Source organism: Paenibacillus sp. FSL W8-0186 (assembly GCF_037969765.1).
GTDB classification, from domain to species: Bacteria; Bacillota; Bacilli; order Paenibacillales; family Paenibacillaceae; genus Fontibacillus; species Fontibacillus woosongensis.
Genome location: NZ_CP150207.1, coordinates 3,825,229 through 3,882,899, shown reverse-complemented (window position 1 = coordinate 3,882,899; position 57,671 = coordinate 3,825,229). Strand labels below are relative to the sequence as shown.

Here is a 57,671-nt window from a genome sequence, read left to right as displayed (position 1 = left end):
AGACAGTGGCTTCAAGCCATGCCAGCTCTAGCGATCCTGCGAAGCCGGCATCCTACGCGTTCAATAGCCAGGGCATCAATTCAAGATTTATTCAGGATGGGTTGAAAGCGTATACACAAACGCTAATGTATGTTGTTACGGGTGAAGAAGTTTATCGTAAAAATGCATTGGACATCATTCGGATTTGGTCTCAGATGGATCCGGATCAGTATGCGTATTTTAATGATGCTCATATCCATACCGGTATTCCGCTCAATCGAATGGTTACTGCTGCAGAAATTTTAAGATCTACCAGTTACCAAGATGGATCGTTGGCCTGGACGGAAGAGGATACCGCCAATTTTACCAATAATCTAATTAACCCTGTGATTGAAACCTTTCAGCACGATAACAACCATTTTATGAACCAGCATCTTTATCCGCTTCTCGGTGCAATGGCAGGCTATATTTTTACTGACAATAGAGAAAGATACGATGAAGCTGTGGAGTGGGCTACTGTCAATAAAACGGCGCTTAATCAAGGCTTCAACGGCTCGATTAAGCGTTTATTCCGCCTGGTCGAAACCAATGAAGCGACTGGAGAGGCATTGGATTCGCCGAGGGTCCAACACGTGGAGATGGGACGGGATCAGGCTCATGGTGCAGGTGATTTCACCAATGCAGCGATTTTGGCACGAATGTTCTATGCTCAGGGAACAAAAGTAGATCCGATAGAAGGTACAGTATCCGAGGAAGATCATGCCGTAGGCTACTATGAATTTTTGGATGATCGCGTGCTGAAGGCAGCCGATTATTTTTGGCAGTTTATGCTTGGGTATGACACGCCGTGGACACCTGTGGCGCATTCGATTTTTCCCGATGGAGAGGTTAAGGGCATCTATTATAAAATTTCCGATTTATACAAGGGCAGAACAAATACGGCTCTATTCTGGGATATGTATTACTACTACAAGTATGTTAGGGATATGGATGTAGCGGAAGAAGCGCCGTATTTTTATGAAGCATTTGTGAAGCGAAACCCGTCCAATTACTACTATCAGGGCAACTTTACACAGGCTTGGGAAAGCGTGGACGGCGGAGGGGACTTCTGGCTTTACATTCCGCAGGAAGCCGAGGTGGAAGGAACCCAATATCTTCCTAAGGAGCAGCATGCAGCATTTGTAGAGCTTGAAGAAAGGTATACTGCTTTTGATCAGACCACACGGACTGCGGTGGATGAAGGAATTTCGTATGTGGAATTCAGTCCTGCATCCGAGGGAAGTAAAATTGCGGTTCATAATCTTGCTTTTGGAAATCGCAGCACTTCAAGCCTTGTCGGAGTGAAGTTTCGCAGCAACAGCCCGGCTGTATTGGAGCTGAGCACTGGCTTCGATGCTGAGCCGTATCATACGTTAACCTTGCCAGATACACGAAATGAGTGGAGATATATAACTTTTGATATGGGTATCAACCATGTTTCATATGGCCAACTGCATGGAGATTTTAGCTTGGTTTATATGAATGTAAAGGGCGAAGGCACGACCGTGGGAATTGATCACTTCAACGTCAAGGCAGGGGAACAACTGACTCCGCCCATTTTTAATACTGGGAAGTCGGATTTAACCATCGATGTATTTGTCGGTGCGCCATTGCAGCTGGATTTCTCTGCGACGGATTCCGGCTCGTCGGATGTTTTGACGTATAACATAGCTGAGCTTCCGAACGGAGCTTCATTAAATGCGAATACCGGGGAATTTTTGTGGAAGCCACTGCAATCAGGAATCTATTCTTTTGTAGTAGAAGCATCAGACGGCACTACCCTGGAGACCAAGAAGGTAACGATAGCGGTAGCTGCCGATCGGGCTGCCGCAGTCGAGGCGATCCGTTCTCTGTATGATCCGAATACGCTTTATGAGACAGCATCGCTTAACTATTATAAGCAGGTTTTATCCGAGACGGAAAAGCTGCTGGTGAATGCGACTAATGAACAATTTGTAGAGCAGCTGAAGTCCTTGAAGGCAGCGGCCGAAAATCTTCAACGGCTTACTCCGCTGCTGAAGGATGGCAGCATGGATTATAGCCATATTGTCACCTCGACTTTTGGAGACTCCATCTCCCTCCTTGTAGATGACAATGATAATTCGTTTCCTGTATACTCGCTGGCGCCAGATCTTTATCATATTATAGATTTTGGCCCTGATTATAAGGTTACAGCAGAGGCTTTTGGATTTGAAGGCAGGATGAATTTTGACGATCGAATGGCTGGGACGACGGTTTATGCCTCTAATGATGGAGTCAACTGGACGAGAATTACACCAGGGCAAACGGAATTTACAAATGAAATGTCGATAATTGAGGTGGCAGAGGAGTATCAAAATTCGCAGTTTCGTTTGTTGAAAATCCAAATGATTGATCCGCAGCCAGATGTTTTGCACGGGAAAATTTCCAATATGCTGGAATTAAGCGAGTTTAGAATTTTCGGGCAGCGCCATGAGGCTAGCAACAGGTTAGAGTCTATTTCCATTAGCTCAGACCAAAGTATGAAAGGCAGAATTGCAAAAGGCGATAGCGTCAAGCTAACGTTTGAAGCGAAAGAAGAAATCAGTGATGTTCGAGTTGTGATTCAGGGGCAGGAAGCGGATATTCAAACCACGGATCATATCAGCTTTACCGCAATTGCTGCAATGGGTGATGAGGCGGAAACCGGGACGATCGCATTCTCCATCGATTACTTAACCCATGATGGAACAGCAGGAGATACGGCATATTTTACTACCGATGGCTCCAAGCTGTTTCTTGCTGACGAGTCGATTTTGATCAGCGATGTACTGGAAATGGCTAGTCTTATCGACTCCACTACGGGCAGATCTGCAGCGGACACTTTGAAGCAGACAGGCTACTTATTTGACAACGACATGACAACCTTCTCTGACTATCGCTTTAATGGGGGCGGAGCAGGAGGCTATATTACCTTTGATTTTAAAGAAGGGAATAGGGTTGAGCTTAACAGCGTAGATCTTCTTGCCAGGCAGGATCAGTACTATACGAGAATACGAGGTACGGTAGTGCAAGGCTCTAACGATAATGTAACATGGACGACAATTAGCAGCGCAGCGTCCTCCATGGAGGAGTGGCAGCAATTGAAGATTACGGATCCAGGCCCTTACAGATATATTCGTCTATACAATTCCAGCGCCTGGTTCGGTAATATGGCTGAAGTTAAGTTTTATGGTTCTGTTACATCTGTGAGCCAGCTTGAATCGGTTTCGATCAGCTCGGAGCAAGCCATACGAAACAGAATTGTTTCGGGAGATACCGTTAAATTGTCGATTCAGGCGAAAGAAGCCATCAACGATGTCCGAGTCATGATTCAAGGGCAGGAAGCAGTGGTCAGCACAGCGGACGATGTGAACTTTATAGCAGCTGCAGTCATGGAGGAAGGAGTGTCAGCAGGGCTGGTCAACTTCACCATTAACTATAAGCTGCAGGATGGAAGTGACGGTTTTCCAATTACGTCTACAACGGATTTCTCTTCATTACTCCTTGTCGACGAGATGAATGTCATTGAGAATGTGACCAGCATTAGTGAATTAATCGATTCTACAGCAGGCAGAACAGCAGCGGACACACTGAAGCAGGTAAATAATTTGTTTGATAGTAATGCAAGCACGAATTCGGATTTCCGTGCAGGCAGCAATTCAGGCAGCGGCAGCTATATCATCTTTGACTTCAAAGAAGGCCATGCTGTTCAACTATCCGCGGTTGAATTGCTGGCCAGGCAGGATCAGTATTACACGAGAATTAAAGGCACGGTAGTCCAAGGCTCCAACGATAATATGACGTGGACAGATTTAACGGTTCCAGCGGCATCAACCATGGAATGGCAAACATTTTCTATCAGCGAAAGTGTACCGTACCGTTACATTCGGATATATAACTCTGGCGCATGGTATGGCAATATGGCAGAGCTGCGTTTGCATAAGGCAAAGCCGGTAACATTGGAGAATTTGACGATAGCGCCCGAGACTATTTCGTTAAAGGTGGGCGAAACGCAAGGATTGAAAGTCACGGCGAACTATTCGGACGAAACACAGACAGACGTAACGGCAACAGCAAGTTACAGTACGAGCAATGAGGCCGTAGCGACGGTTAGTGAAGCTGGCAAAGTAACAGCCGCAGCAGCAGGCACAGCGGTGGTGACCGTTATGTATGAGGGCGAGATCGCAACGGTAGATGTAACTATAACGTCAGTACTGGAGCCGGAGCCAGAACCGGAGCCAGTAACACTGGAGAGTTTGACGATAGCGCCCGAGTCAGTATCGTTAAAGCCAGGTGATATGCAAGCGTTGAACGTCATCGCAAACTATTCGGATGATACGAAAGCAGATGTAACTGCATTCGCAAGCTACAGCACAAGCAATGAGTCCGTGGCGACGGTCAATGAAACTGGCGTAGTGTCAGCCGCAGCTGAAGGCATATCGGTGATTACGGCGACGTATGAGAACGTGAGCACAATGGTAGGGGTGAAGGTAAAGTTAGTACTTGAACCAGAACCAGAGCCTGTAACATTGGAAAATTTGATGGTAACACCCGAGTCAATATCGTTAAAGCCGGGTGATATGCAAGCGCTGAACGTCACCGCGAACTATTCGGATGATACGAAAGCAGATGTAACTGCATTCGCAAGCTACAGCACAAGCAATGAGTCCGTGGCGACGGTCAATGAAGCTGGCGTAGTGTCAGCCGGATCAGCAGGCACATCGGTCATTACGGCGACGTATGAGAATGTGAGCGTTATGGTAGGAGTGAAGATAACGACACCCAGCAGCAGTGGCAATACGGGGAGTGGGAACACATCACGCCCAACAGAGCGGGCAGGGTCTGTTGCTCCAACGGAACCAATTCAACCTGCTCCAGCGGAATCAGATCCAACTGATCCTGAACCCGGCTCAGCAGAGCCAGCTCAGCCAACGCCAGCAAAGCCTGTGTTCAACGATAAAGTTGACCTAGTTGTCCTTCGGGCAATAACTGAACGTGGGCAAAATGCTCCTGCTGTAAGCTTCAACGACTTGTCTCCGTCAGCATGGAGCGCTCCAGCCATTGAATGGGCTGCTCGCATGGGCTTTGTACGGGGCTTTGAGGATGGTACGTTCAGACCCCATGCCAGTGTTACCAGAGCAGAGTTTGCCACGATGGTTGCTAAAGCATTTGGACTAGCATCCACAGGCAATGCGTTATTCGCGGATACACGGCAGCATTGGGGAGCGGAAGAGATTGCGGCATTGAAGGAGTTGGGCATCATTTCGGGATATAGCGACGGTACATTCCGCCCTAATCAGCAAATTACTCGCGCGGAAATGGTAGCTATTCTTGCTCGATTGACAAACTATGTACCGGCAGAGTCATCTCCATTCTCTGATACTGAATCTAGCTGGGCTGCGGAGGCGATTCATGCATTCGCTGCGGCTGGAATCGTGACAGGCAAGGGAGATGGCAAATTCGCTCCTGCTGATCCAGCTTCGCGCGCAGAGGCTGTTGCGGTCATGGTGCGTCTTATCGATAAGTTGATAAGTTGACCTAACCTTATTTTCATCTTCATTGAAAGCCCTCAGATGATCCTAAATGGCAATTGCAAGAATGCCCAGAAGATGGAGGCCTCCGTCTTCTGGGGTTTTTGTTTTTTAACCCCCAGCTTGGCTGGTAAAAAAGCTTAGAGTTATTATGAATAGATTTTGCGGAACTGCTGCGGGGTCATGCCAGTATTTCTGCGGAACGTCGCAACGAAGTGACTCGGGTCGCGAAACCCGGTATGCTCCGCTATCGCCGCCACTGTTAAATCGGAGCGGCCGGCCAGCAGCTCCTTCGCCTTATGTATGCGCATCTGCACGAAGTAGGCATACGGGGACAGGCTGAAGGCCCGCTGAAACAGCTTGCTCAGCTGCCGTCCCGACATTTGGGCGGTTTCGGCGAGATCATCAAGACCGACATCGCTGTCGCTAAAATTCTGCTCCATCCATTTCAATACGGGAATCAGCCTTTCGATGTTCTGGGAGGCGGACATCTGGCTGACTTGGCCGTATTTGCTAAGCAGGCCAAGGAAGCGGTAGGCATCCGTGGACGTCTCAAGACCGAACATATCGGTGTCCGTGTCGAGTCTAGCCAGCATGTGGCTCAGCAAAGGAACAAACGGCGAGTCGGTGTCCAGGCGGTACAACGATGAAGTCAGCACGCCAAAGGAGGCCAGAATGTACGCGGCAGCCTCGCCTCCGAAAGTCAAATAATAAGTGCGCCATACTCCGGCGGGATCAGCTTCGTAACGATGGGGCAGTCCAGGGGGCAATAGCACGCCTGTTCCTTCGGTCAGCCTGACCGTTTCATTGGCAAAATGCAGGATTCCCTCGCCTTCTTCGGTTTGAATCCAGTGATATTTAGGATACCCTTCCGGGCGGGAGATGGGCTCCTGCTCAGGATTATAGCCGATGCTCTCTACGCTAACCGGCAGCCCAGAGGCGCCGGACGGTGAGAATACGAAGCGGCGCATCGCTTTTGCGGTCATCAGAATCACCTGCCTGATAGAGTTCCATATTATTATATCCTCAATCAATATTATTATATATATAGCAGTAAGTTAAGCAATTACAATGATAATATAATTATATTTCATTAAAGGATGTGTATCGCATTGATTAATGATAAGCTGCCGAAGATTTGGTATGGAGGGGACTATAACCCGGAGCAATGGGGGCCAGAGGTTTGGAGCGAGGATGACCGCATGTTCAAGCTGGCGGGCATCGATGTGGCGACGATAAACGTTTTTGCCTGGGCCGTTCTTCAGCCCGATGAAGAGACCTATGATTTTTCGGCCCTGGATGCCACGATAGATCGGTTATATAACAATGGAGTGTATGTTTGCCTGGGAACAAGCACGGCAGCACACCCGGCCTGGATGGCCAAGAAATATCCTGACGTGACGCGTGTAGATGTACAGGGCAGAAAGCGCAAATTCGGCGGGCGGCACAATTCTTGTCCGAACAGCCCGACTTACCGCAAATATTCCGCCCGTATTGCCGGAAAGCTGGCCGAGCGGTATAAGGATCATCCCGCACTGCTGATCTGGCACGTTTCTAACGAATACGGCGGCTACTGCTATTGCGACAACTGTGCCAAAGCCTTCCGCGTATGGCTTAAGAAGCGTTACGGCACAATCGAAAACGTGAACAAGGCTTGGAATACGAGATTCTGGGGACACACGTTCTATGAGTGGGACGAAATCGTACAGCCGAGCGAGTTGAGCGAAGAGTGGAACGGCAACCGCACGAACTTCCAGGGGATTTCCCTCGATTACCGCAGATTCATGTCGGACAGCTTATTGGAATGCTACAAGCTGGAACATGATGAAATCAGGAAGCATACGCCGAATATTCCGATCACGACTAATCTGATGGGGACTTACCCTGAGCTGGATTATTTCAAATGGGGCAAAGAAATGGACGTCGTTTCCTGGGACAACTATCCTTCCCTGGACACGCCGGTCAGCTTTACGGCAATGAGCCATGATTTAATGCGCGGACTTAGAAGCGGGCAGCCGTTCATGCTCATGGAGCAGACGCCGAGCCAGCAGAACTGGCAGGCTTATAACTCTCTGAAACGGCCTGGCGTTATGCGTTTATGGAGCTATCAGGCCGTTGCCAGAGGCGCGGATACGGTCATGTTCTTCCAATTACGGCGCTCAATCGGGGCTTGCGAGAAATACCATGGCGCCGTCATCGAACATGTCGGGCATGAGCATACGCGCGTTTTCCGGGAGTGTGCCGAGCTTGGACGCGAATTGCAGCAGTTGTCCGACAAGCTGATCGACGCGAGAACGCAGGCGAGAATTGCCATCGTTTATGACTGGGAGAACCGCTGGGCCATCGAATTGTCGAGCGGGCCGACGGTCGCCTTGAACTATGTGAATGAAGTGCATAAATTTTACGATGCTCTCTTCCAGATGAACATCGAGGCAGACATGGTGAGTGTGGAGGAGGACTTCAGCAAATACGACATCGTCATCGCTCCGGTGATGTACATGGTAAAGCCGGGCTTTGCTAAGAAATCGGAGGAGTTTACAGCTGGCGGCGGCACGTTTGTGACAACCTTCTTCAGCGGAATCGTCAATGAGAATGACATTGTCACGCTGGGAGGATATCCGGGAGAGCTTCGCTCCCTGCTTGGCATTTGGGCTGAGGAGATCGATGCGCTGTTCCCGGATCAAAAGAACAGAATCGTCATGAAGCAGCCATGGGGAGAGCTGCAGGGAGAATATGACTGCAGCCTGCTCTGCGATTTGATCCATTCCGAAGGAGCGGAAGTTCTGGCTGAGTATGGCGATGATTTCTACCAGGGCATGCCGGTTATCACAAGAAATCGGTTTGGCTCCGGTCAAGCCTATTATGTAGCCAGCAGTCCCGATGCTTCCTTCCTGAAAGGATTCTTAGCTAATCTATGCGCAGAGAAAGGTATCGAGCCGCTAGTGTCCGCGGGAGAGGGCGTGGAATCAGCCCGGCGCGTGAAGAACGGAAACGCGTATCTGTTCCTGCTTAACCATAATGCTGCTCCGGCAGAGGTGCGGATCGGCGACGGAGAACAGAAGGATCTTCTTACGAACGAGACGGTCAAAGGCTCGGTTACGGTGCCTGGCCGCGGCGTCATGATTCTGGAGAGCGCGCTGAAGTAAAATATCATAGATAACACTGCAAAAGGCGCCTGCAAGAGCAGGCGCCTTAAACGTTTATTGTCAGCTATTCTCGAGAATCGTGTTCAGCGTAGTGCGATCCAGCCCTTCGACGAGCTTGATCAGCAGCTCCTTAGCCGCCGCATAATCATCGGTGTGGATGATCGAAGAGGATGTATGAATATAACGGGAGCATATGCCGATGACAGCCGACGGGACGCCGATGCCGCTTAAATGGACTTGGCCTGCGTCAGTTCCTCCCGGAGAGACAAAGTATTGATACTTGATGCGATGCGTGTCGGCCGTATCCTGCACGTATTCCAGGAGGCCGCGGTGTGTCAGCATGCTCGGATCGTAAATCCGCAGCAAGGTTCCTTCGCCGAGCCTGCCGAACGCCCGCTTGTCTCCAGTCATATCGTTGGCGGCACTGGCATCCAGAGCGAAGAAGATATCCGGCTGAATCAGGTTCGCTGCCGTTCTTGCTCCGCGCAGGCCAAGCTCTTCCTGAACGTTCGCTCCGCAATAGAGTGTGTTCGGGAGCTGCTTGCCATGCACCGCCTGCATCAGCTCGATGGCAAGCCCGACGCCATAGCGGTTGTCCCAGGCCTTAGCCATAATCTTCTTGGGGTTGGCCAGCGGAGTAAATTCGCAGATCGGTACAATCTGCTGCCCGGGGCGAATACCGAAGGCTTTCGCTTCGGCGCGGTCATCCGCCCCGACGTCCAGATACATCGCTTTAATATCCACGGGCTTGCTGCGGGCCGCATCGTCAAGTAAATGCGGCGGTGTAGAGCCGACAACACCGATAATGGTCCTATCCGGCGTAATAATCTGCAGGCGCTGGGCCAATACTGCCTGGCTCCACCAGCCGCCGAGCGGCTGGAACGTGACCATGCCGGTTTCCGTAATCCCCGTAACCATAAAGCCTACTTCGTCCATATGCCCGGCAACCATTACTTTAGGGCCTTGCTCATCGCCGCGGATGACGCCGAACAGGCTGCCCAGGCGGTCCTGTACAAATTCTTCCGTATATGCCGACAGCTTCTCTTTTAGCAGTCCCCGAAGATCTCTTTCGAAGCCCGGAGCTGCTGGAAACTCGGTTAATTGCTTGAATAATGAGCGTGTTTCTTCATTCATGAAATGTCTCTCCTTCCGTCTATTTTTAGTATGAACCAGCTTTTCTGGATTGTCCATTCACGTCGAACCAAGATCTTGCATATAATTGCAGAAGAGCATGCTGGGAGTCATAGGGAGGCAATGACAATGGCGATGGAACGGTATTCGAGGGACTGGCTGCTGATCTGTTTGTTGTTCATTTTGCTCGTTATCGTGCTTCAATATTTGTAGACAAGATAGGACGGGTCAACATGCGACATAAGAAATAATACGGCAGAAGCGCAATCTCCTTGGCGAAACGGCTTAGGAGATGCGCCTTTTTTATGCATAGATCCCGCGGCATATGCCATTATGGATGATTTACCAAACATAACAAGTGGCGAAGCGGTAAATAATATTTGGCAAAGCATGAGAGCATACCCTGCATCGCTCATGCGGTAGTTTGGAAATGGAGGATGGTGGGCAATGATTTTTCTGTGGGCTTTTATCGTTGGAGGGTTGTTCTGCGTCGTCGGACAGTTGATGTTTGACGTCATAAAGCTGACTCCGGCTCACACGATGAGCACGCTTGTCGTAATCGGCGCGGTGATGGATGCGTTCGGCTGGTATGATCCGCTGATTAAATTCGCAGGGGCTGGCGCCTCGGTGCCAATCACAAGCTTTGGCAATTCGCTGGTACACGGCGCATTGACAGAGCTGCAGAAGGATGGCTGGATCGGCGTCATCACCGGCATCTTTGAAGTAACCAGCGCCGGCATTTCAGCGGCGATTATTTTCTCCTTCCTGGCTGCCCTTGTCGTTCGGCCAAGAGGATAAGCGAGTATGAATCCCCGTTAGAGCGTGCAACGCTTTACGGGGATTTATTATGCATGTGTACTTCCCCTCCCTGCTTCATGTACAATAAGTATAAGTGTGACGAATGATGTCTGAGGAGGGAATATTTGATGCCCGTAAGAGAGCAATCGATACAAACGATATCTGCTGTCCGAGCAAACCTGGAATCCTGCATATTGGGAAAAGAATTTGAGATCACCCTTCTTCTCACTGCTCTCCTTGCCGGAGGTCACGTATTGATCGAGGATGTGCCCGGAACGGGAAAAACCCAGCTCATCAAAGCGATGGCCAAGTCCATGAGCGGAGAATACCGCCGCATCCAATGCAATCCCGACATTTTGCCGAGCGATATAACTGGCGTATCGGTTTTTCATCCGCATGAAGAACGCTTCGTATTTCGGCCGGGTCCGGTCATGACGAATATTTTGCTTGCCGACGAGATTAACCGCGCGACTACGAAGACCCAGTCGGCCCTGCTGGAAGTTATGGAGGAACGCAGTGTGACGGCGGATGGTCATACATATGAGCTGCCGCATCCTTTCATGCTTTGCGCCACTCAGAACCCGATCGATTTCGAGGGTACTTATATGCTGCCGGAAGCTCAGCTGGATCGCTTCATGATGAAAATAGCGATGGGCTATCCTGATGCGGCAACAGAGAAAACCATGCTGCTGTTTCATGCCAAGGGCCAGCCTGCCGATCAGCTTCATGCCGTGACTACGATGGATGAAATCGCCAAGATCCAAGAGGAGATCCGCGACGTTTATTTGAGCGATGCTCTGGGCGATTATTTGCTTGGCATCGTCCGCCGTACCCGGGAGCATGAGGCTGTCCTTCTTGGGGCAAGTCCTCGGGCTTCGCTTGCTTTCGTTATGGCGGTAAAAGCGTACGCCTTTCTTCAGGAGCGGGATTACGTCATTCCCGACGATATCAAGACGCTTGCACCTTATGTGCTTGGCCACCGGATCCTGCTTCGCCCGGAAGCCCGGCTCGGCAGTATGAGCGCGCTGCAGGTGCTTCAGCAAATCATTAAGCAGGCGCAAGTGCCCATCTCTTCGGTAGGTTGAGAAGATGCGAGCCCTGCTGAATACATGGAAATCAGGCGTACGTTCATTGAAATTTTGGAGAGTCGCCTCCCTATGGCTGATTTGTCTGCTCTATTTGTTATTTCAGGGCGGCAAAACTTCATTTATGCTCTTTGCGATGGTTACCTTGCTCGTATGTTACTGGCTTCTCAGCAGTCTGTGGGGAATCCGCCAAATTAAGGGCCACCGGACGATGCTGTCCGTACATGGAGAGCAATTTCTGCTTCAGGCCGGGGACCAGGCTCAAATTAGGCTGCAGCTTCAGCTCCCCAGATTACTGCCGCTGCCGTATATCATCGTTCGAGAGGTCATGAAGCGCCATAATGGCGATTCGTGGGCGTTTGAGGATAGCGTCATTCCCCAAAACCGCGGTGAGGCCGAACTCATATATAATACGCCTCCGCTGGAACGGGGGCAGTATGAATTTGCAGGGACGGAATGCACGTCCGAGGATATTTTTGGCCTTATGGAGCATAAGGGGACTTTTCAGGCCGCTGCCCAATTCCGCGTGCTTCCAAGAACGGTGTTCATTCCCCATTGGCAGCTATACAGCCGGAATTCGAGGCTGCCCGGACCGGAGACGGCCGTGTCCAATTCCCGCCGCGAGACGACGCAAATCAACGGGGTTCGCGATTACGTCTACGGCGACCGGATTTCCAGAATACACTGGGGCGCAACGGCGAAGACGGGAACTTGGAAATCCAAGGAATTCGAGCATGAGTCTCTTCCGAAGACCATCCTGGTCCTGGATGCAAATGCAAGCAGCTATAAGACTTCGCAGCAGTTTGAACTGGCAGTGTCCGTCTGCGCATCTTTGCTCGAATACGGTTTGCGGGAAAGGATCAGCATGGGACTCTGTACGCTAGGTCAGGAGCTTCGCAGATTTGCCCCAGCCGAAGGATATATCGAGCGCCAGCAAATGATCCAGCATCTAGTCGATATCAATGCGGACGGAAGCGGGAGCCACCAAGAACGCCTGGACGAGATCCGGGACTTTTTCCCGGAGAGCTCTTTCTTCATTTGGATCAGTCCGCTGGCGGATAAAACGGCGGCCAACGTCTTTGGCTGGGCCAAAATGAGACGGATGACGCCCTATCATATTCAGGTGTCCGTCCCAGGACAGGAGGGAGGAGCCCGTTCTTCCTGGCAAACGGCTCTGCATCACCGGGAAATCCGGGGAATTCAAGTCTCCTCTCTGCAGGAACTTCCCTCCGCGATGGGAGGGGGATTCACATGAACAATGCGGTAAAATCGGCCGAGCCGGCATGGTATAGGCTCTTTGTCATTGTCTGGATGATGATCATCGCCATGCAGTGGATCGATTATACAGAACCAATTTGGTATCAGGAGACGACGGCTCTCGTTACGGCAACGGTCTTTGCCGTCGCTTTATGTGAAGCATTGCTGCATTCTCGCCCATGGCTTAACTGGACATTGAAATCTCTTGCACTTATTGTGATACTCCGAATCATTTTAGGCATTTATATTTATTATCCGAGCGGCCCGCTCTTTCCGGATCAGGCTCGCCAACTGCTAGCGCACTCGTCCCCTTATATCTGGTTTGTCCTGGCCGCTTGGGCATTGTTCGATTTGCTGATCCGCTTGCTGACAGATCGCGTCAAGGTCATCATGTTCTTGAGCTGCAATTTGATTGCCTTGACCATATTGGATTCCTTTACTTCCTATTATTTGTGGGGAAATGTCGCTTGGCTAGTGTTCGCTGGGTTGGGATGGCTAGTATGCCTGCATTTCCGCAAATTTCAGCTTAAATACCCGCAAGGATGGGTGAAGCTGCGCAAAGAGCCGCTGAAAATTACGCTGAACATCGTCGTTATTTTCGCTTCGGTACTTTTGATCGGGGTAAGCATGCCTGCGGTTTCGCCTATTTTGACGGATCCGTACACGGCCTGGAAGAAAAGAGGCGCGGCTGTACAGGCGCCCGGTCCGGGTGCCGTACCGTCCAGCGAAACGAGCACTATTTCGTCGCCGAATTCGCCGGAGGAGGTATTGTCCGGCTATAGCCGAGACGACACCCGTCTGGGAGGCGGCTTCGAATTCAGCTACAGCCCGGTCATGAATGTGACTTCCGATGTCCGTTCGTATTGGCGGGGAGAGACCCGCCGGATATACACCGGCGCCGGCTGGGCCGATCTGGACAAAGAAGAACGGGACACGCATTTCTATGCAGGTGGCGGCGACAATAGCCAGCCTCTTGTTAACCGCGATGCGGGCCAGATAGAGACCCGTAAGGTGGAGCAGATTGTTACGATGCAGACGGATAAAGATTATCCGGTGTTATTCGGGGGTTACGCTATCAGCAGCGTGGAAGTACTGGATGAGGCACCGGAAGCCCGGCCCCGGATGCATTGGGCCAGCAAGGAGGCGGAGCTGCGCTGGAACGGTTTTAGCGGAGCCGATCCCGGCTATGCTTATCCGAAGCGGTACAAGGTGACTGCGGAGATCCCGGTCATTCCGCTGGACGAATTAAGGCAGGCAAGCTATGACGCGCTTTATTCTTCACGGAACGTGAATAGCCAGTATTTGCAGATTCCGGCTAATTTTCCGCAGAGGGTACGTGAGCTGGCGGAGGAAGTTACGGCAGAGGGCGCTACGCCCTACGAGAAAATGGAACTGCTGCAAGCGTACCTCCGGCAAAATTATGAATATACGAACAAGCCCGATCTGACGAGGAAGCAAAGCGAGGACTTCGTCGACAGCTTCCTGTTCGAAATCAAGCAGGGCTATTGCGATTATTACTCGACGTCTATGGTGATGATGGCCCGTTCCCTGCAAATTCCGGCAAGATGGGTCAAAGGCTATGCGCCGGGGAGCATGCCCAGCATGGAAATGATGCAGCGGTTCCCGGAAATGGAGACTGGCTACAGTGTAAGCAATTCAGACGCTCATTCCTGGGCTGAGCTGTACTTCGGGGAAGAATATGGCTGGATCCCGTTTGAGGCAACTCCCGGCTTCGATACGACGCTGCTGACCCCGGAAGAGGAAAGCGTAGATACGTGGAGCGAGGATTTGACGGAGGATGACGCAAGCAGCGAGGAGATGTCCGGCATGCTCGATAGCATGGATCCAAAGGTGCTGCGCTGGGTATTTGGAATCTCGTTGACTACACTCGTTTCATCGCTCCTGTATATGTTCCGATCCGAGTTATATTTGGCGTTAGTAAGAATAAGGCTTGGACGCAGCCTGACTTTGGCGGAGAAAATATCCTTTGAGGTGCTCGGAGTGGTCCGGCGTTTGCGGCGGCAGGGGCTGTACCGGGAAGAGCATGAAACGATGCGGGAATCCTTTGTTCGTTGGGAGCAGGATCAGCCGGAGCTCGCACAACTGCTTCGCCCTTTATTGACCAGCTTTGAGAAGGCGAACTACAGCCCGGATGCCGTGCTGCCGGAGCACTTGCTGGAAGTGAAGGAGCTCTCGCGCAAGCTGAGCAAGTCGGTTAAAGGGAGAAACAATTCCGCATAACTAACAGAGACGGGATTCAATTTCCGAAATGTCCCCGGTGCGCTTGCAACGGGGGCGTTTTCTTTTTTAAAATATAAGGAAGTCGCGGGAAGATTGTGGTATAGTTTGTCGTATGAAACCGAGGTGAACGTATTTGTTTGAGAGATTTTTGCCGAAGCTGAGAGTGAACAGCGTATTTGATATCGACTTGGAAAGCCTTTATGCGCAAGGGTACCGGGGAATCATTACGGACTTGGACAATACCCTAGTCGGGGCAAAGGCGCCATTAGCTACGCCCGAACTCGTCGAATGGTTTGAAAAGGTGAAGAAATTCGGGTTTAAACTTGTCATTGTGTCAAACAATAATCTGGACAGGGTGTCGAAATTCGCTACCCCTTTAAATATCGAATTTGTGCATGCGGCGAGAAAGCCGCTGGGCTCTGCCTTCCATAGAGCGCTCAGCATAATGGGACTGGCCCCCAAGAATACTATTGTAGTCGGGGACCAACTGATGACCGATGTGTACGGCGGCAACCGTTTGGGGCTATTTACTGTGCTGGTGCTGCCGATTGCCGTTGCCGATGAAGGCTTTGGGACCAGGTTTAACCGCCGGCTGGAACGAATCGTCAAGCGCAGGCTTCATAAGAGCGGATTATGGCTGGAGGAGGAAAATAAGTGAGAGAGGAACATGGCGAACGGAACGCCGGACGCTGCGGCGGCTGCGGCATTAAGCTGCAGAGCGAGCATAAGGATCAACCGGGGTACGTACCGGCGCAGGCTATAGAGAAGGAGATCATCATTTGCCAGCGCTGCTTCCGGATTAAGAACTATAATGAATCGTCTTCGATTACGGTCGAGCAGGATGAGTTTCTGAGATTGCTGAGCCAGATTGGCGGCAAAGAGGCGCTGGTCATCCATATCGTAGACATCTTTGATTTCCAGGGGAGCATCATATCGGGTCTGCAGCGGTTCATCGGCAACAATCCCGTGTTGCTGGCGGTCAATAAAACCGACCTGCTGCCCAAGGTAACCAATTGGAATAAAGTCCGCAATTGGGTGCAGAAGGAAGCAAAGGAAGCCGGGCTGAAAGTCGAGGACATCGTCCTGTGCAGCGCGAAGCAGAGCAGCGGTTTCGACCGCCTGCTGGATGCCGTGGCCGAGCATCGCGGCAAACGCGACGTGTACGTCGTCGGCGCGACCAATGTAGGCAAGTCTACGCTGATCAACCGGTTGATTCGCGATTACAGCGATTTGGATCAGGAGCTGACGGTTTCCCGTTATCCGGGAACAACGCTAGACATGGTTCATATTCCATTGGATGACGGCCGCGCCATCATCGATACGCCAGGAATCGTGTACCCGTCCCGTTACAGCGAATTGGTCAGCCCGGAGGATTTGGGCGCCATTTTGCCGGACAAGCCCATTAAGCCGGCCGTATACCAGCTCAACGAAGGGCAGACACTGTTCTTCGGCGGGTTCGGCCGTTTTGACTTTATTCAAGGGGAACGGCAATCGTTCACGTGCTTCATCAGCGGACGGGTTCCGATTCATCGGACGAAGCTGGAGAAAGCGGACGAGCTATTCGAGGTGCATGGCGGAGAGCTCCTGTCCCCTCCTTCCCGCGAGAACCTGCAGAAGCTGCCGGACTTCACGCGGCATGAATTCCGCATTCCAAGAGGCAGCCGTATGGACGTCTTCATTTCAGGATTGGGCTGGATCAAAATTAACGGCGAGAATGGTTCCGTCGTTGCTGCCCATGTGCCGAAAGGGATTAAAGTTATGGTTCGCCCTTCGTTAATCTGACGAAGCTGCATTTCGCGGTATGAAGATGGAGAGGGAGGCTTAGGAACGAAAATGGGTAATCAATTACAGGGGGGGCATGGCTTGCCACTGCTGTTTGGCGTAATGGGGGATCCGATCTCTCAGACGAAGTCGCCGGCGATGCATAGTGCGGCGCTTGCGGCTGCGGGCCTTGCGGGTACCTACGTGCCGCTGCATGTCAGGCCGGAGCAGTTAGAGGATGCCATAAAGGGGATCGTCGCTCTTGGCTATCGCGGAGTCAACATAACCGTGCCTCATAAAGTGGACGTCATGAAATATGTGGACGTGATAGATGAGGCAGCGAAGCAAATCGGAGCCGTCAATACCATTGTGAATGAGGGTGGGCTTCTAACCGGCTACAACACGGATGGAATAGGCTATATTCGGTCTCTCAAGGAAGAGGCCGTTCCTGATTTGTCCGGCAAGCATGTGCTGGTCATCGGCTGCGGCGGAGCGGCGCGGGGCATCGTGTACGCGCTGCTGAAGGAGAAGCCGGGGAGCGTTGTGATCGCTAACCGGACGGCAGCCAAAGCCCAGGAGCTTGCGGACGAATGGGCACATTTGGGGCCCATCAGCGCCTGCGGCGCCGGGGAGCTGGAGCGGGTTCTCCAAGAGGGCCATATTGATATTGTCATTAATACGACGTCTGTTGGGATGTATCCTAACATGGGCGAGCTGCCGATTCCGGCGGAGCTTCTGTCTCCCCATATGGTCGTTAGCGATCTGATCTATAATCCGCTGAAGACCGAGCTGCTGGTTCGGGCGGAGTCCATCGGCTGCCGCATTCATAATGGTCTTGGCATGTTCGTATATCAGGGCGCTTATGCCTTCGAATATTGGACAGGCCGCCCAGCGCCGGTCGAAGCGATGCGCGCCGCCGTCCTGAGCAGTTTGCAGGCATAATCCATCTAAATTATTAGATTGCATTGCAGCCTGAATGGAGCATTACCATAAGCAGTACATTTGAATGTTAAGGGGTTTTGTATTACATGCTTACAGGAAAACAAAAACGTTACTTGCGCAGCCTGGCGCATCACCTGCAGCCGATCTTCCAGGTCGGGAAGGGCGGAACCAATGAACAGGTGATTCGGCACATTTCAGAAGCGCTGGAGCGCCGTGAATTAATCAAGGTGTCGATTCTGAACAATAACCTGGACGATCCGCAGGAGATCGCTTCCGAACTAGCCGAGGGAGCCGGTGCAGAGCTGGTGCAGCTTATCGGCAGAACGATCGTCCTGTACAAGGAATCGCGGGATTACAAACAAATCGAGCTGCCTTAAACCGGGCCGGGAGGGATAGGGATGACAAAAGTCGGCATTATGGGAGGAGCATTTGATCCGATTCATCACGGCCATCTGCTGGCCGCGGAAAGAGCCCGCGAACAGTTCAAGCTCGATGAGGTTTGGTTCATGCCTTCGCATACGCCTCCCCACAAGCACCAATCCGGTGTCAGCGGAGAACAGCGCCTGGCTATGGTGGAGGAGGCGATCCGCAGCAATCCGGCGTTCAAGCCGCTGGATATCGAGCTGCGCCGGGGAGGCGTATCCTATACCGTCGAGACGGTCAAGGAGCTGCGGCAGATGTATCCCGACATCGAATTCTATTTCATCATTGGCGCAGATATGGTCAACTACCTTCCAAAATGGGAAGGCATCGAAGAGTTGACGCAAATGCTAAGATTTATCGGCCTTCAGCGTCCGGGGAGCTTCCTTGAGCTTGACGCCCTGCCTCCGTTCATCCAGGATGCCGTCTATTTGGCGGAAATGCCTCTGGTCGACATATCGTCCAGCATGATCCGGAGCAGGCTAGCTGCGGGCCATTCCATACGGTATATGGTACCGGACTCTGTCCATGATTATATGACAAGGAGCGGTTTGTATGGATTACACCCGTGAGGAATTAATGGACATCGTATCGGGCCAAATGCCCGAACGGCGATGGGGGCATACGCTAGGCGTCATGGAATCCGCTGTCGCGCTTGCCCGCCGGTACGGCGAAGATCCGCAGCGGGCAGATTTAGCCGCCTTGCTGCATGACGTGGCCAAGTATTGGCCGATCGAGCAGCAGGAAGCAGTCATTCGCGATCATCAGCTCAATATGGAACTGCTCGATTACGATAAACAGCTGCTGCATGCCGAGGTCGGAGCTTATGTGGCCCAACAGGATTACGGGGTAGAGGATACAAGCGTGATCGATGCGATCCGGTATCATACGTCGGGGCGCGTCGGCATGACTAAGCTGGACAAAATCATTTGCCTGGCCGACTATATCGAGCCTGGGCGGGATTTTCCCGGCGTGGACCGGATTCGCGAGCTGGCTGAGCATAGCTTGGAGGAAGCGCTTGTCGCTGGACTGGATTCGACGATATCCTTCCTGATCGAGAAGCAAAAGCGCATTTTTCCAACGACTGTATTGGCGCGTAATGATTTGATTCTGCAAATAAGAAGCAAGTAAACTATACAATAACGATTCAGGAGGTTCGTATGAATGCCGATTTCACCTAAACAATTGTTAGACCTGGCCGTAAAGGCCGTGGATGAGAAAAAAGCAATGGACATCGTGGTGCTGGACTTGCAGGGAATTTCGCTCATCGCCGATTATTTCGTCATTTGTCACGGAAACTCGGATGTGCAGGTTCAATCCATCGCGACGGAGGTTCGTAATAAGGCTCAGCAAGCCGGCGTGAATATCCGGGGCATCGAAGGTATGGATTCGGCCCGCTGGGTGCTGATGGATCTGGGAGACGTGATCGTGCATATTTTCCACCGGGATGAACGCGAATTTTACAATATCGAGCGGCTTTGGTCCGACGCCAAAGTCGTGGAGACCGTATGAGCCTGATTGCTGGCACTATCGTATCGCTTCCGATCGACCGAGAGGTTTCGCCGTACGGCTATTTTCTGACCAATGGCATGCAGGACGTCCTGCTGCACTATTCCGAGCTGACCCGTGAAGTGAAGCCGGGGGAGACGGTGGAGGTATTCCTGTTCTATGATACGGAGGATCGTCTTGCCGCAACGATGAAGAAGCCATACTTGACGCTGGGCGAGCTTGCTCTCCTCGAGGTAGCGGACGTACATCCCCGTCTTGGCTGCTTCCTGGAAATGGGGCTGGGGCGCCAGCTTCTGCTGCCGATTCGCGAGCTGCCCGAGCTGCGGGAGCTCCATCCCCAGGTCGGCGACAGCGTCTACGTAATTATGGAGCATGACAAACAGGGCCGCTTGAAGGCCAAGCTTGCCGGTGAACAGGATCTGGCGCCGAAGACCTTTCACGCACCTACGTCATGGAAAAACGAGTGGGCCGAAGCTATCGTCTACAAGCCTCTGCAAATGGGCACCTTTGTTGTCGTCGACGGCGGCGTGCTTGGCTTCGGCGCAATCGGCATGCTCCACTCCTCCGAGCGGAGCAGGCTGCTCCGGCTTGGGGAGCGCGTCAAGGTGCGCATTACCCATATCCGCGAGGACGGACGGGTTAACCTATCGATGGCTCAGCGCAAAGAGATCGGACGCAAAGAGGATTCGGAACGCATTCTAGAGTACCTGCAGGAGCGTCCCGGAGGCGGCATGCCTTATTCGGATTCGACTGCGCCCGATCTGATCAAGCAGCGGTTCGGCATCAGCAAATCGGCGTTCAAGCGGGCGCTCGGCAAACTGATGAAGGAAGGCAAGGTCACGCAGAAGGAGAACTGGACGTATCTGGTGAAACCGGGCGCTGGGGAAGCTCGTAAGCCGGATGCTCAGGGCCCGGATTCGACGAATGGTTAAATGTCCTAGGATTTATCCTAGGGAATAGAATGAGTAATGTGAAGCGTGCGGGTGCACGGAATGAATAGACCGGTATGATGATCCTTCGCTGGCCTGCGTGGAACATGGAACAGCGATGGAGTGGATTGCAGAAAGTCAGGTGACAGCATGGCAGCTTATCGTAAATTTGCCTATGTATACGATGAATTGATGGAAGATATGCCTTATCCGGATTGGCTCCGTTTTGCGCGAACTGCTTGGGAGCGGCTTGGGATGCCGCGGACGGTCGTTGAGCTTGGCTGCGGCACGGGAAGCATCACGATTCCTTTGGTCAATTCCGGCTTCGAAGTAACGGGGATTGACCTGTCCGCGGACATGCTTGCCGTAGCCCGGCGCAAAATGGAAGGAAGTACACAGGGCGTACGGCTGTTTCGCGAAGGCAGCGTCCGCTGGGTACAGCAGGATATGAGAGACTGGGAGGTTCCGGAGCCGGTAGACTCCGTCATTTCCTTCTGTGATTGTCTTAATTATTTGCTGGAGGAAGACGATATCGTTCGCACATTCCAAAGAACGTATAACGGGCTGAAGCCAGGAGGAACTTTCCTGTTTGATGTTCATCATCCTAATACGCTGAAGCGGTATGACGAAGAACAGCCCTTTGTTTGCGACGAGCGATCGGTATCATACATATGGACCTGCGAACGCGATGCGGCAAGGGATGAAATTCAGCATTATTTATCCATTTTTGCCCGGGAAGAAGGCAGCGGGCCCGATATGTACCGCCGGTTTGAAGAGACGCATATTCAGCGGGCCTACGACCCGGCATGGATGAAGAGCGAACTGCTTCGCTGCGGCTTCCGGGAGGTTGCGGTTTATGCGGACTTCGAATGGGTTGAGGCGGTTGATGATGCCGCCCGCTTGTTCTATGTTGCCGTGAAGTAATGGAATGATGATGCGTTAACGGCTATAAGTTGTAATGGTAATTGGCTTACAGGTTACAGGTCACCCTTTGGGGTGGCCTGTTTTAGTTTGCCAGTTATATGTTCTTTTAGGGAAGAATCTTGATTGCATTAAGTAGTATTTTGAGAGTCCCGTTAAGGGCTGCTGGGCCGTTTTGCATATGCTCCGAATTCGTGATCCTAGCCCGCTTAATTCAGCAATTGTGGTTTTGTTAACTCAGTAATAGCGGTTTGTCTAACTCAGCAATTGCAGTGTACCTAACTTAGCAATTGCGGTGCATTTGATTCAGTGATGCCGATAGACCTGATTTCAGTAATCCCGAAATGATGACAGTGATCCCGGTACGTCTGACTCGAAACTGCGGCGGTAGTCTTGGCACGATGAGAATTCGTAGTCCCAGCACGCCTGAGTTAGTTCGTATTTACTAGCGGACCGAGGATCCCTTATTTCAACGAAAATGGCCTTTTCCGACTCTTTACGGACCTAGAAGCCGCTATTTCTCTGTTTTCATGAGATTTAGGACTGATTTTGAGACAATAACGCCTTCTGAGTCCATTACATATGCCAATGAGCTCCATTCTAACGAAATAGCGGATCGTGTGTCCGTAAACATTTCAATGCGTCGTCTTTTGTTGCCCTTGAGCATATGCAGCTATTGTTTACAGTTGATGTTCGCTTGTACTGGTAAGTTTGCTGATGGTGCTCATAATGATGTGTATTGTGCTATAGAGTTGTGCCTTAATTAAATAACTAATTTTAGAGAACGCTGCTAGATCAATAAATTATGAGATTTAGAGGCGTTTTTTCATCCCCCAAAAAATTGACCCTACGACCTAAAGATATGACATGTTTTTGGGTTTCGATCCCCGATAAGATGAAATCAAGCAAGAGATTGAATTTTTGCATTAAGAACACCAAGAACACCAAGAACACCAAGAACACCAAGAACAGCAAGAACAGCAAGAACAGCAAGAACAGCAAGAACAGCAAGAACAGCAAGAACACCAAAATCACCAAGCACCAGGAGAACCACTACAAGGCATCGCAAAGAAACAGGCAACTAAGACATTTAGGGGGTTAAAAGAAGATGGGGAAAAATTTTAGAAAACCGGCTGCACTGCTATTGTCACTATTTCTGGTCATCGGGCTTGCGGCTTGCGGCGGCAAGGATTCGAGCGGCGGAGGCAACTCTGCTGCGGTGAACGGCGGCGGGGAGTCTTCCGGCGGGAAGAAGCAGGAGACGACCAGTATTTTGTTCTGGAGCCCATTTTCCGGTGCGGATGGCCCGTTCATGAAGAAGATTGTAGACAAATATAACTCTTCCCAAGATCAATACAAGGTCAATTTCGTCATTCAGCCGAACGGAGAGTACTACAAGCAGCTTGACGTTGCGCTCAGCACATCCAAAGAGCGTCCGGACCTTATGATCATGCACGTGGATAATGTGCCGACGTACGTAAACAAAGATCAATTGCAGCCGCTGGATGATATTGCTTCCGCGTCTGGAATCAGCAAAGACGATTACGCCGAAGCTCCGGTCGAATATTCAACGATCGACGGCAAATGGTATTCCATTCCGCTTGATATCCATCCTGTCGTCATGTACTACAACAAAGATTTGTTCGAGCAAGCGGGTCTGAGCGGCCCGCCTACCAACCGTGCCGAGTTTGAGGATGCTGTTGCCAAGTTGACCGATAAGGACAAAGGAATTTACGGTTATGTACTTCCAACGTTATGGCCTCAGCAATTTATTTTCCCATCCTTGGTCTGGCAAAATGGGGGCGAGCTCTGGGATGGCAGCGATGTAGCCTACAACTCTCCTGAAGCGGTAGAAATGGTATCCTGGATGCGCAGCCTGGTCGATCAAGGTTATTCCCCGGGTAATGTTCAGCAGGACGGAGAGAATACTTTGTTCCTGCAAGGCAAGAACGCGATTCAATTCAACGGCCCTTGGATGAAGTCGCAGTTTGATGAAGCAGGCTTAAATTATGGCGTGGCTCCGATTCCGCAAATCGGTAAAGAGAAACGTGCCGCTTTTGCCGGCTCCCATGGCTTCGTCATTCCGAAAGCAATGACTGACGAAGCGAAGCTGGCCGGTATCGGCGATTTCCTGAAATACATGGCGGAGCACTCGATGGAATGGGCAGAGTCCGGTCAAGCGCTGGCCTCGAAGAAAATGATCGAGAGCGAGGAGTTCAAGCAGCTGGAAGTTCAGAGCAGCATTGCTGCCGGCTTCGCGGATGTGCAATTCGCACCAAACGTTCTCAACTGGGGAACGATCTCCGAGCCGATCTGGGGCGAGCTGAACAACGCGCTGCTAGGCAAGAAGGATCCGCAAAAAGCAATGGACGATGCTGTCGCGAAATCGCGGCAAGCGATGAAAAATTAACGGCCCGAAGTAATTGAATGCAGAAGGAGACGGGAAATAGGCGGCAGCTGCTCTCTCGTCTCCTTCGATTTTCCAGGCAAATGAAGCAAAGCCCCCAGGGCGGGAGGGATAAATCTATGGTGAAAAGCTGGCACTCCAAATTAACGTCATCTTTGTTCGTGCTGCCTTATTTCATTTGTTTTGCCGCTTTCTTATTGTTTCCAATACTTTACGGCGTGTACATCAGCCTGCATAACTTTGAGCTTCTATCGCCAGAACATGATTTTGTAGGGTTGAAGCATTATATAACGATTTTTACGCCGGGCACCTATTTGAACAGCCTGTTCTTCAACGGGCTGTGGAATACGATTCAATTCGTCATCTATTCCGTACCGCTGCTGATCGTGGTCGGGCTCGCGCTTGCGATGCTTATCCAGCATCTCCCAGGTAAAATCCGCGGCATGTTCCGCACGTTCTACTTCTTGCCGTATGCGTTATCCGCATCGGTCATGTCCGTGATTTGGCTAATGATTTTCGACACGAATTCCGGATTTCTGAACAGCCTGCTGATGAAGCTGAACATCCCGGCCATTCCCTGGCTGACCGACCAGCCGTGGGCCTGGGTGTCGCTCATTACGACGACCTTGTGGTGGACGATCGGTTTCAACATGATTATTTTTATTAATGCCCTGAACCAGGTGCCGGAAGATTTCTATGAGGCTGCCTCGCTGGATGGAGCGAATGCCTGGGATAAATTTATCCACATAACGCTTCCATCCATCAAACCAGTCATGCTGTTCGTAATGATCACATCCACGATCGCTTCGTTTAACGTCTTCGCCCAGCCGTTCCTGCTTACCCGCGGGGGCCCGGGGGACAGCACGAAGGTGCTGCTCATCAACGTACTCGATCAGGCGTTCATCCGCAAGGAGATCGGCTCCGCCTCGGCGATGGCGATTTTGATGGCGCTGCTTATCATGATTATATCGGTTGTGCAGTTTAAACTGACTTACGGAAATAAGGGGGAAGAGTCATGAGCATGAAACGGATCAAAACGCTGCTGCTTGTTCTTCTCGCTTCGGTGGTTGCCGTCGTTTTCCTGCTGCCGCTCGTATGGATGATATCGACGTCCTTTAAGAACGATTTTGAAGCGTTGTCCGGCAAAATGAACTTCATTCCGCTGAAGCCGACTTTCGACAACTATATTAAAGGGTTTAGCGGAGAGCTGATGAACGTTCCGATCCTGCAATGGATTACGAACTCGTTGATGGTCGGCATCGCGGGAACAGCGATCGTTCTGCTCATCGCTTCCATGGCGGCGTTCGCCTTGGCCCGGTTAAAGGATCTGCCGCTGCGCAGAACGCTGCTGTCGATGTTCATCGCCTCGCTGATGATTCCTGGCGTGCTGACGTTTTTGCCGATGTACATGGAATTTAACGCGCTTGGGCTGATCAATACGTACGCTGCGCTTATTCTTCCTTATACCGCGGGAGCTTTCGGGGTGTTTTTATTGTATCAGTTCTTTATTTCCTTCCCGAAGGACATAGAGGAAGCCGCCCGAATCGACGGGGCGAACAAATGGAGGCTGTATACCAGCATCATGCTGCCGTCCTCGGTATCGATTATGGTTACGCTGCTTATTTTTACATTTATGGGAATTTACAATGATTTCGTTTGGCCGCTGTATGCTACCACTTCACCGGAGATGCGCACCATTACGGCAGGGATCGCCATGATGGCCCAGGGCAGCTATACCCAATCCTACGGCAAGCTGATGGCAATGACGGCGGCGGCGGCTATTCCGGTTGTCGTGATTTTCATTATCGGTCAGCGTTCCTTTGTTAAGGCCATTACGCAATCTGCAATCAAGTGATTAAATCAACATATTAATAGCATGTTCATAGCTAGTCATGAGGTGAGGCTTGTGAGAGACAGGCGAATATTGCGCAAACGCAGGCTGATGTATGCGGCAGCCTTGCTTCTTGGCATTGCCGTCATTGTTATAGTAGGAGTGATTGGGATGAAGCAGACGAACAGCGGCAGAGCTGACGCTCCATACAACGGCCATGGGGGGACATTCAAAAATCCGTTGATCGATATGGATACCCCCGATCCGAGCGTTGTATACAAAGATGGATATTACTACATGACGTTCACACATCATGGAACGGACGTCATGGTTATGAAATCCCGGACAATTGATTTCAAGCAGGCCGAGAAGAAGGTGGTCTGGTACCCGCCGATTGATACGATGTACTCAGCCAACCTCTGGGCTCCGGAAATTCAATATATTCGCGGTAAATGGTATATCTATTTCGCGGCGGATGACGGACAAAACGAGAATCACCGGATGTACGCGCTGGAAGCGGCCGGTGACGACCCGCTTGGCGAGTACGAGTTCAAAGGGCAAATTACGGACGAGACGAATAAATGGGCGATCGACGGCCTGGCGATGGAGCATGAAGGGCAGCTGTATTTTGTCTGGTCCGGCTGGGAAGGGGACGTAAACATCCGGCAGAATACCTATATTGCGCCGATGAGTGATGCTTTGACGATCAGCGGACCGAGGGTAATGTTGTCTTCGCCGGATCAGGAATGGGAAATGGCCGGCGGACCGCCATATATTCAAGAAGGCCAAGCAATTCTTTACCGGGATGGCCGCGTATTTATTGTCTATTCCGGGGCAGGGAGCTGGACGCCGTTCTACAGCCTAGGCCTGCTGGCGCTCAAGGAGGGCGGCGACCCGCTTCAGCCGGAGGATTGGGAGAGAGCGACCGGGCCGCTCATGACGATGGACGAGGAAGCCGGCGTATATGGCCCGGGGCATAATTCCTTCGTTAAATCTCCAGACGGCACGGAGGATTGGATCGTCTATCACGGCACGACCAGTCCTACGGATGGCTGGAACAACCGCAAAGCCCGGGTGCAGCGTATTACATGGAACGAGCAGGGGCTGCCGGAGCTCGGAAAGCCGCTGTCCTTGGAAACGGCGATTCCGCTGCCATCGGGGTCGGGCGTTTATCTGGCCAAGCATGCCCTTAGAGACGGAGACCGCCTCAGCTTCGGAAAATTTGCGGCAGCCGTTCCAGCGGAAATGCCCTTGTTAGTCCACTATAAGAACGAGACGGGCGCCACCCGAACGCTTGAGGTATGGGTGAATGATACCAAAGCGGGGTCGATACAATTGCCGGCTACTGCGCAGGATGAGGTTGGTTATGCTTACGGGCGCGTTCAGCTGGAAACGGGAGGCGGCGAGCTGGATCTGCGGATAGGTGAAGACGGTGCTGCGACCGACATTCTCGGCGGAATTCAAGCGATCGAAATAACAAGATATGAGGCCGAGACGGCATCCTCTGGTCTTGAAGAGACAGTAGGCGCCGATCTGTCGGCCTCCGGCGAAAGTGTGCAGAAGCTGACGAATGAGGCAGACTCCTCAGCGGCATTCCGGTCGGTACATGTCCCAAAAGCGGGCGAATATCGCTTAATTCTCGGTGTTTCCAACCCGGGCGATGAGGAAAGAAGCCTTGAGCTGGAGATCAATGGAAGCAAAGGTGCCAAGCTGGCTGTTCCCGCCACGGGACGCAATGTTTTTACAGAAGTTGTGTTTGAAGGAAAGCTGCAGAGAGGTGATAATGAAATTATAATCAAAGGGGCCTCGGGAGACCTGAGCCTTGATTATATGGATATTATCGCTGACTAGATTGTAACTTTCTGTGTCGTTAGGAGACGAGAATATGAAGAGACATCGCTGGAATCAATACCGCAGCAGAGCAACGATCGGGTTCTTGTCATTAGCCGCATTTTTGCTCCTGCTGCCCGGATGCACGGGACAGAACTCGGGAGCAGCGCAGATTTCGAAGCCGCCTCATGTCGTGCGCCTGGAATACTGGACCCCCTTTAGCGGCGGGGATAACCAATTCATGACCGAGATGGTGGAGCAGTTCAACGAGGAACACCCGGAAATCCAGGTTGTCCAGAAAAATTCGCGTCTAGACGATTATTATTCTCGTTTAAAAACAGCCGTATTGTCAGGCAATGCACCAGACGTGGCTATTGTCCATTCGACGATCATGCCCCAGTTCGTTCAGAACGGTTACGTGGAGAAGCTGACAGCGGAGGCCAAAAACATCGGCATCGATTGGAAACGCTTTAATCCGAACATACTCCGTTCGGTATTATATGAGGATGATTATTACGGGGTACCGCTCGACACACATGCCCTGGTCATGTATTACAACAAGGACTGGCTGTCCAAGGCCGGGGTGCTGGATGAGGCGGGAAGGCCTGTTATTCCCACAGGAGCAGAAGGGTTCAAGTCTTTCCTGGAGCAAATTCGGCGGACGGTTCCGCCCGATATCGCTCCGCTGGCCCAGCCCAGCACGCGCATCGATTCTGTCTGGCTATGGTGGAGCCTCTACAACCAAATGATGGACGCCGGACAGTTCTACAGCGAAGACGGCATGGAGGCCGTATTCAACAATACCGCCTCTTTGGAGGCGCTTAGCTTCGTGAACAGCCTATATCAGGATAAGCTGATCCCGCCCGACATCAATGATGCTTTCCAGTTGTTCTATGACGGCAAAGCAGCGGTACTAATAACAGGGATGTGGGGAACAGGCGCCTTCGAGAAGGCGGCGGGACTTCATTTCGGGGTTGTTCCCATGCCTACATTGTATGATCGCCCCGCAGTCTGGGGCGACTCCCACAATCTGTCCATACCCAAGAAGCGGGGGATGACGGAGGAGAAACGGGAGGCGATTCTAACCTTCGCGAACTGGATCGTGAGCCATGGAGATATGTGGGCGAAGGCCGGGCATGTTCCCAGCATGACTGATCTTACAAGCTCAGAGATATTCAACCAGCTCGAGTACCGGAGCGATTATGCCGCTACGGCCAACTACGTCGCTTACTGGCCGAGAAACGCCAAACAATGGAGCATCAATGAACGGATCATTAATGAGTTCGAAAGAATGATCTATGGTTACCAGACGCCGGAGGAAGCACTGGACGCGGCTGTGAAGAAAATCAATGCGGATTTGCGCAAGTGAGGGACAGCTATGATGACGAAATTGCGACGAGGAGTACAATGGCTGAGAAATTTGAAGCTGGCGCAGAAATTGATCCTCATTAACTCCGTTCTGATCGTAATCCCGCTCGGGGCGCTTGGCGTCTATGCGTTCACTAGCTTTCGGGGAACGATGGAAGCGAATGTCGGCGAGTCCCAGCTGCAGACGATGAAGCAGATTACGCTCAACATCGACACTTACATGGAGGAGTTGAACCGGCTCTCGCTGATGCCCTACCAGTATCAGGATATCCTCGATTATTTGGCCTCGGAAAGAAAGCCGGGGGCGTCCTTAAGCCTGGAAGAAATCAGTCTGCTGAACAATTTTGTGTCCAAGGTGTTCCTGAATGGACGAATCGATATTATGGGCGTGTCGCTTTATGGCTCCAAAGGGGCGTCATACGTCGTCATGCCTGAAAGCCAGTATGTCACAAGCTATAAGCTGGATGAAGATGCGGAGTGGCTGAAGGAGGCTCAGGGCCATTTTGGAGAGCCGATCTTTCTGACGACGCACGAGCTTAAGCCGACGAGTGGTTCGGTCTACGAGGTGTTCTCCATTGTGAGGGAGCTGCGCAGCTTCGACAGCGGGCGGACGCTCGGCTATATCGTGCTTGATGTCGATCCGGCGGTAGTGGAGAAAATTTTGGCACAGGTACAGCTTGGTCGGAGAGAATCTCTTTATATTACGAATGCCAGGGGCGATCTTGTCATTCGCAAAGGCTCTGTCATTCCAGGGGCTGACGGAGCTGCGGCTTCGTTCCGCGGGGAAGGTGTAACCCATCTGGAATCGGGCGGCGAACGGATGCTGGTCTCTTATGCCACGTCTGAACTGACGCAGTGGACCACCGTCGGGGCCGTTCCTGTTTCGGAATTGATGCAGGACAGCTTGCAGGTTCGCAATTCCATCACGATTATGGGGATCATCTGCGTCGGTTCGGCGATGCTGTTCTCCGTATTTACGGCGTACCGGATTACGCTCCCCATCCGCAAACTGAGCCGGCTGATGAAAAAAGTGGAGAAGGGCCAGCTTGAAGTAGCGTTTCCCGTGAATCAGTGGGATGAGGTAGGCCAGCTAGGCAGTGCTTTTAATAAAATGGTCTCCCGCCTAAGCGAGCTCGGCTATTTGCTCTATGAAACCGAGATCCGGGAGAAGGATGCGCAAATTGCTGCGTTGCAGAGCAAGATCAATCCTCATTTTCTGTACAATACGCTCGGATCGATCAGTATGTACGCAGAGCTGGAAGGCAGCAAGGAAATTACGACGATGACAAACAATCTGAGCCGCATACTGAGGTATTCCTTAAATGCCCACCAGTCAGGGGTCGTTCTCAAGGACGAGATCGAGCATATCCGCCGGTATATGGCGATTCAGAAGCTGCGTTACGATGAGCGGCTGCATTTCACTCTGGATATCGAGGAGGCGGCGATGGACTGTGAAGCCATTCCCCTCATGATCCAGCCGATCGTCGAAAATTCCTTCAAGCATGGACTTGACAAGGGTGTAGGCGAGGGACGGATCTCCCTGACTGGGGGCATTCAGGACGGCCTGCTGCGCCTAATCGTGGAGGACGACGGAATCGGTCTAACTACCGCGCAGCTTGAGCAGATTCGGCACAAGCTGGCCTACTCTCGAAATCTTGGCGGAGCTACGGGCAACGGACTTCTTAACGTGCATCGGCGCCTTGTGCTTAGTTACGGCGAGAGATACGGCCTCACGATCGATAGCATGCCTTACCGCGGGGTACGCGTCACCTTGACGGTTCCCGCTAAGCATATGCCGACCCGTGAGGACGATCGCAAACCGGTTGTGTTCCACTCCACATCATGACTTAACCAAGGAGGAGAATCTTATGCCAAAAATTCTGATCGTCGATGATGAGAAGATATTTCGCAAGGGCCTGCGGGCCATGATAACGTCCTTGGATCCGGAATGGGAGGTCGTCGGCGATGCCTCGGACGGTTATGAGGCTCTGGACCGGGCGGAGGTGCTGCATCCCGATGTCATTTTAACCGATATCCGCATGCCGCGGATGGATGGCATCGCCTTGCAGCGCGTCGTGAAGGAGCGGTTTCCGCAAACGGAATGCGTCGTGGTCAGCGGCTACGAAGATTTTACTTATGCGCTTCAATCGATGAGATATGGCGCCAAGGATTATTTAATGAAGCCGGTGGAGCGAAGCGAGCTCGGACGGATTCTCGGCAAGCTGAAGGAGGAGACGGCAAAACGGGGGAAGGCAGCGGCTCCGAAATTTGATCAGGAGGAGAACGAGCTTATCCGCCGCCATGTAAGCGAGTCAGTTATTGCGGGGTTAATGCGCGGCATGGTGCAGCAGCATCATGTGGATCTGCTGCGCAAAATTGGCGTTGATTTTGATCAGCCTTATTATTGCTGCTTTCTGATCAAGCTCGATAAGGGTTCTATCGGCTCAGAGCGGTATTTCAAAGCCGATCCCTCGTTGTTCCAGCTCTATATCCGTCAATTCGTGCAGGAAATAGTCAACAAGCGGATGATGAAAGGCTATAGCCTCGTGCTTTCTGATTCTGAGGTCGCAGCTATTGTCAATTTGAGCAGCAAGGACAGCCGCGGCTTGATCGAGCTGGCCGAGTCGATCCGCAGGCAGATCACTTCTTTATCGAATCTCACGGTAACGATCGGCGTTGGCCGGGTCGCTGAAGGGGTCGATTCCATCTCGAATTCTTACCGTGATGCTGAAATCAGCCTGCTTTACCGGCTGATCGTCGGCGGCGACAAGGTGCTGCAATATGATACGATCCGCCGGGATCATGATTTATGCCTTGAGGTCGATCCCGAATCCTGGGGAGCGATGGAGCGCGCCGTTCTGGAAGGAAGGGTAGAAGAAGCGGCCAGCCGAGCGGAAGCGGAGATCGCCAGGCTGTGCCGGCAAGCGAAGAGCCCCGAGCTCGTCTACCAGAAAATATGCAAGCTTCTGATCCATTTCTACGAGTCGGCCGAGAAGCTGAATTTAACAAAGGCATGGCTGGGCGAGCGGGATATCCGCAGCCTCATATTCGATATATGCTCGATTACATCGAGCGAAGAGTTCATCATGGAGTGCCGGACGCTCCTGACAGCTCTGTCCCGATGCATCGCCGACTCGAGGCTGGAAACCATGCACGACCCAGTGGAGCTGGCGCTGCAGTACCTCGAGTCCAATTTCCATAAGCAGATAACATTGAATGAGGTAGCGGGGCAGGTGCACCTGAACCCGGCTTATTTCAGTTCGCTGTTCAAGCAGCGCACCGGTACCACCTTCGTGGAGCGGCTGACAGCGATTCGCATGGAAGAGGCCAAGCGGCGGCTGATGGACAGCGATGATAAAATCGCGGCGATTGCCGAGGAAACCGGGTTTCCGAATTTGCGCCATTTTTACCGCGTGTTCAAACGGGAGGCGAGGCTCTCCCCGAAGGATTACCGCAGCGAGTTTCGCAAAGAGCCGGAGCATCCTAGCGGCGGCCAGGCGTAATACGATGAATATGACTTGACACATATAGGAGGTAAAGATCAGTGACAAACATCCAGAACAATAAATCGATTCCGCGAGAGGAATATCCAAGACCGCAATTTGTTCGTGCGGATTGGCTCAATTTGAACGGGGAGTGGGAGTTCGCCTTCGATGATGACCGAATCGGGGAGCAGGAGAAATGGTACGGGAATGATGGCCCGGCTCCATACCCGCATTCGATTACAGTTCCCTTTGTATTTCAGAGCAAGCTGAGCGGCATCGGAAACCCGGAGTTCCACGATGTGGTATGGTACCGCAAAAGCTTCGATCTGCCGGAGGCATGGAACGGAAAGCGGATCGTGCTTCATTTTGGCGCGGTCGATTACCTGGCCAAAGTATGGATTAACGGGCAACTGGCCGCTGTCCATGAAGGCGGGCACACGCCGTTTCAGGCCGATATCACGGATTTGCTTGTTCCGGGAGGCCAGACGATCACGGTCCGAGCAGAAGACTTCAGCCGGGACATTACCCTGCCGCGGGGCAAGCAATACTGGCTGGAAAATTCGGCGAGTATTTTCTATACGCGGACTACGGGAATTTGGCAGACGGTGTGGCTCGAGCCGGTGGAACAGGCTTATCTGAAACGGGTGGCCATGACTCCCGATATCGACCGGAATGAAATTCAGCTGCATACTTTCGTGGAAGGCGTGCAGGGCGGCATGCAAGACCTGGAGCTTGAAGTGACGGTGTCTTTTCAAGGAGAGCGGATCGCTGCCGACCGATACCGGGTGCTTCGCCCGGAGGAGTACCGCAGCATCCATCTCCATGATTTTGCCGAGCATGGACTGGGCCGCCTGTGGTCTCCGGAGCATCCGAACCTGTACGATATTTCCTTCAAGCTGGTCGGCGATGGCCGCTTGCTGGATGAGGTGGACAGCTATTTCGGGATGCGCAAGGTATCTATTGAAAATGGACGCCTGTGCCTGAACAACCGTCCATATTATCAGCGGCTTGTGCTTGATCAGGGATATTTTGAGGAGGGCATCCTTACGGCTCCGAGTGATGAGGATTTGAAGCGGGATGTGGAGCTGGCCAAAGAGATGGGCTTCAACGGCGTCCGCAAGCACCAGAAGATGGAGGATCCGCGCTTCCTGTACTGGTGTGACCGGATCGGCATGCTCGTCTGGGGTGAAGCCGCGAATGCTTACGCCTACTCTGAAAATTACGTGCGGCAGTTTACCAGCGAGTGGCAGGAGGTCATTCAGCGGGATTACAATCACCCCTGCATCGTGACATGGGTGCCGCTGAATGAGAGCTGGGGCGTTCCGAACGTGCAGATGGATGCCAAACAGCAGCAGCACGGTCTGGCCATGTACCATTTAACGAAATCGCTCGATCAGACGCGTCCTGTCGTATATAACGACGGATGGGAGCATATGACGACGGATCTGGTGACCATTCACGATTATGAGAGCCGCCGCGAGGTGCTGGAGGCCAGATACGAAACAGTAGAATCCACAATAGAAGCCATGCCGGCGAATCGCCGTATTTTCGTCGGCGGGGCAGCTTATGCCGGCCAGCCCATCCTCGTGACGGAATTCGGCGGAATTGCCTTCAAGGCGAGCGAGTGGGAAGGCTGGGGGTATTCCGGTGCGGATAATGAAGAGGATTATTTACAGCGGCTGAAGGACGTCGTCGATCCGATGTACGCCTCCCCGGTCGTACAAGGATTCTGTTATACACAGCTTACGGACGTAGAGCAGGAAATCAACGGGCTTCTGACGTACAACAGGCAGCCTAAGGCCCCGCTGGAGCAAATAAGGCAAATCATTATGGGCGAGGGCCGGAACTGATATATTAGTCAGGTTAAAACGAATGGAATAAAGCGGTTGAACACAAAGCTGGCGCAGGATTGAACTGCGCCAGCTTTGTGTTTTGGAAAAATAATTAGTTATTATGAGTATAATTGAGTATAATTGAATACAAACCAATGTTCTATAGAGGAGATTATTTCTATGGATTCGGAAATCGAGATCATGACGATAGCTCAGGTTGCGAATTATTTGCAGCTTAGTGAAGTTACAACCTATAAGATGGTGAACGAGGGAGTCATTCCGGCTTTTAAAATCGGCAGACATTGGAGGGTCAAGAGGAGCGATCTGTTTGATCTGATTGAACGGTTGAAGCATGGTGAAAAGTTATAGAGAGCATCGAAACATAGAGAGCCATACAATACTATCATAAAAAGTCCGGCCCTTCTGGTGACCGGTATTTTGCAAGAGAGGAATTAAGCACATAATGAATGAAGAAGCTAGCAAAACCGCGAAGACTGCTAAGACAGCGAAGACACAGCGCCGTCCTAAATCGTCTCCCCCGCCGGTTCGAATTTTCGCGCTTGGCGGCCTTGGTGAAATCGGTAAAAATATGTACGCCGTGGAGTACAAAAATGAACTCATTATCATTGATGCGGGTTTGAAGTTCCCTGACTCGCGCCTATCTGGAATCGATTATATCATTCCCGACATGAGTTATCTGGTTGCGAACAAGCACAAAATCAAAGGCCTGTTTATTACACATGGACATGAGGATCACATCGGAGCCATACCGTTTCTGCTCCGGCAGCTGCAAATCCCGATTTACGGCGGTCCGCTGACGATTGGCCTCGTTCGGGCCAAGCTGGAGGAATACCGTCTGCTCGGGCAAGCCGAGCTGCATGTGTTCCATGAGAATGACAGGTATGCGTTCCAGCATCTTGCCGTTCATTTCTTCAGAACGACGCACAGCATTCCCGACGCCTTCGGGGTCGTCGTAGACACGCCATACGGCCCGGTTGTACATACCGGGGATTTCAAATTTGATTTCACGCCGGAGGACAAGCCCGCCGATCTGTCCAAGATGGCGAGCGTCGGGAGCGAGGGCGTTCTGGCGCTGCTGGCTGACAGCACAAATAGCGAACGGGAAGGCTTTACTCCTTCCGAACGCAAGGTTGGCAATGCGATTCTTGAATCGTTCAAGCAATGCGAGGGACGCATCTTGTTCGCCACGTTTGCTTCCAACGTGCACCGCCTGCAGCAGGTGGTGGAGGCAGCAATGCAGTGCGACCGCAAAATCGCCGTCATTGGCCGCAGTATGGAGAAGGTATTTACAATCGGGCAGGAGCTCGGATATATCCGCGTGCCCGACGGCATGCTTATCGACGTGAAGCATATTGACCGTTATGAGGATAACCGGGTATTGATCGTTTGTACAGGCAGCCAGGGCGAACCTAACGCCGCGCTGAGCCGGATCGCTTCCGGGGCGCACCGCTCCGTACAGATTTACCCGGGGGATTCGGTTATTTTCTCCTCTTCGCCGATCCCGGGCAATGAGCAGAATATTAACCGCAGCATCGATATGCTCATGCGGGCAGGCGCCAATGTTATTTACGGCTCCATTATCGATATCCATACTTCGGGCCACGGCAACCGGGAGGATTTAAAGCTTATGCTCAGCATGATCCGCCCGAAGTATTTTATTCCGATTCACGGGGAATACCGCATGCTGCTCGCTCATCGCAAGCTGGCGATGCAGACGGGGCTGCCGGAAGACCGCATCTTCGTGATGAATGTGGGAGATACGCTGTCTGTCTATCGCAACCGCGCCAAGAAAGGCCGGTCTATTCCGTCAGGTGACGTCTTTATTAGCAACGGAGAGATGAGAACCTATGAGGACGAGCTCGTGGAAGAGCGGGGCGAATTGGCTAGAGAGGGCATCGTCATCGTCGTTATGACCATTGACGCCGAGACGGGGCAAATTCTTGCCGGACCGGATATCGTGACCCGCGGCTTCGTCTACATGCAGGATGCCCGTCCGCTGCTGCGGCGTGCGGAAATGTCGCTCAAGCGGAACCTGTCCAAGCAGGGAGAGCGCCAGGAGTATAATCGCTCCGACTGGGTTCGGTCGACGCACCGGATCATGCGCAGATTTTTCATGAAAGAAGTAGGCCGAGCACCGCATATTATGCCTTCTATTCTTGAAGTGTAGTGTTCATTTATTTAACAGAGCCTTCCCGGCGGGGAGGCTCTGTTTGTCGTTATATGATGATGCCAAATCATTATTTTTGTCCTGTGATTTTAAAAGAGAATGAGATGACAGCAATCAGGGAATATAAACATTACACTTCCTGACTGGAATAAATGAAGGAGGCATTTATGGTGAAGGAGCAATTGTTTCAAAGACTAAGCGCCAAGAAAGACCGGATCGTCGAAATAAGACGTTATTTGCACGCCCATCCTGAATTATCTTTTCACGAAGAGAATACAGCTAAGTATATCGCTGATTTTTATGCCGACAAGAATTGTGAAGTTCGTAACAATGTAGGCGGAAATGGCATCGTCGTTACGATCGATAGCGGGAAACCAGGGAAGACCGTAGCTATTCGCGCCGATTTTGATGCGCTTCCGATTATGGAGGAGACAGGCCTTCCGTTCGCCTCGGAGAACCCGGGTGTTATGCATGCCTGCGGCCATGATGGGCATACCGCCTACATGCTGATTCTGGGCGAAACTTTGATCGAAATGAAGGATCAGCTTCGGGGGAAGGTGGTTATTCTGCATCAGCATGCGGAAGAGAAACCTCCAGGCGGAGCTGTACAAATGATCAAAGACGGCTGCTTGGATGGCGTCGATCATGTGTTCGGCATCCACGTCATGTCCACGATGGAGACGGGCAAAATCTATTATCGCGAAGGGAACATACAAACCGGACGAGCTTACTTCAAAGTAAAAATAAAAGGCAAAGGCGGACACGGATCCTCGCCTCACCTGGCCAATGATGCGATCGTTGCCGGCAGCTATTTTGTTCAGGCTGTACAGACGATTATAAGCCGCCGTTTGAATCCGTTTGATGTAGCATCGATTACGATCGGCTCCTTCGACGGCAAAGGGAGCTTTAACGTCATTAAAGATTCCGTTGAGCTGGAAGGCGATGTTCGGGTGATGACGGAAGAAACCAGAGAACTGGTTGAACGGGAAATTCGCTGTAAGCTGGAGGGATTGCAGGAAACGTTCGGAATTACGTATGAACTGAATTACCTGAATGATTATCCGGTGCTTTACAATGATCCAGCGTTGACGGAATTTGTAGCGGCGTCGTTAAAAAGCAGTGCGATACCTGGAGTGACGGGCGTTGAACGCTGTGAGCCGCAGCCGCCGTCGGAGGATTTCGCATATTATGCCAAAGAACGTCCGAGCGTATTTTTCTATGTCGGGGCGATGCCGGCGGATGGCAAATATTATCCGCATCACCATCCTAAATTCGATATTAACGAGGACAGTATGCTTATTGCTGCCCAAGCGATGGGCGCTGTAGTTATAGACTACCTAAGAGAGGACGACAAATAAATGGACACTCCGTATCATGGCACAAATAAGTTAATCCTCGGGATTGTATTCGGGGTCATTACATTCTGGCTGTTTGCTCAATCGATGGTGAATATTGTACCTGCTGTACAGGCCGATCTGGGGATTTCCCTTGATATTATCAATATCGCCATCAGTTTGACCGCTTTGTTCTCCGGAATTTTTATCGTCGTTGCCGGGGGACTGGCGGACAAGTATGGGCGCATGAAATTAACTTATGTCGGGATGGTGCTTAGCATCGTCGGCTCTTTATGTCTTGTACTTGCGCAAGGGTCTGTTCTGCTGATTATTGGGCGCATCGTTCAAGGGCTGTCTGGGGCATGTATCATGCCGGCGACGATGGCTCTGGTTAAAACCTACTATGACGGGGCAGAGCGTCAGCGGGCGCTAAGCTATTGGTCGATCGGCTCGTGGGGCGGATCGGGCGTATGCTCGTTTGCCGGGGGAGCAATCGCTACCTATATGGGATGGCGCTGGATTTTCATTTTCTCGATTGTTATTGCGGTGCTTGGGATTTTTCTCATTATGGGAACTCCTGAAAGCAAGGTTGAACAAGGCGGCAGCTCCAAATTCGACACCAGTGGTCTGCTGGCCTTCATCATTGCCATGGTCTCTCTGAATCTGCTTATTACGCAGGGTGCTACGTTCGGATGGACTAGCATAATTACGATATCCTTGATGGTTTGCTTCCTGCTGTTTGTTATTATTTTCTTTCGAGTAGAAACGCATAAAGCGGGGACAGGCTTTATCGATTTCTCCCTATTCAAGAATAGGGCGTATTCCGGCGCGACGATTTCCAATTTCTTGTTGAATGCGGTTGCCGGTACGCTTGTTGTTACGAATACTTATATTCAGGTGGGCCGAGGTTTTACATCTTTTGCAACGGGGATGCTATCCCTCGGATATTTGGTCAGCGTGCTTGCAATGATTCGGGTTGGGGAGAAGATTATGCAGAAAATTGGCGCCCGCAAACCGATGCTGGTTGGCACCGTGATTACGGGGATCGGAATTGCCTTAGCCGCTTGTACCTTTATTCAGGGCTTCCTCTATTCCATCGTGGTGTTTATTGGTTTCATGCTGTTTGGAATCGGCCTTGGCATGTATGCTACGCCTTCGACCGACACAGCCGTAACCAATGCGCCTTCCGACAAGGTGGGGGTCGCATCGGGCATCTATAAGATGGCCAGCTCCCTGGGCGGTTCCTTCGGTGTGGCGAGTTCAGCAGCCGTATATGGAACAATCGCAGCTTCGGGCAACGTAGAACTGGCGGCTTCCACAGGTTTGCTGGTCAATGTCGCTTTCTGCGTGCTGTCCATACTCGCGATCCTATTTATGGTTCCTAGCGACAGGAAGGCTGAAAAACGGAGAATCCCTAAACTTCAAAAAGCTTAACTTATGGAATGATCCAGGTTGAAATAAGTGAACGGGGGGAAATATGTGCGAAAACAGTTACTAAGTATGCTTGAAGCCCGAAAGGCAGAAATGATTGAAATACGGAGACATTTGCATGCGTATCCCGAGTTGTCTTTTCATGAAAAAGAGACATCGCAATATATTGCTAACTTCTATCAAGGCAAAGATGTGGAGGTTCAGAAGGGATGGAAAGGGTACGGAATGATCGTAACGATTCGCGGGGGGAAGCCCGGCAAGACGATTGCGCTTCGCGCAGATTTCGATGCTTTGCCCATTACAGAGCAGACGGGGCTGCCGTTTGCTTCCAAAAATCAGGGTGTGATGCATGCCTGCGGTCATGACGGTCATACCGCTTATTTGATGGTGCTTGCCGATTGTCTTTTTCAATTGAAGAAGGATATTCCGGGAACAATCAAGATCATCCATCAGCATGCGGAAGAGACTCCTCCGGGAGGAGCCAAGTCCATTGTTGAATCGGGACTGCTGGACGATGTGGATCAAATCTTCGGCATACACTTGTTTCCAACCTCACCAGCAGGAACAGTGAGTTATCGCAGCGGTTATGCGATGGCGGGGAGGAGCTACTTCAAACTGATTATTCATGGCAAAGGCGGTCACGGATCTTCTCCGCATTTGGCAAATGACGCTATTGTCGCAGCAAGTTATTTTGTTACCGCTGTTCAGACGATTGTGAGTCGCCGGTTAAACCCGTTCGAGACCGGTGTGGTCACGATTGGTTCTTTTGACGGCAAAGGGAGCTTTAATGTCATCAAGGATTCGGTTGAACTGGAAGGCGATGTCCGTTATATGACCAAAGAGACGCAGCAGCTGATCGACAAGGAAGTTCACCGGATCGTGAAGGGGATCGAAGGCATGTTCGGCATAGTGGCCGAACTGATTTATACGGCGGATTATCCTCCGCTCTATAATGATCCTGAAATTACCGCCAATGTAGTCAAGTATCTAAACCGGGGCATAGGCGATTATCTGACAGCTGTTTCGGAGGCGGATATGCTGTCAGGATCGGAAGACTTTGCTTATTATCTGGAGAAAATCCCGGGCTGCTTCTTCTACATTGGCTGCAGGCCCAAACATACGAATGAGGTCTATTTCAACCATCATCCGAAGTTCGATATCGACGAAGAGTCTTTGCTCGTCGCCGCTAAGTCCGTCGGCGAAGTGGTGTGCGGGTATTACGGTCTGGAGTAAAAGGCAGAGAGCGTAACCACAACAACATATAAGGCTGTTCCGGCAATGATTCAGGCAGATGATTGCCGGGACAGCCTTTTTTCAATTTAGGGGAATTTCAATAAAATATGAAACAAATAAAAAAATTAATTGACCACCAGTTCATATTTTCGTATAATGTGTAAAAATATAGGAGATTAAATCACTTAGCTAAATATTTTGGAATTTTACGCTGATGCATAGGAAGGAGGAGCCAGAGTGACGAATGAACCCACGATCCGTTCTATCATAGAACAGGAGCTTGAGCGCAGAGGCTACTCTTTGAGCAGCTTTGCCAGCCGCTCGGGAATTAATCGCGGGACACTCAGCGCCATTCTCAACGGAAACCCTCCCAAACCCATTGCCATTCGGCAATTGGATTTAATGACGGAAGCCCTGGAACAGCCGGAAGGGCACTTTTATCCGTTATACGTCAATGAATGCGTGGATTCGGATCAACCGAACCGCAGAAGGGTAAAGGCCTTTCTGCTCCGGTGCGCCGAAGTGGGACAGACCGAATGCATTCAAGAGGTGCTTGATCGCATCGTAGAAAATTTGAGCTACATTCCCATGATTTTCGAAATTGGCGAGGAGCTTTACGAGAAAGGGCTGCGTGAGGAATCCCGCTTATTTTACAATGTTGTGATTGAGAGTGAGAAGTATCAGCATTCCGAACGGCTTGCCATCAGCCATTACAGGTTGTTTCGGTTATCTTTGGGGGATGACGCAGAAGCTAATCTGATTGCGGCTACGCGATTTGAGCTTTACTTGTATCGTTTGCCTGAGGATTATCAATTGGACGGGTTATTACATTTAGCCAATGCCTATTTAACTTTGCAAAAATGGGTGCAAACCGAAATATATTCTGATGAGCTCAGAAATCTCGCTAAAATGGTTTATAAAAATTATGAGAGAGCATATCTTCAAGGTAAAGCATTTCAGTTTAGAGCTGAACGAAACTTAGTTGTATATTATGGTCAAGGTTACGTGCTAAAAGGTATTGCATTACAATTTCAACGAAGATACGAAGAGATACCTGAATACATAGCAGGTTATGCAGATTTAAGCTGGTTTGTTGGATTGAATGAATCTGGAAAGGAAGAGGTTGAGAAATTCAAGTTGTTTGCCAAATTGAACACTTATAATCTAAAGGTATTACTTGGTGATCAATCTATCATTCCGGAATATATTGAATCGGTAAAGAAGCATCCACCCGAGATATTGCCTAGCCTAAGGGTTATTGTTGAGGCATCAAATATTCATAATTTCTTTATAGATGATATACTCGAACAATTTAACATTGATACGGGATTATACGATAGAGCTGATAATTACTATAGGTTAGAGGTAAGTAAGGATCGATACTTAAGATTATTCTATCATTTATCTGTATATTATTTGAGAAAAAAGGAATTTGAGGAAGGGATATCGAAAATATTAATTACGCTAAAAATTGCTATATCCCTCAAAAATTATAACTATTTTATGAAGCTAATTCCTTTATTTGAACGCTATAGATCATTTGCAACAGAAGGACAATTAAAGGAATATGAAACTTTACTGGAAGGGGTGATAAAAGATGCGTAAATGGATTTTGGCACTGGTTATCGTTATTTCTTTAGGGTCTGGCCTTGTAGGAGGCAGTTTAGGCCATACGAATACCGTGAAAGGCTTAGAGCACGGCGGTGGATACTGAGCTAATTCAAAAGTTAGTAGCTACATAAAAGCCGGCTAAGCAGAGATTCTGCTAGCCGGCTTTGTCTTGCCCCTCACTCATAAAACAACAACCGATTCGCGTACGCATTCCGGTATTCCGTCGGGGTTAGGCCTGTCATTTGCTTGAAGGACTTCATAAAGTGATGGCTGTCGTGATAGCTGAGCTGCAATGCAATTTCGTTGATCGTTTGATTCGTGTCCGTAAGCAGGAAGGAGGCGGCTGCAATTTTTTGCTGCAAAATAAATTGCTTCAATGATACTCCGGCGATGCTGGAGAACAGGTGAGACAAATATTTCACGTTGTAGCCGAAATGATCGGCGATTTGCGATACCTTAAGCGGCTCGTAGCGATGCCACTGAATATAATCAACGATGTCGTTATAGAGCTGATGCTGCTTTATTTTGCGATCCGGGCGGAATAACTGGTTGTACAGCTCGCATAGAATCGTCGTCGTCATGTAGTTGCTCAGCGTCTGTTCCCGATAGTTGCGGACGGCATCCTGCAGCTGTTTCATCAGGACGATCATTTTATCTGCGCTGCGCAGTGTTCCTTTGCGGGGAATAACGATGCTTCCGGCCTGGTGTATATGCTGGGCCGTATCCATGACCTGGACGCCGGCTCCACCGCCAGATGGAATAAAATGCAGCCAATAGAAGCTGCAGTCTGAAGCCCGGTACCCATACTGCCTGGCACGGGGTGGCATCAGCAGGAAGTCGCCCTCCTCCAGCACGTACTGTTCTTCCTCATCCGCGATATATAACACTCCCTTGGTCTGCACGAACAATTCGTAATCCATCAGGACCCTGCTCAAATGTATCCAATCCGGCGATGGGGAAGCGAACTTGCCTGTCATCGTCATATGCAGCGGTTGATCTACATGAAACAGATAGCCGTTCATGCGGGAGTTCCTCCTCTAATTCTGACCTTTTAACACTTAACGTTAAGCTGTTCCAAGCGAATTTGAATGATTAGATGGTGATAATCAACTATTTTAACGATATCATTTCTCATGGAGTATTCCTACAGCAAAAATAAAAACCTGACCTTTTTACACAGATTCGAACGTTTCGCTATTTTCCAGCCCATCCTCAATCGCTAATCTGAAATTAGCGGTTATTTTGAGGTGAAAGAGAGTTGAAAGATGAAGATGAAGACCATCGTACGGAGCAGTGCACTGCAGGATTTTCGGCTGGAGCAGATCGTATTGACCGGGGACTATCATGTTAACGCCTTTGCGAAAGAGCTGCAATATTTGCACAGCTATGACGTAGATCGGCTGCTGGCCGGCTTCCGCGAGAACCGGGGCCTGCAGCCGAAGGCGCAGAAATATCCAGGCTGGGAAGACACCGAGATTCGCGGCCATACACTGGGCCATTTCCTGACGGCCTGCTCGCAAGCCTACGAGAACACGAAGGACCCAGCCCTGCAGCAGAAGCTGGAATATATGATGACTGAGCTGGCGGAATGTCAATTCGAGAGCGGGTACTTGTCGGCGTTCCCCGAGGGGCTGATCGACAATATCGAGCAGCGGCAGCCCGCTTGGGTTCCCTGGTATACGATGCATAAAATTATCGCTGGACTGATCGCTGTATATCGCGCTACCGGTTCAAGGATCGCTTACGATACGGTAGTCAAGCTGGGGAACTGGGTGGCCTCGCGAACGTCCCGCTGGACCGAAGAACTCCAGGCTGCTGTGCTTGCTGTAGAATACGGGGGCATGAACGATTGTTTATACGATCTCTATGCAATTTCCGGGGATGAGAAGCATCTGGAGGCAGCCCATAAATTTGACGAGCTTCCGCTATTCGAAGCGATCCAGCAGGGACGGGACATTCTGCGCGGCAAGCATGCCAATACGACGATTCCGAAGTTCCTCGGCGCGTTGAAACGGTATCTCGTTCTGGGCGAAAGCGAGCGCTTCTACCTGGAGGCTGCTCAGAACTTTTGGGATATGGTGGTGTATCATCACAGCTACATTACCGGCGGCAACAGCGAGTGCGAGCACTTCGGCGAGCCGGACATTCTGAACAGCAAGCGTTCCGATGTTACCTGCGAGACCTGCAACAGCTATAACATGCTCAAGCTGACGCGCGAGCTGTTCAAGCTGACAGGCGATGTGAAATACAGCGATTTCTACGAGCGAAACTATGTGAATGCGATTTTGTCCTCGCAAAATCCAGAGACGGGAATGACGATGTATTTTCAGCCGATGGCGACCGGGTATTTCAAAATATACAGCTCTCCCTTCGAGCATTTCTGGTGCTGTACGGGCACGGGGATGGAGAGCTTTACGAAACTGAACGACAGCATTTATTTTCATAGCGGAAGCACGCTGTATGTCAATCAATATTTCAGCTCTGCGCTGGATTGGGCCGAGCAAGGGATCAGACTGATCCAGCATGCGGAACTCCCGGAGTCTGAGGAGGTTTCGTTCGCCTTTGAGATCGAGAATGGCTGCAGGAAGCGGCTGGATTTGCGTTTGCGGATTCCGTATTGGGTATCGGGCCAAATGGAGGTGAAGCTGAATGGGTTAGCGGTGCAGTGGAATTCTGAGCAGCAGTATATCGTCATCGACCGGGAGTGGAGCCATGGCGACGTGCTGACGCTGACGCTGCCTATGAAGATCCTTGTCTCCAGACTACCGGACAACGAGAATGTTGTCGGCTTCCAGTACGGTCCTGTCGTACTGAGCGCAGGGCTGGGTACGGAGGATATGACGCAGGCGGCAACCGGGATCATGGTGAGCGTGCCAACCCGCAAAATGCTCGTGAAGGACTTCATTATTCCTCAGGGGATGCCGCCGGAGCAGTGGCTGATCGATATCGAGCACCATCTGGTAAGGCGGGGTGATGAGCTCGCATTCGAGCTGCGGAACACGGATGAAGATGAGCGCCTTGTATTTACGCCGCATTACAGGCAGCACCGCGAACGATACGGCATCTACTGGAACATCGTAGCTGCAGATTCGGACGAATTGAAGCAGCATTTAGAGCGGGGGCGCCGGGAGCAGCTGATCAAAGAAGCGACCATCGACAGCGTGCAGGTCGGCAACGATCAATACGAACTGGAGCATGGGATTAAGGGAGAGGAGACCTTTGGCGGCGCATGGGATGGCCTCAACGGACGGCTAGCGCATGCGGGGGGCGGCTGGTTCAGCTATAAGCTCGCCGTTGATCCGAAAGCCGGCAACCTGCTCCAGGTCACGTATTTCTCCATCAACCATAACCGGGTCATGAATATTTACGCTAACGGCATACTGCTGGCCAAAGAGAGAACGCCGCTAGAGCGCAAACGGGAATTTTTCACGAAGCAGTATCCGATCCCGTCCGAGCTTGTTCAGGGACAGCGGGAGATAGAATTCAAGTTCGTTCCCGAAGGCGACTTGAACGGAATATACGGCGTACTTCGGACGATGAGACCGATCGAGGATGAATAGTTAAGCTTTAAGCGATTTTAGGGGGCTGAGATCAGCCCGGCCCTAAAATCGCTTTTTTATATGGTGAGAAAATATTCTAATTCAGCTGGTTAGAAACGACCGGTAAACCCGGTTTAAATAGGGGATAACTAGCCATTTTGAGCCGTTTAGCATTTGCTGACTAAACTAGCTTAGCTGTGTTTGCTGGACTTAAATTAGGGGAGTCTGACGCGGACGGGGTGCGGGGGCGGGATGAACAATTAACTGGAAAATCGAAATTAGGGGCTGGGAAGGTGGAAGGCGGCATTGCTATGTGTAAATGGCTCGGCCCCTTAAATATGAGGTCTGCCCCAACCATGGCACATACCGCCAAATAAATCCTCACAAATTGGGCCGTTGTCTGTAAAAGCCAGATGTATTTTATATAGTTAGATAAGCTCTTTTATTAAGAAAAGTATTCGCTAAATGCAGAACATGCACTTAGTTTGCCTGAGTGAAGCTAAATCGTCGAAATAGCCTAAAACTAAATGTAGGTTTTGCAGTTAGTTCCCGCTAACACGGCCAAAACCAATGAACTAACTGCATGAAATACATTCAGTTATCTGATCCTGACCATCTGGCCCATAAACCAGTAAAATTTAAGGGGGCAGGACTACACTTTTATTAGGGGCCCGTGTACCCGTGTACTCAATGTGTGAAATCCGGTTAGTTCAGGTGGATACAGCGCGAGCGAGCCCGCCTGCCGATTTTGATTACACAACGGTTGACGAACGAATCAGAACATGCCTATAATGTTTGTGTAAGTATTAATTGATTAATGTAATTATTAATTGAAAGGCGGTTGTTTCCATGGCAAACCGGGCAATTCTGAATGTCGACCTCCGTAGAGGCACTATTAACCGTAATATTTATGGTCATTTCTCCGAGCATTTGGGCCGCTGCATCTATGAAGGGATTTGGGTGGGCGAGGATTCCCCGATTCCGAATACGAACGGAATTAGAAATGATGTCGTGCAAGCGCTTAAGCAGATTAACATTCCGGTTCTCCGCTGGCCGGGCGGCTGTTTTGCCGATGAATATCACTGGAAGGACGGCATCGGCCCTAGAGAAGAACGCAAAAGAATGGTCAACACGCACTGGGGCGGTGTGGTCGAGAACAACCATTTCGGTACTCATGAGTTCATGATGCTGTGCGATATGCTCGGATGCGAGCCTTATATCAACGGAAATGTGGGAAGCGGCACCGTCCAGGAGATGTCCGAATGGGTGGAGTATTTGACTTTTGGCGGCGTATCGCCAATGTCCGAGCTGCGTCAGACCAACGGCCGCCAGGAACCTTGGAAGGTAACGTACTTCGGCGTAGGCAACGAGAACTGGGGCTGCGGCGGAAATATGCGTCCGGAATACTACGCGGATCTCTACCGCCGTTATCAGACATACGTCCGTAACTATGACGATAATAAAATCCACCGGATCGCCTGCGGGCCAAACGTAGACGATTATAACTGGACAGAGGTTCTGATGCGGGAAGCTTCGCGGTTCATGGACTCACTCACGCTGCACTACTATACAGTGCCTGGGGATACCTGGGAAGATAAAGGACCAGCTACGGGCTTTGAGACGAGCGAGTGGTTCAAGACACTGGAGAAGGCGCTGCGGATGGATGAACTCATTACGAAGCATAGCGTCATCATGGATAAATATGATCCTGAGAAGCGCGTAGGGCTGATTGTCGACGAATGGGGAACCTGGTACAACGTTGAGCCGGGTACGAATCCAGGCTTCCTGTATCAGCAAAATACAATTCGTGATGCGCTGGTAGCCGGTTTGACGTTTAATATTTTCCATAAACATAACGAACGCGTTCGCATGGCGAATATCGCCCAGACAGTGAACGTGCTCCAGTCGGTCATCCTGACCGAAGGGGAGAAAATGGTGCTCACGCCTACATATCATGTGTTCGATATGTTCAAGGTTCACCAGGACGCTGAACGGATCGATCTTGAGGTGGACGGCGGAGCATACAGCTACGATGGACGGGAGATTCCGGCCGTGACTGGCTCGGCCTCGATCAATGCCGACGGAGTGGTTCATATCAGCCTCTGCAACACGAACCATGCCGAGAAGGCGGTTGTTCCGGTAGATGTACGCGGCTGGGGCGGGCAATCCTTCGAGGTAACGGGAACGGTGCTGGCGGGGGATATGATAGACGCTCACAATACGTTCGCAGCCCCGGATACAGTAGCACCGCAGGCATTCCATAGCTTTACGGTAGAAGGCGGAGTGGTGACAGCCGAGCTGCCGCCGATGTCCGTTGCCGTGCTGGCATTGACTCCCAAGGCTTAAAGCGATATGGCGACGTCATCCTGTAAAGGCTGCCGGGAGGAGTATAAAGTAACGGAGGAGCAGATTCAGCGCATTCTGGCCTCCTCCGCCTTTGCACCGGAACGCTGCGTTCCGGATGAAATTTATGAGCAGCGGCTGGAGCTGTGCCGCTCCTGCCCCAAGCTGCAGGACGGAACGACCTGCCTTGTCTGCGGCTGTATCATTCCCGTTGTAGCCAAGCTGAAGGAGCGGGAATGCGCCTTGCCGGGTCAAAGCCGGTGGGGAGCCTATCATGAGGAAGCAGTGTAGTTGTAATAAATGACAAAAGAAGCCTGAAGATATTTCAGGCTTCTTTTGTCATTGGTTTGCGGCAGACGTCGTTTCAGAAATTTTCAGTATATCAGCTGTAATAGAGCTCGAACAGTAAATGATCGTTGTAGTTGCCGAAGCCTTTGCCGAATAAAGTAAGGCCTCCGACGTGAACGGCGTCGTCCTCCACGGATAATTTGAAGGTCCACTGCTTGTCCAGAATACCGACATCATCCAAGGTGATATCGGACAATTTGAGGCCGTCCATGAACGTACCCTCACGGGTAATGCGCAGTTTTTTTAGCAGGCCGTATTGATTCGTTTTGTTATGCCACCAGCTCGGCGTATATTTGCCGCGGCTGTCGCCATAATCGCCGGGGCTTGTCCAGTAGCCCAGATTGACTCCGTTAAAGGTGAAGGTAATGTCGGAAGGCCAGTTGTTGTTCGTATCGGGCGCTTCGGAGGCAATTTCCATCGTAATGACCAGCTCCTCCGGCCGTTGGCTTGACAGCAGGAAATTCGGGATTTTATATTCGATGAAGCCTTTGCCGAACCAGAGCACGCCGGCATTGATCCGTTCCTGATCCCAGAAATGCCTTGGGTCATCAAAGCTGCCGATAATATGATTAACCGTAGCGAGGCCGCATGTCGGCTCGATCATGAAGTCCGAGTAATGTCCGACCGGAATTTCCGTACGATGGCATTTTAATTCGTCTTTCTTCTTGCGGGGGATGACGATTTCGATGCTTTCGACGGCAAGCGAGCAAATTTTTTGCAAACCGTTCCGCCCGGGAGCCATCTCGCTGGATACCAGCCCCGCACCTTCAAGCTTGCGTACGTGCATCGTCATAATGGCGCTGCTTAACCCGAGCGCTTCAGCAAGCTCCTTAATATTCATTGGCCGCTCAGCCAGCAGGTTCATAATGTTCAGCCGGACTGCGCTGGATAATGCCTCATATACAGGCAGCGATTGTGCCGTAAGATTTAGCCTCATTTGATAATACAGCCTCCACCATTTTTTATTTATACATATATTATGCGATTAAGGATTATGTTATTTAAATATGTCTAGTTCTATTGTAGTAGATACCGCCCGATTAGGAAAGTCCGCCGCTCCCCTCCATGACCGCATTCTATTGGTATGACTCGGAGTGACCGCCGGATCGATAGAAATCCCTATGTCCCGAAAACAATGTAAGCGCTATAATAGTATCTATCTGAGTATGCGGCAAATCAGCCTCGATCATATTTTCGCCTAAGGAGAGAGCAATGAGAAAGAGCAAGACGTTCTACAACGTGTTCATTTCTATCCTTGTCTTAAGCATCGGACTCGTTGTCGGCTTTGGGAGCTACATTTATATGTCAACCACACGCTCGGTCGCCGAGCGCGTCGGGGAGAGCCGCCAAAGCTTGATCACGCAAATCCGCAATACACTGGAACAGAAAATCCAGACGATTGAATACGCATTCTATACTTACAGTACGACGAAGTCCTTTCACGAAGTGATCAACAGTCCGCTGACGGAACGGGATTTCGAGGCTTACCGGGAACTGAATACCCAGCTGAACTATATCGCCACGATGGGGCTCGAGGGGGTGCAGTATTCCTTAATCAGCCTGAAGCAGAATTGGAGAATTTCGAATGGCTCGCTGTCCCAGCTGTCGAGCGAGGATAGGGAGGAGTTGTACGAGCAGTACATTGATAAAGCAAGCAGGGGACTGTACTGGGTTAAAACGGATGACGGCATTCGCTTTGTGCACACGCTGCCCGTGTCCTCCAAAGACAAGCAGGCGGTCGCGCTGTCGGACATATCCCTGCAGACGCTGAATCATACGCTGCAGACGAAGCCGGATACATCCGTTTATATTCTGAATAAAGAGGGCGAACTGCTATACGCTGCCGAGACGGCATCTGAAATGCTGTCCCCACAGCAGCTCCGGCTCATTAGCCAGCAGGCCGAAAGCGGGACACAGACGGGCAAAGCGACGATTGAAGGCAAGGCGGGCAGTTCTATCATGGCCTTATACGCCAAATCCGACTATAACAATTGGACCTATGTGACCCTGCTCGATCAGAAGGAAGTGAGCAAGGCGCTGGCTGCCACGCGCTATGGTCTCATCATTATGGGAATCGTGATCACGCTGCTGATGGTTATGCTGGCGTACGTGCTGTCGGTGTATCTGACACGGCCCTTCCGGAAGATCCAAAGCAGTTTGGCCATGAGCCCGGAGCCAATGCTGAGGGACGAGGTGGACTGGATCATCCGCTCGATCGACTCTATTGTATCCGAGAAGGAGAGTCTGGAGCATCTGATCGAGCTGGAGAAGCCCAAGCTGGAGACGCAGTTCGTGCTCAATCTCCTTCAGAACCGGTTAACCCGGGAGGAAGCGGGGAAAGGGCTGGAACGATTCGGATATCCGGTAACAGACAGCACGCTTTTCGTCACGATGCTGATCCAGCTGGACAGCTATGGCGAGGGGCAGCCGCCTAGCAAGGACGTGCTGCTGCTGGCTGTAAACAATCTTGTGCAGGAGATCGTTCCCGAACTAGGAAGAATGCTGCCCGTCGTACTTAATGAGCGGACGCAGGCCACGGTGCTCCTCTTTGAGAAGGAAGACGCCGCGGACCTGCGCAAGCAGATTCTGCAGCATGCCAAGAGGATCATCCGGTCTGCCCGGGAGTATTTAAGCACCTCCGTCAGCATAGGCATCAGCGTGCCCTATGAGGATGCGCTGAGCAGCAGGGAGGCTTGCGAGATGAGCCTGGAGGCACTTTATCAGCGGCTGAATCTCGGCAAGGAGTCAATTATCTTTTACGAGGACATCTCCACGGGTATATCCGGGCCGATTCTGCTGCATTATCCGACGGAGCTGGAGGCGCGGCTGTTTGACTCCATTCGCCTTGGAGACGAGCAGGAGGTGGCCCGCTCCTTATATCCGCTGCTGGCGGATATGATGAAGCATAGCTTGAATCCGATGAATCTTGAAGTGACGCTGATCCGCTTCGTTAACAATCTCATTCAGCTCGAGCAGCTTATCGGTGTGGAGGTGCTGCTTACGCCAAGCAACGCTAACCTGTACCACCGGCTGCTGGATACAAGGAATCCCGAAGAGATCGAGCGCATGCTTGTGCATGAGGTCATCTATCCGATGGTCAGAAGCGTCAAAGAGAAGACGAACCAGCAATTCCGCTCGATTGCGGATAAGATCGCCGCGATCATCCGCTCTGAATACGATCAGGAGCTGTCGCTGGAGGCGATCAGCGAGCGTCTTCATTACAGCCCCAATTATTTAAGCAGCATATTCCGCAAGGAGTACGGAACTACCTTCAGCGAATATCTGATGCATTACCGGCTGGAAATCGCCAAAAAGTGGCTGGTGGATACGGATATGACGATCAAGGATATGGCGGAGAAGCTATGCTATCAAAACTCGCAAAACTTCATCCGTTCCTTCCGCAAGAAGGAGCATGTCACGCCGGGAGCCTACCGCAAGATGAAATTAGAGCGCTAAGCCGCGGGGCGCCAAGCATAAGAAGAAGTTCTGGCTTCGCATGATTCATGCGTGATCCAGAACTTCTTTGATTTGAGGCATCCGCTCATAGAATATATTGGCCTAGCCTTTGACCGCTCCGAGCAGCGCGCCTTTCGTGAAATGCTTCTGTACGAACGGATAGGCGATCAGCATCGGAACGGTAGCGACGACGATAACTGCCATTTTGATCGTTTGTGCAGGAGGAACGATGTCCACGGAGGAATTATCGCCTTCCATGCCGCTGGACACGATGACGATTTGGCGCAGCAGCACCTGCAGCGGCCATTTCTCGGAATCGTTAAGGTACAGAATTGCATTCATATATGTGTTCCAGTAGTTGACGCCGTAGAACAACGAAAGGGTTGCGATCGAAGGCAGGGCCAGCGGCAGCATGATTCTCCACAGGATACGGAAGTCGTTGGCGCCATCGATCTTAGCCGATTCTTCAAGGCTTTCCGGCAGAGCTTGAAAGAAGTTCCTCATAATGATCAGGTTGAAGGCGTTGATCGCCGTCGGGATGATCAGCGACCAGTACGAATCGATCAAACCCGCCGATTTGACGACGAGGAAGGTCGGAATCATTCCGCCGCTGAACAGCATCGAGAAAACGATAATAAAGTTAATGACAATCCTCCCTGATAAATATTTGCGGGATAATCCGTATGCCATCAGGGCCGTCAGTGTCATGCTGACGGCCGTGCCTGCCAGCGTAGTGCCAATCGATACGCCGAGGCCTTTAAAGATGGTCGGCGTTGAGAAGATGAACCGGTAAGCGTCAAGCGAGAAGGTCGTCGGGAACAGGACGAATTTCTTTGACACGATTTCCTGCGTCGAGGCAAAGGAGCTGGCCACAACATTCACGAACGGCAGGAGGCAGGCAAGCGCGAACAGGAGCAGGAGCGCATAGTTCACAAAGTTGAAAATCCGGCTTCCCAGCGAGGGCTTCTTAAATGCAAATTTGGACATAGCAGTATGAATCCTCCTTGATAGTAGTCTCATATCCACCATAACAAGCTGGAAATATTCCGTATATAATCATGTCCTATGACTTTAACGGCGGGATTCAGGCATGGAACTTCACGCTGGATCAAGGCAATAATCCTGATCTCCACTCATGATCATCAGCTACAATCCGGGAGGTATCCCGATCATGAATCCTGATCCCAAGCTACAATTTGCCTGGTGCTTAAGGGATTTCGATAGTCTACGATAGCTAATGATTATATACGGAATGACGATTACCGGATATGCTTGGCTCGAACACATGTTAACTGATCAAGGAGGTCGACAGCCGGTGAAGGAAGCAGATTCCTCAGCAATTCCGTTACAAGGCAAACCGCAAGGGCCCAGGAGAATTGAAATGCTTCGTCATTTTAAAAGCCTAAGCAGGAATAAATTGTTATATTTAATGATTCTCCCCGGGTTCGTGTACTTTGTCATTTTTAAGTATTTTCCGATGGGAGGCCTGATTATATCCTTTCAGGATTATCAGCCGTACTTGGGTATCCAGGGAAGTCCATGGGTCGGATTCAAGCATTTTGTTCGTTTGTTTACTGAACCGACCTTTGCGATGCTTCTGCGCAATACGCTGATTTTGTTTGCGCTCGAATTGGCCATATTCTTTCCGATTCCCATTATTCTTGCACTGATGCTAAATGAAGTCAGGCATAAAATGTTCAGAAACTCGATTCAGACGATGGTATATATCCCCCACTTCATGTCCTGGGTCATCATCGTTTCGATCACATATGTATTCCTCAATGTAGACGGGGGCGTCGTCAATGAGATCATCGCCGCCTTCGGGGGAAGCAAAATCAGCTTTCTGACATCCACGGAATGGCTTCGTCCCATGTACATCCTGCAAATCATATGGAAAGAAGCCGGGTGGTCCACCATCATATATTTAGCGGCGATTACCGTTGTAGATCCACAGCTGTATGAGGCGGCTGAAATGGACGGCGCCAGCCGGTTGCGAAAAATATGGCATGTTACGCTGCCTGCGATCCGCCCGGTGATCATTACCCTGCTGATCCTCAAAATCGGCAATACGCTTGAGCTTGGCTTCGAGCATATGTATTTGCTCCTCAACTCGTTGAACCGGGAGATCGGGGAAATTTTTGATACGTATATTTTCACGGCAGGCTTGAAGAACGGACAGCTCAGCTTCAGCACGACAGTAGGCCTGTTCAAGGGCGTCGTCGGATTAATATTGGTTATCCTTGCGAATAGATTGGCCAAAAAATTCGGCGAAGACGGGGTCTATTGACAGTTTTATGTGAATTCTTGCTTCCGCTTGGGAAGAGGAAGATAAATCAAACTTACAAAAAACAATGAAAAAGGGGAAAAGCACATGAAACGGAAAATCGCAAAATTGGCAGCGCTTACGCTATGCTGCAGCCTGCTGCTTAGTGCATGCGGGGGAACAAAATCAGGCGCCAATCCTTCCAGCGGCGCCAGCGCCGACGGAAGGGCATCGATTAGCTGGCTGAATATTTTGCAGACGCCATCGCCGCCGACAGATACCGTGTTGAGCAAAATTGAAGAGGCAACGAATACGGACATCAAATTTTCGTGGATTCCGGATGCCTCCAAAGAGGAACGCCTCAACACATCGCTCGCTTCGGGCTCTCTGGCGGATATCGTCACCCTGACGATACTGGACAACTCATCGGTTCGCAACGCATTGAAAGCCGGCGTATTCTGGGATGTCGCTCCTTACCTGGACGAATACCCGAACCTGGCGGCCATTTCGCAGGATATGCGCAGATCGGCCTCTATCGAGGGCAAGCTGTACGGCGTACCACTGCAGAAGCAGGTGGCGAGGAACGGGGTCATTGTCCGGAAGGATTGGCTGGACAAGCTTGGGCTGCCGGTGCCGAACACGACGGATGAGTTGATGCAGGTAGCCAAAGCATTTACGGAACAGGATCCGGATGGTAACGGCGTCAAGGATACGACCGGATTTATGGACCGCAGCGATCTCGTCTTCGGCGCATTCAAGACGCTCAGCTCCTATTTCGGCACGCCCAGCGTCTGGAGCGTAAGCGAGGACGGGCAAGTCACGCCCGAATTCGAGTCGGAAGGCTATCTCAAGACGATGGATTATATGAAGGAGCTGTACGACAACGGGTATATCAATCAGGATTTTGCCGTTACGGCGAAGACCGATCAGCAGCAGAACTTCGCGCAAGGCAAAGCGGGGATTTACGTAGGTGCCCTCTTCGACAGCAAAAACCTGCTCAATTTGGCCAAGGGCATTCAGGACGATATGGAGCTCGTGATGATAAACGGCATTACGTCTACCGGCAATGAAAGTGACAGAGCCATCTGGTCGACGTCCAATGGCGTCGGAGGCCTGCTCGCCTTCCCTAAATCGGAGGTGAAGGATGAAGAGGAATTGAAGCGTGTGCTGAAATTCGTGAACGATTTAATGTCGGAGGAAGTATACACGCTGATGACATATGGCCTTGAGGACGTTCACTATACGATCGATGAGAACAAAGCGGTAACCATTAAGGATACGAGCCTGTGGCAGCAGGAAGTGCAGCCGTTTGCGGGCTCCCGCCCGAAGGAGAGCGGCTTTGAAATTCATGACTCGGATCCGCTGAGAAAAGAGGCCAATCGCCTGATCGAGGAGAATGAGAGCTTTGCGGTGCTTAATCCGCTGTATTCCTTGGAGTCGCCGACGAATTCGGAACAAGGCTCCGAGCTGCAGAAGATGATTACGGACGCTACGTACAAATATATTCTCGGAAAGACCGATCTGAACGGATTCCAGCAGGCCGTGCAAAACTGGAGAAAAGCAGGAGGCGATAAAATCATCGCCGAATACGAAGCTGCATATAAAGCAGTGTATGGCAAGTAAACGGGCCGCCTTACGGGCATATGCGCCCTAAGCTTTGGCTGTTCCGTCCGCAGCTGCTGCTGCGGCGGAACGGTCTATTTTCCAACAGGAGGATGATCGGCATGGCAAAGATGCATTGGGCGATACGAACCGCGGATTCCATCATGGAACGTACGCCGAAGCTGTATGAGGGCCAGGGCTATCACGGGAAATGGTCCTATGATTACGGGGTGATCCTAAAGGGATTCGAACGGTTGTGGAAGATGAATGGGGATGAGAAATATTTCGGGTATATTCGCGATAATATGGATTACTTCATTCAGGAGGACGGCTCGGTGAAGGGCTACCGGCAGGATGAGCATAACATCGACCACCTGAATAACGGCAAGCTGCTGTTCGTACTGCATAAGGAGACCGGCGAAGAGAAATACGCACGCGCTGCGGCATTGCTCCGGGAGCAGTTGAAGACGCATCCGCGCACGTCGGAAGGGGCTTTTTGGCATAAGCGGATTTATCCTTACCAGATTTGGCTGGACGGTTTGTATATGGGGGCCCCTTTTTATTTGGAATATCTGCTGAACTTCGAGCAGGAGGGCGATCTCGCCGATGTAACCAGGCAATTCATCCTTTGCGAAAGGCATACGAAGGACGAAAAAACGGGACTCCTCTATCACGCCTGGGACGAGCAGCGCGTGCAGCCTTGGTGTAACCCGCAGACAGGGCAGTCGCCGAATTTCTGGGGAAGGTCACTCGGCTGGTTTGTGATGGCGCTCGTTGATGTCCTCGAATTGCTGCCGCCGGAGCACGGCGACTTCAATGAGCTAAGGCGCATTCTGAACGAAACGTTAAGCGCGCTAAGGAACTATCAGGATGCCGGTTCCGGCGTCTGGCACCAAATCGTCGATGCTGGGGGCCGCAAAGGAAATTATTTGGAGGCTTCCGCCTCCAGCATGATCATGTATGCCATAGCCAAAGGCCTCCGTCTCGGCCTACTTGGCTCCGAATGGATCAGTTCGCTGGATCATGCCTACGCCGGCCTGATTTCGGAATTTGTGCTGGAGACAAAGGAGGGCTGGGTCAATCTGAACAAGACCTGCCAGGTAGCCGGCTTGGGCGGCGAAGACCGCCGCGACGGCACCTATGCGTATTATATCAGCGAGCCGATCATTACGAATGACCAGAAGGGGCTTGGCGCCTTCCTGCTGGCTTGTACAGAATACGAGTATTTGGAGGTTGAAGGGCGCGCGGCGCATCGATAATCTGACGAAGGAGACAGAGGGTATGCTTGTTTTTAACATAGATGATTATGGTGCGCGCAAAAATAGCTCCGAGCTGTCGACGGCAGCGATTGCGGCTGCCATCGCCGCTGCGGAAGAGGCGGGAGGAGGCACGGTGTGCGTCCCGCCGGGCTGTTACCGCACTGGCGCAATTATCATGAAGAGCAGCATTGAGCTTCATGTTAGTCCGGGAGCGACACTGTCTTTCAGTGATCACCCGGATGATTATCCGGTGGTGACCTCCTGCTGGGAGGGCGTGAAGCAGGAGGTATACGCCTCATGCATTTTCGGCCAGGATCTAGAGAATGTGTCCGTAACTGGCTCGGGCAGGCTGGAGGGAAACGGGCAGGCCTGGTGGGACAAGCATAGGAACCGCCGCGGGGAGCTTGCTTATCCCCGTCCCAAGCTGATCAGCTTCGATGGCTGCCGCCGGGTAACGATCAGGGATGTGTCACTGGCCAATTCACCAAGCTGGACGGTCCATCCGGTTCGTTGTCAGGATGTTACGATCGATAATCTGTCCATCTTCAATCCCGCGGATTCGCCGAATACAGACGGCATCGATCCCGAGTCCTGCACGAACGTCCGCATCAGCAATTGCCAA

43 protein-coding genes (2 of these 43 only partly in view) are annotated in these 57,671 nt (G+C 51.3%); 38 read left to right on the top strand and 5 right to left on the bottom strand.

What is annotated here, in order from left to right:
- Positions 1-5,555, top strand: the 3' portion of a protein-coding gene (locus MKX50_RS17505; protein ID WP_339157448.1) for an S-layer homology domain-containing protein. The gene continues 286 nt to the left of window position 1, outside the view; 5,555 of the gene's 5,841 nt are visible here — the last part of the coding sequence; its start codon lies beyond the left edge, outside the window; it ends in the stop codon at positions 5,553-5,555.
- 143 nt (positions 5,556-5,698) lie between these two features.
- On the opposite strand, the gene MKX50_RS17500 is transcribed toward MKX50_RS17505, so the two are convergent.
- Complete coding sequence (locus tag MKX50_RS17500) at positions 5,699-6,535, bottom strand: AraC family transcriptional regulator (protein ID WP_339157447.1); 837 nt, start codon at positions 6,533-6,535, stop codon at positions 5,699-5,701.
- Between the two features lie 126 nt (positions 6,536-6,661).
- Between MKX50_RS17500 and MKX50_RS17495 the strand changes: the two genes are divergently transcribed.
- Positions 6,662-8,695, top strand: a complete 2,034-nt coding sequence (locus MKX50_RS17495) for a beta-galactosidase (RefSeq protein WP_213589966.1) — start codon at positions 6,662-6,664, stop codon at positions 8,693-8,695.
- A gap of 60 nt (positions 8,696-8,755) precedes the next feature.
- Here MKX50_RS17495 and MKX50_RS17490 read toward each other — a convergent pair whose 3' ends face one another.
- Positions 8,756-9,829 (bottom strand): M42 family metallopeptidase, encoded by a 1,074-nt coding sequence (locus tag MKX50_RS17490; RefSeq protein WP_213589968.1) that lies wholly within the window; start codon positions 9,827-9,829, stop codon positions 8,756-8,758.
- 444 nt (positions 9,830-10,273) lie between these two features.
- Between MKX50_RS17490 and spoVAE the strand changes: the two genes are divergently transcribed.
- The 28 genes from spoVAE to MKX50_RS17350 all read left to right on the top strand — a co-directional run bounded on the left by spoVAE (position 10,274) and on the right by MKX50_RS17350 (position 42,233).
- Positions 10,274-10,624, top strand: a complete 351-nt coding sequence (gene spoVAE / locus MKX50_RS17485; protein ID WP_155610534.1) for a stage V sporulation protein AE — start codon at positions 10,274-10,276, stop codon at positions 10,622-10,624.
- A 128-nt stretch (positions 10,625-10,752) separates the two neighbouring features.
- On the top strand, positions 10,753-11,709 hold the full coding sequence (locus MKX50_RS17480) for a MoxR family ATPase (RefSeq protein ID WP_213589970.1): 957 nt from the start codon (positions 10,753-10,755) through the stop codon (positions 11,707-11,709).
- 4 nt (positions 11,710-11,713) lie between these two features.
- On the top strand, positions 11,714-12,964 hold the full coding sequence (locus tag MKX50_RS17475) for a DUF58 domain-containing protein (RefSeq protein ID WP_213589972.1): 1,251 nt from the start codon (positions 11,714-11,716) through the stop codon (positions 12,962-12,964).
- Positions 12,961-15,207, top strand: coding sequence for a transglutaminase domain-containing protein (locus MKX50_RS17470; RefSeq protein ID WP_339157446.1), 2,247 nt, complete (start codon positions 12,961-12,963; stop codon positions 15,205-15,207). The genes MKX50_RS17475 and MKX50_RS17470 overlap by 4 nt, the downstream gene beginning before the upstream one ends.
- 133 nt (positions 15,208-15,340) lie before the next feature.
- A complete protein-coding gene (locus tag MKX50_RS17465) occupies positions 15,341-15,865 on the top strand; it encodes a YqeG family HAD IIIA-type phosphatase (RefSeq protein ID WP_155610530.1) in 525 nt (174 codons plus the stop codon).
- The gene (gene yqeH, locus MKX50_RS17460; protein ID WP_213589976.1) at positions 15,862-16,989 is read left to right on the top strand and encodes a ribosome biogenesis GTPase YqeH; all 1,128 of its coding nucleotides are present in this window, start codon (positions 15,862-15,864) and stop codon (positions 16,987-16,989) included. Before MKX50_RS17465 ends, yqeH begins: the two co-directional genes overlap by 4 nt.
- A gap of 51 nt (positions 16,990-17,040) precedes the next feature.
- Complete coding sequence (gene aroE / locus MKX50_RS17455) at positions 17,041-17,910, top strand: shikimate dehydrogenase (RefSeq protein WP_339157445.1); 870 nt, start codon at positions 17,041-17,043, stop codon at positions 17,908-17,910.
- Between the two features lie 86 nt (positions 17,911-17,996).
- On the top strand, positions 17,997-18,287 hold the full coding sequence (yhbY, locus tag MKX50_RS17450; RefSeq protein WP_155610528.1) for a ribosome assembly RNA-binding protein YhbY: 291 nt from the start codon (positions 17,997-17,999) through the stop codon (positions 18,285-18,287).
- A 21-nt stretch (positions 18,288-18,308) separates the two neighbouring features.
- Positions 18,309-18,902 carry a nicotinate-nucleotide adenylyltransferase gene (locus tag MKX50_RS17445; protein WP_213589980.1) on the top strand — a complete coding sequence of 198 codons (594 nt, stop codon included), beginning with the start codon at positions 18,309-18,311 and terminating at the stop codon, positions 18,900-18,902.
- Entirely contained in the window at positions 18,886-19,461 is a 576-nt protein-coding gene (gene yqeK, locus MKX50_RS17440) for a bis(5'-nucleosyl)-tetraphosphatase (symmetrical) YqeK (protein ID WP_339157444.1), read from the top strand. Before MKX50_RS17445 ends, yqeK begins: the two co-directional genes overlap by 17 nt.
- A gap of 33 nt (positions 19,462-19,494) precedes the next feature.
- Positions 19,495-19,842 (top strand): ribosome silencing factor, encoded by a 348-nt coding sequence (gene rsfS, locus MKX50_RS17435; RefSeq protein WP_213589983.1) that lies wholly within the window; start codon positions 19,495-19,497, stop codon positions 19,840-19,842.
- Complete coding sequence (locus MKX50_RS17430; protein WP_339157443.1) at positions 19,839-20,771, top strand: S1-like domain-containing RNA-binding protein; 933 nt, start codon at positions 19,839-19,841, stop codon at positions 20,769-20,771. Before rsfS ends, MKX50_RS17430 begins: the two co-directional genes overlap by 4 nt.
- Positions 20,772-20,918: 147 nt before the next feature.
- Positions 20,919-21,692 (top strand): class I SAM-dependent methyltransferase, encoded by a 774-nt coding sequence (locus tag MKX50_RS17425; protein WP_213589987.1) that lies wholly within the window; start codon positions 20,919-20,921, stop codon positions 21,690-21,692.
- An 892-nt stretch (positions 21,693-22,584) separates the two neighbouring features.
- Positions 22,585-22,791, top strand: coding sequence for a hypothetical protein (locus MKX50_RS17420; RefSeq protein ID WP_339157442.1), 207 nt, complete (start codon positions 22,585-22,587; stop codon positions 22,789-22,791).
- Between the two features lie 6 nt (positions 22,792-22,797).
- Positions 22,798-24,099 carry an ABC transporter substrate-binding protein gene (locus MKX50_RS17415; RefSeq protein WP_339157441.1) on the top strand — a complete coding sequence of 434 codons (1,302 nt, stop codon included), beginning with the start codon at positions 22,798-22,800 and terminating at the stop codon, positions 24,097-24,099.
- 116 nt (positions 24,100-24,215) lie between these two features.
- On the top strand, positions 24,216-25,115 hold the full coding sequence (locus MKX50_RS17410; protein ID WP_339157440.1) for a sugar ABC transporter permease: 900 nt from the start codon (positions 24,216-24,218) through the stop codon (positions 25,113-25,115).
- Entirely contained in the window at positions 25,112-25,951 is an 840-nt protein-coding gene (locus tag MKX50_RS17405) for a carbohydrate ABC transporter permease (protein WP_213589995.1), read from the top strand. The genes MKX50_RS17410 and MKX50_RS17405 overlap by 4 nt, the downstream gene beginning before the upstream one ends.
- A gap of 51 nt (positions 25,952-26,002) precedes the next feature.
- Entirely contained in the window at positions 26,003-27,778 is a 1,776-nt protein-coding gene (locus MKX50_RS17400) for a family 43 glycosylhydrolase (protein WP_339157439.1), read from the top strand.
- 34 nt (positions 27,779-27,812) lie between these two features.
- Entirely contained in the window at positions 27,813-29,126 is a 1,314-nt protein-coding gene (locus MKX50_RS17395) for an ABC transporter substrate-binding protein (protein ID WP_339157438.1), read from the top strand.
- Between the two features lie 9 nt (positions 29,127-29,135).
- Positions 29,136-30,971, top strand: coding sequence for a sensor histidine kinase (locus MKX50_RS17390; RefSeq protein WP_213589999.1), 1,836 nt, complete (start codon positions 29,136-29,138; stop codon positions 30,969-30,971).
- 22 nt (positions 30,972-30,993) lie between these two features.
- Positions 30,994-32,628: a response regulator gene (locus tag MKX50_RS17385; RefSeq protein WP_213590001.1), complete on the top strand. Its 1,635-nt coding sequence runs from the start codon at positions 30,994-30,996 to the stop codon at positions 32,626-32,628.
- 41 nt (positions 32,629-32,669) lie between these two features.
- Positions 32,670-34,460, top strand: a complete 1,791-nt coding sequence (locus MKX50_RS17380) for a sugar-binding domain-containing protein (RefSeq protein WP_339157437.1) — start codon at positions 32,670-32,672, stop codon at positions 34,458-34,460.
- Between the two features lie 162 nt (positions 34,461-34,622).
- Positions 34,623-34,811, top strand: a complete 189-nt coding sequence (locus MKX50_RS17375; RefSeq protein ID WP_110932038.1) for a helix-turn-helix domain-containing protein — start codon at positions 34,623-34,625, stop codon at positions 34,809-34,811.
- 94 nt (positions 34,812-34,905) lie between these two features.
- Positions 34,906-36,630, top strand: coding sequence for a ribonuclease J (locus MKX50_RS17370; RefSeq protein WP_280530402.1), 1,725 nt, complete (start codon positions 34,906-34,908; stop codon positions 36,628-36,630).
- Between the two features lie 152 nt (positions 36,631-36,782).
- The gene (locus tag MKX50_RS17365; protein WP_339157436.1) at positions 36,783-37,988 is read left to right on the top strand and encodes a M20 family metallopeptidase; all 1,206 of its coding nucleotides are present in this window, start codon (positions 36,783-36,785) and stop codon (positions 37,986-37,988) included.
- The gene (locus tag MKX50_RS17360; RefSeq protein WP_213590007.1) at positions 37,989-39,398 is read left to right on the top strand and encodes an MFS transporter; all 1,410 of its coding nucleotides are present in this window, start codon (positions 37,989-37,991) and stop codon (positions 39,396-39,398) included. It begins immediately after the preceding gene.
- A 45-nt stretch (positions 39,399-39,443) separates the two neighbouring features.
- Complete coding sequence (locus tag MKX50_RS17355; protein ID WP_339157435.1) at positions 39,444-40,628, top strand: M20 family metallopeptidase; 1,185 nt, start codon at positions 39,444-39,446, stop codon at positions 40,626-40,628.
- Between the two features lie 237 nt (positions 40,629-40,865).
- Positions 40,866-42,233 carry a helix-turn-helix transcriptional regulator gene (locus tag MKX50_RS17350; RefSeq protein ID WP_213590011.1) on the top strand — a complete coding sequence of 456 codons (1,368 nt, stop codon included), beginning with the start codon at positions 40,866-40,868 and terminating at the stop codon, positions 42,231-42,233.
- A gap of 182 nt (positions 42,234-42,415) precedes the next feature.
- On the opposite strand, the gene MKX50_RS17345 is transcribed toward MKX50_RS17350, so the two are convergent.
- Positions 42,416-43,261 (bottom strand): AraC family transcriptional regulator, encoded by an 846-nt coding sequence (locus MKX50_RS17345; protein ID WP_213590013.1) that lies wholly within the window; start codon positions 43,259-43,261, stop codon positions 42,416-42,418.
- Between the two features lie 243 nt (positions 43,262-43,504).
- Here MKX50_RS17345 and MKX50_RS17340 point away from each other — a divergent pair, with 243 nt between their 5' ends.
- The 3 genes from MKX50_RS17340 to MKX50_RS17330 all read left to right on the top strand — a co-directional run bounded on the left by MKX50_RS17340 (position 43,505) and on the right by MKX50_RS17330 (position 48,412).
- The gene (locus MKX50_RS17340) at positions 43,505-45,799 is read left to right on the top strand and encodes a beta-L-arabinofuranosidase domain-containing protein (protein WP_213590015.1); all 2,295 of its coding nucleotides are present in this window, start codon (positions 43,505-43,507) and stop codon (positions 45,797-45,799) included.
- 828 nt (positions 45,800-46,627) lie between these two features.
- Positions 46,628-48,124: an alpha-N-arabinofuranosidase gene (locus MKX50_RS17335; protein WP_213590017.1), complete on the top strand. Its 1,497-nt coding sequence runs from the start codon at positions 46,628-46,630 to the stop codon at positions 48,122-48,124.
- Between the two features lie 6 nt (positions 48,125-48,130).
- Positions 48,131-48,412, top strand: coding sequence for a DUF6171 family protein (locus tag MKX50_RS17330; protein WP_213590019.1), 282 nt, complete (start codon positions 48,131-48,133; stop codon positions 48,410-48,412).
- A 91-nt stretch (positions 48,413-48,503) separates the two neighbouring features.
- On the opposite strand, the gene MKX50_RS17325 is transcribed toward MKX50_RS17330, so the two are convergent.
- On the bottom strand, positions 48,504-49,406 hold the full coding sequence (locus MKX50_RS17325) for an ArsR family transcriptional regulator (protein WP_339157434.1): 903 nt from the start codon (positions 49,404-49,406) through the stop codon (positions 48,504-48,506).
- 275 nt (positions 49,407-49,681) lie between these two features.
- On the opposite strand from MKX50_RS17325, the gene MKX50_RS17320 reads away from it, so the two are divergent.
- A complete protein-coding gene (locus MKX50_RS17320) occupies positions 49,682-51,925 on the top strand; it encodes a helix-turn-helix domain-containing protein (protein ID WP_213590024.1) in 2,244 nt (747 codons plus the stop codon).
- A 102-nt stretch (positions 51,926-52,027) separates the two neighbouring features.
- On the opposite strand, the gene MKX50_RS17315 is transcribed toward MKX50_RS17320, so the two are convergent.
- Positions 52,028-52,912 (bottom strand): carbohydrate ABC transporter permease, encoded by an 885-nt coding sequence (locus tag MKX50_RS17315; protein WP_213590026.1) that lies wholly within the window; start codon positions 52,910-52,912, stop codon positions 52,028-52,030.
- A gap of 394 nt (positions 52,913-53,306) precedes the next feature.
- Between MKX50_RS17315 and MKX50_RS17310 the strand changes: the two genes are divergently transcribed.
- The 4 genes from MKX50_RS17310 to MKX50_RS17295 form a co-directional block, all read left to right on the top strand.
- Positions 53,307-54,212, top strand: coding sequence for a sugar ABC transporter permease (locus MKX50_RS17310; protein WP_339157433.1), 906 nt, complete (start codon positions 53,307-53,309; stop codon positions 54,210-54,212).
- An 84-nt stretch (positions 54,213-54,296) separates the two neighbouring features.
- Positions 54,297-55,811: an extracellular solute-binding protein gene (locus tag MKX50_RS17305; protein WP_339157432.1), complete on the top strand. Its 1,515-nt coding sequence runs from the start codon at positions 54,297-54,299 to the stop codon at positions 55,809-55,811.
- Between the two features lie 101 nt (positions 55,812-55,912).
- Positions 55,913-57,049 carry a glycoside hydrolase family 88 protein gene (locus MKX50_RS17300; RefSeq protein WP_339157431.1) on the top strand — a complete coding sequence of 379 codons (1,137 nt, stop codon included), beginning with the start codon at positions 55,913-55,915 and terminating at the stop codon, positions 57,047-57,049.
- A gap of 22 nt (positions 57,050-57,071) precedes the next feature.
- A protein-coding gene (locus MKX50_RS17295; protein WP_339157430.1) for a glycoside hydrolase family 28 protein crosses the window boundary here: on the top strand, positions 57,072-57,671 show its start. The gene runs 768 nt beyond the window's last position; the window shows 600 of its 1,368 coding nt (coding positions 1-600); its start codon is at positions 57,072-57,074; its stop codon lies off the right edge, out of view.

Excerpts from the sequence above, each read along its gene's own strand:
- MKX50_RS17335 (WP_213590017.1), top strand. The coding sequence starts at position 46,628 with ATGGCAAACCGGGCAATTCTGAATGTCGACCTCCGTAGAGGCACTATT.
- MKX50_RS17395 (WP_339157438.1), top strand. The coding sequence starts at position 27,813 with ATGAAGAGACATCGCTGGAATCAATACCGCAGCAGAGCAACGATCGGG.
- MKX50_RS17340 (WP_213590015.1), top strand. The coding sequence starts at position 43,505 with ATGAAGATGAAGACCATCGTACGGAGCAGTGCACTGCAGGATTTTCGG.
- MKX50_RS17330 (WP_213590019.1), top strand. The coding sequence starts at position 48,131 with ATGGCGACGTCATCCTGTAAAGGCTGCCGGGAGGAGTATAAAGTAACG.
- MKX50_RS17385 (WP_213590001.1), top strand. The coding sequence starts at position 30,994 with ATGCCAAAAATTCTGATCGTCGATGATGAGAAGATATTTCGCAAGGGC.
- MKX50_RS17305 (WP_339157432.1), top strand. The coding sequence starts at position 54,297 with ATGAAACGGAAAATCGCAAAATTGGCAGCGCTTACGCTATGCTGCAGC.
- MKX50_RS17365 (WP_339157436.1), top strand. The coding sequence starts at position 36,783 with ATGAAGGAGGCATTTATGGTGAAGGAGCAATTGTTTCAAAGACTAAGC.
- MKX50_RS17315 (WP_213590026.1), bottom strand. The coding sequence starts at position 52,912 with ATGTCCAAATTTGCATTTAAGAAGCCCTCGCTGGGAAGCCGGATTTTC.
- MKX50_RS17390 (WP_213589999.1), top strand. The coding sequence starts at position 29,136 with ATGATGACGAAATTGCGACGAGGAGTACAATGGCTGAGAAATTTGAAG.
- MKX50_RS17370 (WP_280530402.1), top strand. The coding sequence starts at position 34,906 with ATGAATGAAGAAGCTAGCAAAACCGCGAAGACTGCTAAGACAGCGAAG.
- MKX50_RS17360 (WP_213590007.1), top strand. The coding sequence starts at position 37,989 with ATGGACACTCCGTATCATGGCACAAATAAGTTAATCCTCGGGATTGTA.
- MKX50_RS17310 (WP_339157433.1), top strand. The coding sequence starts at position 53,307 with ATGCTTCGTCATTTTAAAAGCCTAAGCAGGAATAAATTGTTATATTTA.
- rsfS (WP_213589983.1), top strand. The coding sequence starts at position 19,495 with ATGCCGATTTCACCTAAACAATTGTTAGACCTGGCCGTAAAGGCCGTG.
- MKX50_RS17320 (WP_213590024.1), top strand. The coding sequence starts at position 49,682 with ATGAGAAAGAGCAAGACGTTCTACAACGTGTTCATTTCTATCCTTGTC.
- MKX50_RS17405 (WP_213589995.1), top strand. The coding sequence starts at position 25,112 with ATGAGCATGAAACGGATCAAAACGCTGCTGCTTGTTCTTCTCGCTTCG.
- MKX50_RS17475 (WP_213589972.1), top strand. The coding sequence starts at position 11,714 with ATGCGAGCCCTGCTGAATACATGGAAATCAGGCGTACGTTCATTGAAA.
- MKX50_RS17430 (WP_339157443.1), top strand. The coding sequence starts at position 19,839 with ATGAGCCTGATTGCTGGCACTATCGTATCGCTTCCGATCGACCGAGAG.
- MKX50_RS17480 (WP_213589970.1), top strand. The coding sequence starts at position 10,753 with ATGCCCGTAAGAGAGCAATCGATACAAACGATATCTGCTGTCCGAGCA.
- yqeK (WP_339157444.1), top strand. The coding sequence starts at position 18,886 with ATGGATTACACCCGTGAGGAATTAATGGACATCGTATCGGGCCAAATG.
- MKX50_RS17410 (WP_339157440.1), top strand. The coding sequence starts at position 24,216 with ATGGTGAAAAGCTGGCACTCCAAATTAACGTCATCTTTGTTCGTGCTG.
- MKX50_RS17445 (WP_213589980.1), top strand. The coding sequence starts at position 18,309 with ATGACAAAAGTCGGCATTATGGGAGGAGCATTTGATCCGATTCATCAC.
- MKX50_RS17420 (WP_339157442.1), top strand. The coding sequence starts at position 22,585 with ATGAAATCAAGCAAGAGATTGAATTTTTGCATTAAGAACACCAAGAAC.
- MKX50_RS17300 (WP_339157431.1), top strand. The coding sequence starts at position 55,913 with ATGGCAAAGATGCATTGGGCGATACGAACCGCGGATTCCATCATGGAA.
- MKX50_RS17490 (WP_213589968.1), bottom strand. The coding sequence starts at position 9,829 with ATGAATGAAGAAACACGCTCATTATTCAAGCAATTAACCGAGTTTCCA.
- MKX50_RS17500 (WP_339157447.1), bottom strand. The coding sequence starts at position 6,535 with ATGACCGCAAAAGCGATGCGCCGCTTCGTATTCTCACCGTCCGGCGCC.
- spoVAE (WP_155610534.1), top strand. The coding sequence starts at position 10,274 with ATGATTTTTCTGTGGGCTTTTATCGTTGGAGGGTTGTTCTGCGTCGTC.
- MKX50_RS17425 (WP_213589987.1), top strand. The coding sequence starts at position 20,919 with ATGGCAGCTTATCGTAAATTTGCCTATGTATACGATGAATTGATGGAA.
- MKX50_RS17470 (WP_339157446.1), top strand. The coding sequence starts at position 12,961 with ATGAACAATGCGGTAAAATCGGCCGAGCCGGCATGGTATAGGCTCTTT.
- MKX50_RS17375 (WP_110932038.1), top strand. The coding sequence starts at position 34,623 with ATGGATTCGGAAATCGAGATCATGACGATAGCTCAGGTTGCGAATTAT.
- MKX50_RS17415 (WP_339157441.1), top strand. The coding sequence starts at position 22,798 with ATGGGGAAAAATTTTAGAAAACCGGCTGCACTGCTATTGTCACTATTT.
- yhbY (WP_155610528.1), top strand. The coding sequence starts at position 17,997 with ATGCTTACAGGAAAACAAAAACGTTACTTGCGCAGCCTGGCGCATCAC.
- aroE (WP_339157445.1), top strand. The coding sequence starts at position 17,041 with ATGGGTAATCAATTACAGGGGGGGCATGGCTTGCCACTGCTGTTTGGC.
- MKX50_RS17345 (WP_213590013.1), bottom strand. The coding sequence starts at position 43,261 with ATGAACGGCTATCTGTTTCATGTAGATCAACCGCTGCATATGACGATG.
- MKX50_RS17325 (WP_339157434.1), bottom strand. The coding sequence starts at position 49,406 with ATGAGGCTAAATCTTACGGCACAATCGCTGCCTGTATATGAGGCATTA.